This window comes from Streptomyces sp. NPDC102283 (assembly GCF_044766265.1).
Classification (GTDB): domain Bacteria; phylum Actinomycetota; class Actinomycetes; order Streptomycetales; family Streptomycetaceae; genus Streptomyces.
Window position 1 is genome coordinate 1 of record NZ_JBIWLQ010000030.1, and the last position, 57254, is coordinate 57254.

At 71.9% G+C, this 57254-nt stretch carries 51 protein-coding genes and 1 pseudogene (1 of these 52 running past the window's edge); 36 read left to right on the forward strand and 16 right to left on the reverse strand.

The annotated features are described in order from the left end of the window. Positions 1-508 precede the first annotated feature (508 nt). From ACIRJT_RS36530 to ACIRJT_RS36605, 16 genes are all read left to right on the forward strand, one after another. Complete coding sequence (locus ACIRJT_RS36530; protein WP_403918282.1) at positions 509-2005, forward strand: DUF6801 domain-containing protein; 1497 nt, start codon at positions 509-511, stop codon at positions 2003-2005. A gap of 529 nt (positions 2006-2534) precedes the next feature. Then, on the forward strand, positions 2535-3518 hold the full coding sequence (locus ACIRJT_RS36535) for an ABC transporter ATP-binding protein (RefSeq protein ID WP_403918285.1): 984 nt from the start codon (positions 2535-2537) through the stop codon (positions 3516-3518). Next, on the forward strand, positions 3515-4387 hold the full coding sequence (locus ACIRJT_RS36540; protein ID WP_403918288.1) for an MlaE family ABC transporter permease: 873 nt from the start codon (positions 3515-3517) through the stop codon (positions 4385-4387). Before ACIRJT_RS36535 ends, ACIRJT_RS36540 begins: the two co-directional genes overlap by 4 nt. Before the next feature lie 3 nt (positions 4388-4390). Continuing rightward, the gene (locus tag ACIRJT_RS36545; protein ID WP_371627036.1) at positions 4391-5194 is read left to right on the forward strand and encodes an MlaE family ABC transporter permease; all 804 of its coding nucleotides are present in this window, start codon (positions 4391-4393) and stop codon (positions 5192-5194) included. Next, on the forward strand, positions 5194-6471 hold the full coding sequence (locus ACIRJT_RS36550) for an MCE family protein (RefSeq protein ID WP_403918291.1): 1278 nt from the start codon (positions 5194-5196) through the stop codon (positions 6469-6471). The genes ACIRJT_RS36545 and ACIRJT_RS36550 overlap by 1 nt, the downstream gene beginning before the upstream one ends. After that, a complete protein-coding gene (locus ACIRJT_RS36555) occupies positions 6468-7499 on the forward strand; it encodes an MCE family protein (RefSeq protein ID WP_403918293.1) in 1032 nt (343 codons plus the stop codon). The genes ACIRJT_RS36550 and ACIRJT_RS36555 overlap by 4 nt, the downstream gene beginning before the upstream one ends. After that, positions 7496-8515, forward strand: a complete 1020-nt coding sequence (locus ACIRJT_RS36560) for an MCE family protein (RefSeq protein WP_403918296.1) — start codon at positions 7496-7498, stop codon at positions 8513-8515. Before ACIRJT_RS36555 ends, ACIRJT_RS36560 begins: the two co-directional genes overlap by 4 nt. Position 8516: 1 nt before the next feature. Further along, positions 8517-9647 (forward strand): MCE family protein, encoded by a 1131-nt coding sequence (locus ACIRJT_RS36565; protein WP_403918298.1) that lies wholly within the window; start codon positions 8517-8519, stop codon positions 9645-9647. Next, a complete protein-coding gene (locus ACIRJT_RS36570) occupies positions 9644-10873 on the forward strand; it encodes an MCE family protein (RefSeq protein WP_403918300.1) in 1230 nt (409 codons plus the stop codon). Before ACIRJT_RS36565 ends, ACIRJT_RS36570 begins: the two co-directional genes overlap by 4 nt. After that, complete coding sequence (locus ACIRJT_RS36575) at positions 10870-12105, forward strand: MCE family protein (RefSeq protein ID WP_403918302.1); 1236 nt, start codon at positions 10870-10872, stop codon at positions 12103-12105. Before ACIRJT_RS36570 ends, ACIRJT_RS36575 begins: the two co-directional genes overlap by 4 nt. Further along, positions 12102-12623: a hypothetical protein gene (locus ACIRJT_RS36580; protein ID WP_403918305.1), complete on the forward strand. Its 522-nt coding sequence runs from the start codon at positions 12102-12104 to the stop codon at positions 12621-12623. Before ACIRJT_RS36575 ends, ACIRJT_RS36580 begins: the two co-directional genes overlap by 4 nt. A gap of 23 nt (positions 12624-12646) precedes the next feature. Beyond that, positions 12647-13237, forward strand: coding sequence for a hypothetical protein (locus ACIRJT_RS36585; RefSeq protein WP_403918307.1), 591 nt, complete (start codon positions 12647-12649; stop codon positions 13235-13237). Positions 13238-13401: 164 nt separating this feature from the next. Next, entirely contained in the window at positions 13402-13899 is a 498-nt protein-coding gene (locus ACIRJT_RS36590) for a nuclear transport factor 2 family protein (RefSeq protein ID WP_403918419.1), read from the forward strand. A 60-nt stretch (positions 13900-13959) separates the two neighbouring features. Further along, the gene (locus tag ACIRJT_RS36595) at positions 13960-14733 is read left to right on the forward strand and encodes a hypothetical protein (RefSeq protein WP_403918310.1); all 774 of its coding nucleotides are present in this window, start codon (positions 13960-13962) and stop codon (positions 14731-14733) included. Positions 14734-14759: 26 nt separating this feature from the next. Continuing rightward, complete coding sequence (locus ACIRJT_RS36600; RefSeq protein ID WP_403918312.1) at positions 14760-16052, forward strand: lytic murein transglycosylase; 1293 nt, start codon at positions 14760-14762, stop codon at positions 16050-16052. Between the two features lie 162 nt (positions 16053-16214). Beyond that, complete coding sequence (locus ACIRJT_RS36605; protein WP_403918315.1) at positions 16215-16943, forward strand: hypothetical protein; 729 nt, start codon at positions 16215-16217, stop codon at positions 16941-16943. Positions 16944-17104: 161 nt separating this feature from the next. Here the strand turns inward: ACIRJT_RS36605 and ppk2 are convergent, their stop codons facing one another. Together ppk2 and ACIRJT_RS36615 are read right to left on the reverse strand one after the other, a co-directional pair. Then, complete coding sequence (gene ppk2, locus ACIRJT_RS36610) at positions 17105-18073, reverse strand: polyphosphate kinase 2 (RefSeq protein WP_403918317.1); 969 nt, start codon at positions 18071-18073, stop codon at positions 17105-17107. Positions 18074-18207: 134 nt separating this feature from the next. After that, positions 18208-19269 (reverse strand): ATP-dependent DNA ligase, encoded by a 1062-nt coding sequence (locus ACIRJT_RS36615; protein WP_403918320.1) that lies wholly within the window; start codon positions 19267-19269, stop codon positions 18208-18210. 76 nt (positions 19270-19345) lie between these two features. Here ACIRJT_RS36615 and ligD point away from each other — a divergent pair, with 76 nt between their 5' ends. After that, positions 19346-20371 (forward strand): non-homologous end-joining DNA ligase, encoded by a 1026-nt coding sequence (ligD, locus tag ACIRJT_RS36620; protein ID WP_403918323.1) that lies wholly within the window; start codon positions 19346-19348, stop codon positions 20369-20371. Next, the gene (locus ACIRJT_RS36625) at positions 20368-21435 is read left to right on the forward strand and encodes an ABC transporter permease (RefSeq protein WP_403918326.1); all 1068 of its coding nucleotides are present in this window, start codon (positions 20368-20370) and stop codon (positions 21433-21435) included. Before ligD ends, ACIRJT_RS36625 begins: the two co-directional genes overlap by 4 nt. Before the next feature lie 15 nt (positions 21436-21450). Here the strand turns inward: ACIRJT_RS36625 and ACIRJT_RS36630 are convergent, their stop codons facing one another. After that, the gene (locus ACIRJT_RS36630) at positions 21451-23688 is read right to left on the reverse strand and encodes an OmpL47-type beta-barrel domain-containing protein (protein ID WP_403918329.1); all 2238 of its coding nucleotides are present in this window, start codon (positions 23686-23688) and stop codon (positions 21451-21453) included. Beyond that, positions 23685-26135, reverse strand: coding sequence for a ThuA domain-containing protein (locus ACIRJT_RS36635; protein WP_403918422.1), 2451 nt, complete (start codon positions 26133-26135; stop codon positions 23685-23687). Before ACIRJT_RS36635 ends, ACIRJT_RS36630 begins: the two co-directional genes overlap by 4 nt. A gap of 325 nt (positions 26136-26460) precedes the next feature. Here ACIRJT_RS36635 and ACIRJT_RS36640 point away from each other — a divergent pair, with 325 nt between their 5' ends. After that, complete coding sequence (locus tag ACIRJT_RS36640) at positions 26461-27510, forward strand: multicopper oxidase domain-containing protein (RefSeq protein ID WP_403918332.1); 1050 nt, start codon at positions 26461-26463, stop codon at positions 27508-27510. A gap of 104 nt (positions 27511-27614) precedes the next feature. On the opposite strand, the gene ACIRJT_RS36645 is transcribed toward ACIRJT_RS36640, so the two are convergent. Together ACIRJT_RS36645 and ACIRJT_RS36650 are read right to left on the reverse strand one after the other, a co-directional pair. Beyond that, positions 27615-29843, reverse strand: a complete 2229-nt coding sequence (locus ACIRJT_RS36645; RefSeq protein ID WP_403918334.1) for a DEAD/DEAH box helicase — start codon at positions 29841-29843, stop codon at positions 27615-27617. Between the two features lie 160 nt (positions 29844-30003). Continuing rightward, positions 30004-30789, reverse strand: coding sequence for an IclR family transcriptional regulator (locus tag ACIRJT_RS36650; RefSeq protein ID WP_403918337.1), 786 nt, complete (start codon positions 30787-30789; stop codon positions 30004-30006). Between the two features lie 199 nt (positions 30790-30988). Here ACIRJT_RS36650 and ACIRJT_RS36655 point away from each other — a divergent pair, with 199 nt between their 5' ends. The 10 genes from ACIRJT_RS36655 to ACIRJT_RS36700 all read left to right on the forward strand — a co-directional run bounded on the left by ACIRJT_RS36655 (position 30989) and on the right by ACIRJT_RS36700 (position 41994). Further along, positions 30989-31105 carry a putative leader peptide gene (locus ACIRJT_RS36655; RefSeq protein ID WP_403918339.1) on the forward strand — a complete coding sequence of 39 codons (117 nt, stop codon included), beginning with the start codon at positions 30989-30991 and terminating at the stop codon, positions 31103-31105. Positions 31106-31420: 315 nt separating this feature from the next. Continuing rightward, positions 31421-32443 (forward strand): ABC transporter substrate-binding protein, encoded by a 1023-nt coding sequence (locus tag ACIRJT_RS36660; protein ID WP_403918341.1) that lies wholly within the window; start codon positions 31421-31423, stop codon positions 32441-32443. 17 nt (positions 32444-32460) lie between these two features. Beyond that, complete coding sequence (locus ACIRJT_RS36665; RefSeq protein ID WP_403918343.1) at positions 32461-33480, forward strand: NrtA/SsuA/CpmA family ABC transporter substrate-binding protein; 1020 nt, start codon at positions 32461-32463, stop codon at positions 33478-33480. After that, complete coding sequence (locus ACIRJT_RS36670) at positions 33477-34361, forward strand: ABC transporter permease (protein ID WP_403918346.1); 885 nt, start codon at positions 33477-33479, stop codon at positions 34359-34361. The genes ACIRJT_RS36665 and ACIRJT_RS36670 overlap by 4 nt, the downstream gene beginning before the upstream one ends. Beyond that, positions 34358-35140 (forward strand): ABC transporter ATP-binding protein, encoded by a 783-nt coding sequence (locus tag ACIRJT_RS36675; RefSeq protein WP_403918349.1) that lies wholly within the window; start codon positions 34358-34360, stop codon positions 35138-35140. The genes ACIRJT_RS36670 and ACIRJT_RS36675 overlap by 4 nt, the downstream gene beginning before the upstream one ends. Further along, on the forward strand, positions 35141-36025 hold the full coding sequence (locus tag ACIRJT_RS36680) for an ABC transporter substrate-binding protein (RefSeq protein ID WP_403918351.1): 885 nt from the start codon (positions 35141-35143) through the stop codon (positions 36023-36025). It begins immediately after the preceding gene. Positions 36026-36030: 5 nt separating this feature from the next. Continuing rightward, complete coding sequence (locus tag ACIRJT_RS36685) at positions 36031-37104, forward strand: LLM class flavin-dependent oxidoreductase (protein ID WP_403918354.1); 1074 nt, start codon at positions 36031-36033, stop codon at positions 37102-37104. Positions 37105-37386: 282 nt separating this feature from the next. Further along, positions 37387-38181 carry a VOC family protein gene (locus tag ACIRJT_RS36690; protein ID WP_403918357.1) on the forward strand — a complete coding sequence of 265 codons (795 nt, stop codon included), beginning with the start codon at positions 37387-37389 and terminating at the stop codon, positions 38179-38181. A gap of 114 nt (positions 38182-38295) precedes the next feature. Then, the gene (locus ACIRJT_RS36695; RefSeq protein WP_026290061.1) at positions 38296-38550 is read left to right on the forward strand and encodes a WhiB family transcriptional regulator; all 255 of its coding nucleotides are present in this window, start codon (positions 38296-38298) and stop codon (positions 38548-38550) included. Positions 38551-38610: 60 nt separating this feature from the next. After that, positions 38611-41994, forward strand: a complete 3384-nt coding sequence (locus tag ACIRJT_RS36700; RefSeq protein ID WP_403918359.1) for a hypothetical protein — start codon at positions 38611-38613, stop codon at positions 41992-41994. Between the two features lie 59 nt (positions 41995-42053). Here the strand turns inward: ACIRJT_RS36700 and ACIRJT_RS36705 are convergent, their stop codons facing one another. The 3 genes from ACIRJT_RS36705 to ACIRJT_RS36715 all read right to left on the reverse strand — a co-directional run bounded on the left by ACIRJT_RS36705 (position 42054) and on the right by ACIRJT_RS36715 (position 46052). Next, a complete protein-coding gene (locus ACIRJT_RS36705; RefSeq protein WP_397917479.1) occupies positions 42054-43028 on the reverse strand; it encodes an acyl-ACP desaturase in 975 nt (324 codons plus the stop codon). Between the two features lie 186 nt (positions 43029-43214). Next, positions 43215-45584 carry an ATP-binding cassette domain-containing protein gene (locus ACIRJT_RS36710; protein WP_403918362.1) on the reverse strand — a complete coding sequence of 790 codons (2370 nt, stop codon included), beginning with the start codon at positions 45582-45584 and terminating at the stop codon, positions 43215-43217. Positions 45585-45644: 60 nt separating this feature from the next. Further along, entirely contained in the window at positions 45645-46052 is a 408-nt protein-coding gene (locus tag ACIRJT_RS36715) for a hypothetical protein (protein WP_403918365.1), read from the reverse strand. A gap of 166 nt (positions 46053-46218) precedes the next feature. Between ACIRJT_RS36715 and ACIRJT_RS36720 the strand changes: the two genes are divergently transcribed. Further along, positions 46219-46557: a MarR family winged helix-turn-helix transcriptional regulator gene (locus ACIRJT_RS36720; RefSeq protein ID WP_403918425.1), complete on the forward strand. Its 339-nt coding sequence runs from the start codon at positions 46219-46221 to the stop codon at positions 46555-46557. A gap of 39 nt (positions 46558-46596) precedes the next feature. On the opposite strand, the pseudogene ACIRJT_RS36725 reads toward ACIRJT_RS36720, so the two are convergent. The 6 genes and pseudogenes from ACIRJT_RS36725 to ACIRJT_RS36750 all read right to left on the reverse strand — a co-directional run. Continuing rightward, positions 46597-47970, reverse strand: a pseudogene (locus ACIRJT_RS36725) (ATP-binding cassette domain-containing protein); the annotation flags it as partial. A 211-nt stretch (positions 47971-48181) separates the two neighbouring features. Next, on the reverse strand, positions 48182-48598 hold the full coding sequence (locus ACIRJT_RS36730; protein WP_398613465.1) for an SsgA family sporulation/cell division regulator: 417 nt from the start codon (positions 48596-48598) through the stop codon (positions 48182-48184). Between the two features lie 199 nt (positions 48599-48797). After that, on the reverse strand, positions 48798-49205 hold the full coding sequence (locus tag ACIRJT_RS36735; RefSeq protein WP_403918368.1) for a thiol-disulfide oxidoreductase DCC family protein: 408 nt from the start codon (positions 49203-49205) through the stop codon (positions 48798-48800). Positions 49206-49319: 114 nt separating this feature from the next. After that, complete coding sequence (locus tag ACIRJT_RS36740) at positions 49320-50549, reverse strand: Rieske 2Fe-2S domain-containing protein (protein ID WP_403918371.1); 1230 nt, start codon at positions 50547-50549, stop codon at positions 49320-49322. Positions 50550-50720: 171 nt separating this feature from the next. Further along, positions 50721-51587, reverse strand: a complete 867-nt coding sequence (locus tag ACIRJT_RS36745) for an alpha/beta fold hydrolase (protein ID WP_403918374.1) — start codon at positions 51585-51587, stop codon at positions 50721-50723. A 73-nt stretch (positions 51588-51660) separates the two neighbouring features. Continuing rightward, positions 51661-51957 carry a YciI family protein gene (locus ACIRJT_RS36750; protein ID WP_403918377.1) on the reverse strand — a complete coding sequence of 99 codons (297 nt, stop codon included), beginning with the start codon at positions 51955-51957 and terminating at the stop codon, positions 51661-51663. A 94-nt stretch (positions 51958-52051) separates the two neighbouring features. Between ACIRJT_RS36750 and ACIRJT_RS36755 the strand changes: the two genes are divergently transcribed. The 3 genes from ACIRJT_RS36755 to mmpA all read left to right on the forward strand — a co-directional run bounded on the left by ACIRJT_RS36755 (position 52052) and on the right by mmpA (position 53478). Beyond that, entirely contained in the window at positions 52052-52744 is a 693-nt protein-coding gene (locus tag ACIRJT_RS36755; protein ID WP_403918380.1) for an endonuclease V, read from the forward strand. A 71-nt stretch (positions 52745-52815) separates the two neighbouring features. Continuing rightward, entirely contained in the window at positions 52816-53253 is a 438-nt protein-coding gene (locus tag ACIRJT_RS36760; protein ID WP_403918381.1) for a glutaredoxin domain-containing protein, read from the forward strand. Between the two features lie 81 nt (positions 53254-53334). Continuing rightward, positions 53335-53478, forward strand: a complete 144-nt coding sequence (gene mmpA / locus ACIRJT_RS36765; RefSeq protein ID WP_403918383.1) for a morphogenic membrane protein MmpA — start codon at positions 53335-53337, stop codon at positions 53476-53478. 28 nt (positions 53479-53506) lie between these two features. Here mmpA and ACIRJT_RS36770 read toward each other — a convergent pair whose 3' ends face one another. Next, positions 53507-54697, reverse strand: coding sequence for a saccharopine dehydrogenase family protein (locus ACIRJT_RS36770; RefSeq protein ID WP_403918386.1), 1191 nt, complete (start codon positions 54695-54697; stop codon positions 53507-53509). A gap of 204 nt (positions 54698-54901) precedes the next feature. On the opposite strand from ACIRJT_RS36770, the gene ACIRJT_RS36775 reads away from it, so the two are divergent. The 3 genes in view from ACIRJT_RS36775 to ACIRJT_RS36785 are tightly spaced (at most 42 nt apart) and all read left to right on the forward strand, a layout consistent with a single transcriptional unit that may run on beyond the window. Then, the gene (locus tag ACIRJT_RS36775; RefSeq protein WP_403918387.1) at positions 54902-56050 is read left to right on the forward strand and encodes a CaiB/BaiF CoA transferase family protein; all 1149 of its coding nucleotides are present in this window, start codon (positions 54902-54904) and stop codon (positions 56048-56050) included. Between the two features lie 8 nt (positions 56051-56058). Then, positions 56059-57201, forward strand: a complete 1143-nt coding sequence (locus ACIRJT_RS36780) for an acyl-CoA dehydrogenase family protein (protein WP_403918390.1) — start codon at positions 56059-56061, stop codon at positions 57199-57201. A gap of 42 nt (positions 57202-57243) precedes the next feature. Continuing rightward, on the forward strand, positions 57244-57254 hold the 5' portion of the coding sequence (locus ACIRJT_RS36785; RefSeq protein WP_403918393.1) for an acetyl-CoA C-acetyltransferase. Its footprint extends 1204 nt past the window's final position; the window shows 11 of its 1215 coding nt (coding positions 1-11); it begins with the start codon at positions 57244-57246; its stop codon lies off the right edge, out of view.

A 57254-nucleotide genomic window follows, 5' to 3' on the forward strand; every position in this document is an offset into this window, starting at 1 on the left:
GCGGCGCGCCGCGGGGGGCCGGCGCGCGCCGCCCCGCCGCCCCCGCCCCCCGCCCCCGCCCCCGGGGGGGGGGCGGCCCGCGGCCGGCCGCCCCCCCCCCCCCCCCCCCCCCCCCCCCCCCCCCCCCCACGGCGAGTGGGGCACTCCACCGGCGTGAACCGCAGCCGCGCGGGCCGCTCCACCGCACCAGCCGGACACGCCCCGTTTCGCGCACCCGCCGACAAGGGCGCTGCCGTGGATTGTCACCGGCTGCCAAAGTCCGAGCAGCCCTGATCCGATCGGAAACCCGGCCCTTCCCAGGCGTCGTCCGCGTGCGTACCGTACCCGTCGGTAGGGGTCGTATCCGGTCCGGTCGACGTACGGCCGAGCCCGGACGACGTACCACCGAAGCCCGCCCGACGTCCGTTCGAAGTCCGCTCGACGTCCGCCCGCAGGGGCCGTCGCCGAGAAGTGGACCCGCTTTCCGCAGCCATCCCTGGGCCCACGCGCGCCGGAAGGACACATCCGTATGACCGTCGATGCACGCGCCGCAGCGAGACGACCGATCCACTGGGCCGTGGGCGGGGCGCTCGTCGTCGCCACCGCGCTCGTCCCCGGCGCCGAGTCGGCCGCCGCGGAACAGACCTCGGAGGTCGCCCTCCGCTACGCCTGCCCGTTCCCCTCCGGGCCCGAGGAAGTGGACGTCGTCGTCTCGGCGCTGCTTCCCACCTCGGTCCGCACGGGCGAGGAGATCCGCCCGTCGCGGGTCTCCGTCGAGGTGAACCTGGCGCCCACGGCGCTCGCCCGGTTCGGGGAGCTGGACGCCGCCACCCTGTCGGCCGTCGCGCGACTCACCGTCCGCAACACCGTCGGCGACAAGTCCGCCGACGCCTCCTGGCAGGACCTGACCGCTCCGCCCGTCGCCCTGCCCGGACCCGACGGGGGCGGCCTGGCCCTGACCGCGACCGGTGACGTGCCCACGGTCTCCTTCGGCAGCCCCGGGCGCGCGACACTGGCCCCCGCCGAACTGGCCCTCACGCTGTCCTCGCTCACCGGGGCGGGCGAGCCGACCACGCCCCCGGGACTCGAGATCGTCTGTGAACCGGCCCCGGGCCAGGAACCCGAACTCGCCGCGATCACCGTCCGCGGCGACGGCGACCCCACGGCCCCCGTTCCACGGCCGGGGGAGAGCGACCCCGCACCGGTCCCGACCCCCACCCGCCCGGCCGAGGGTCTGTCGCCCGGCGCCCGGGAGAAGATCGACGCCCTCACCGACGAACGGCTCGCAGCCCTGGACGGCGACGACCCGGGCAGCTGCCCGATCGAGATCCCGCCCGAGTGGGTGATGACCACCGCCGAGACGTACGCCGCCGGCTACGCCAACGCCGCCAAGCTGGACGGTGCGGCGGCGCTGGGGCCCGCGTTCATGAAGGTGGTGCTCAACAAGCGCTACATCAACGACTCCTGCGCCTCGACCGTCGACGTCAGCTCGGAGGTGGACTTCGACTACCGGGGACGCCGACAGCTCCCCCCGACGAAGGCCACGTTCCTCAGCTACGGATTCATGCCGACGACCGCGACCATGACGCTGGAGCAGGTGGGCCCCCCGGCCGCGATCCACACCCACACGGTCACCAACACGCCGACCTACCCGGAGGAGACGACCGTCACGGCCCAGCTCGTGATGCGGCTCTCCGATGTCGAGGTGAACGGTGTGCCCCTGGACGTGGGCCCCGACTGCCGCACGGAACGGCCCTTCGAACAGGTGCTGAGAGGGTACGGGCAGAGCTATCCGCCGGCCGGCTACCTCGTGGCGTACGGCGGCACCCTGACCGGCTACGCCCACATCCCGCCGTTCGAGGGCTGCGGTGTGGGGGAGGACCTCGACCCGATCTTCACCTCGGCCATCTCCAGCCCGGGCAAGAAGGCCGACAACTACACCAAGATGACGCAGGCGCCCCTGTGCGTGGCCACGAACCCGGAGGGGCCGGACTGCCCGCCGCGGAAGCCCGACCCCGAGCGCTGACCCGAAAACCCCCGAGCCCTTCCGGTCCCGGACCGGAAGGGCTCTTTCCTGCCCACCGGCCGTCGTGCGATTCCTCATCATCCGACAGGTTTGGTTCGAGGATTACTCACCCGTGAACAATCCTCCGCCCCGTGTGAATTTCTCGCCGAGGAAAGTCTGTACCCAGTATTGCGAAGTCAGGTTACCGGCCCGTAGCGTCCCAGACGTGCCCAGGAAAACCGCCTGCGTACCAGCTCGGCGGGCACACCCGGGCCCGGTTCGCTCCGCTCCGGTCCAGGAGTGCCCCGGATGGAACGCCCACCGCTTGCGCAGATTTCGACAAGGACGGGAACCGGCCTTGTCACCGAATGACAAGTGATCCATTCTCAGCCCCGCGTTCGTCGATCTCCGCTGTTCAACGGCTTGCCCTGGCGGTTTCGGCGGACATAACGTGCGCCCCCTGGTGCATGTGTGACGAGCCGCCATCGCTTTTCTCAGAGCCGGAGCGCCAATCGATGAACACGTTCACCGCCACTTCGAGGGAGGGCCGATGGGAATCGAAGTAGTCGTCGAGGGCCTGACGAAGTCCTTCGGCAAGCAGAACATCTGGCAGGACGTCAGCCTCACCCTGCCCGCCGGTGAAGTGAGCGTCATGCTCGGTCCTTCCGGAACCGGAAAAACCGTCTTCCTGAAATCCATCATCGGGCTGCTCAAGCCCGAACAGGGGCGCGTCCTCATCAACGGCGTCGACATGGTGAACAGCTCCGAGCGCGACATCATGGAGACCCGGAAGCTCTTCGGCCTCATGTTCCAGGACGGCGCCCTTTTCGGCTCGATGTCGCTCTTCGACAACATCGCCTTCCCGTTGCGCGAGCACACCCGCAAGAAGGAATCCGAGATCCGCCGCATCGTCATGGAGCGCATCGACATCGTCGGACTCCTCGGCGCCGAGGGAAAGCTGCCGGGCGAGATATCCGGCGGCATGCGCAAGCGCGCCGGCCTCGCCCGCGCCCTGGTCCTGGACCCGCAGATCATCCTCTGCGACGAGCCGGACTCCGGCCTCGACCCGGTCCGCACCGCCTACCTCTCGCAGCTCCTCATCGACCTCAACGCGCAGATCGACGCGACGATGCTCATCGTCACCCACAACCTCGACATCGCGGCGACCGTCCCCGACAACATGGGCATGCTGTTCTGCCGCAACCTCGTCACCTTCGGCCCGCGCGAGGTGCTGCTCACCAGCGACACCCCGGTCGTCTCCCAGTTCCTCGCCGGACGCCGCGAAGGCCCCATCGGCATGTCCGAGGAGAAGGACGCCGCCACCCTCGCCGCCGAGCAGCAGGCCGACCCCGCGCCGCGCACCAGGCCCCGCACCGTCGTCCCCCAGCTGGAGCCCTCGCCCGGGATGCCCGTACGCCAGGGCGCGCTGCGCCGCCGGGAGCGGGTCATGGCGATGATGGGCCGGCTGCCGGAGGCCGCCCGTACGGCGATCCTCGACAGCTACGCCCCGGCAACGGGAGGTGCGCGCGCGTGACCGCCCCGATGCCGGTGCGGCCGCCCGAGCCGCCCGAGAAGCCCCCGCCGGCCACCGACCCCCGTGCGACCGCCCCGTCCGCGCCCGAACAGCGGCGGCCCTCCCGGCTGCTCGCCCCGCTCCGCGAGACCGGGAAGCTGTTCGCGCTCGCCGTCGCGGTGGCCCGGGCGATCTTCCGCAGGCCGTTCCAGGTGCGGGAGTTCATCGAGCAGTTCTGGTTCGTCGCGAGCGTCACGATCCTGCCCGCCGCCCTCGTCTCCATCCCGTTCGGCGCGGTCATCGCCCTCCAGGTCGGCTCCCTCACCCAGCAGCTCGGCGCCCAGTCCTTCACCGGCGGCGCCAGCGTGCTGGCGGTGATCCAGCAGGCGAGCCCGATCATCGTGGCGCTGCTGATCTCCGGGGCCGCCGGATCCGCGATCTGCGCCGACCTCGGCTCCCGCAAGATCCGCGAGGAGCTGGACGCGATGGAGGTCATGGGCGTCTCGCCCATCCAGCGCCTCGTCGTCCCCCGGGTGCTCGCCACCATGCTCGTCGCCGTCCTGCTCAACGGCCTGATCTCCGTGGTCGGCACGCTCGGCGGCTACTTCTTCAACGTGATCATGCAGGGCGGCACCCCGGGCGCGTATCTCGCGAGCTTCTCCGCTCTCGCCCAACTGCCCGACCTCTACATCAGCGAGTTCAAGGCCCTGATCTTCGGCTTCATCGCGGGCATCGTCGCCGCCTACCGGGGCCTCAACCCGCGCGGCGGCCCCAAGGGCGTCGGCGACGCGGTCAACCAGTCCGTCGTCATCACCTTCATGCTGCTGTTCTTCGTGAACATGGTCCTCACGGCGATCTACCTCCAGATCGTCCCCGCGAAGGGGAGCTGACCCATGGCGATGCTCAGCTGGCTCGACCGATCGGGCGACCAACTCACCTTCTACGTCAAGGCACTCGTCTGGATCCCGCGCACCCTGCGCCGCTATCTGCGCGAGGTGCAGCGGCTGCTGGCCGAGGTCGCCTTCGGCAGCGGCGGACTCGGTGTCATCGGCGGCACCATCGGCGTGATGATCGCCATGACCCTGTTCACCGGCACCGTCGTCGGACTCCAGGGCTACGCGGCCCTCAACCAGATCGGCACCTCGGCCTTCACCGGGTTCATCTCCGCCTACTTCAACACCCGGGAGATCGCCCCCCTGGTCGCCGGTCTCGCCCTCTCCGCCACCGTCGGCGCGGGCTTCACCGCCCAGCTCGGCGCGATGCGGATCAACGAGGAGGTCGACGCCCTGGAGGCGATGGGCGTCCGCTCCATGCCCTACCTCGTCACCACCCGGATCATCGCCGGAGTCGTCGCGATCATCCCGCTGTACGCGATCGGGCTCCTCTCCTCGTACGTCGCCTCCCGCTACATCACCATCTACTTCAACGGGCAGTCGGCGGGCACCTACGACCACTACTTCGATCTCTTCCTCTCCCCGCAGGACGTGCTGCTGTCGGTGCTCAAGGTGCTGATCTTCAGCGTGCTGGTGATCCTCGCCCACTGCTACTACGGCTTCCACGCCACCGGCGGACCGGCCGGTGTGGGCGTGGCGGTCGGCCGCTCGGTGCGCAACGCCATCGTGCTCATCAGCGTCACCGACTTCTTCCTCTCGCTCGCCATCTGGGGCGCCACGACGACGGTGAAGGTGGCCGGCTGATGCGCACCTCCAGCACACGCACCGTCCGCCGACGGCTGGCCGGAGTCACCTTCCTGCTGGTGCCCGCCGTCCTGGTGTGGGTCTCGGTCTCCGTGTACGAGAAGGACTTCACCGACGACGCCACCGTCACCGTCCGCACCGGAGCGGTCGGCAACGAGATGCACGACAACGCCGACGTGAAACTGCGCGGGGTCGTCATCGGACAGGTCCGCGCCATCGCCACCGACGGCGACGGCGCCCGCCTCACCCTGGCCATCGACCGGGACAAGCTCGACCAGGTCCCCGCCGACGTCACCGCCCAGATGCTGCCCACCACCCTCTTCGGCGCGCGGTTCGTCGCGCTCGTCCCGCCCCGCATCCCCACGGGCACCACCCTGCGGGCCGGGGCGGTCATCCCGCAGGACCGCTCCAGCAACGCCATCGAGCTGGAACAGGTCCTGGACAACGTCCTGCCGCTGCTGACCGCCGTGAAGCCCGAGAAGCTCTCCGCCACCCTCAACGCCGTCTCCCGGGCGTTGGAGGGACGGGGGAGACGCCTCGGCGAGACGCTGACCACGCTGGACGGCCACCTGAAGAAGTTCAACCCCCAACTCCCCACCCTCAACGCCGACATCAAGGAACTCGTCAAGGTGAGCACGCTGTACGCGGACGCCGCGCCGGACGTCCTCGACGCGCTGACCGACGCCACGGTCACCAGCTCCACCCTCGCCGACCAGGAGGCGCGGCTCGCCGGGCTCTACGGCACCACCACGGCCGCCGCGCAGGACACGACCTCCTTCCTGCGGGAGAACAAGGACAACCTCATCCGGCTCTCCGCCGCCGGCCGCCCCTCCCTCGAACTCCTCGCCGAATACGCCGAGTCGTTCCCCTGCACCCTGCGCACCATGGCCGGCTTCGTGCCCGCCATGGACAAGGCGCTGGGCAAGGGCACCGACCAACCGGGACTGCATGTGTCGATCAAGTCCGTGCCCTCCAAGGGCAAATACGTACCCGGCAAGGACATCCCGGTCTACGACGCGAGCGGTGGGCCCGCCTGCTACTCGGTACCGTACGTCGGCAAGCACGCCCCGACCGCCGACACCCGCCGGGCCGCCGATGTCACCGCACCCCCGGCGGACACGGGCACCGGGCTCGGACTGCCCAACTCGCCGCAGGAGTCCCGGCTCGTCAACGAACTGGTCGCACCCTCGCTGAAGGCCCGACCGGGAGACCTGGCCGACTGGAGCAGCGTGCTCATCGGCCCGGCCTTCCGCGGTGCGGAGGTGAAGCTCAAGTGAAACGCCGCTCGCTCGCGGGACCGGTCGCCAAGTCCCTCGTCTTCATCGTCGTCACCGTGCTGGCCACCACCGTCCTCGGGCTCTCCATCGCCAACACGGGCGTGGGGGACACCACCACGTACAAGGCGCGGTTCACCGACGCCACCGGCCTCATCCCCGGCGACAGCGTCCGGATCGCCGGAGTGAAGGTCGGCCAGGTCGAATCCGTGAAGGTCGCCGACCGCCGGGTCGCCGAGGTCGCCTTCGCCGTACGCAAGGGGCGCAGCCTCCCCGCCTCGGTGACGGCGTCCATCAAATACCTCAACATGGTCGGCCAGCGGTACGTCGACCTCGACCGGGGCCCCGGAGCCGTCGGCCGGGCCTTCGCGCCCGGCGACACCATCCCGCTCTCCCGCACCACCCCGGCGCTCGACCTCACCCAGCTCTTCAACGGCTTCCAGCCCCTCTTCGAAGGGCTGTCCCCGCCCGACGTCAACCAGCTCGCCGGCTCCATCGTCCAGGTCCTCCAGGGCGAGGGCGGCACCGTCGACAGCATCCTGCGGCACGTCGGCTCGCTCACCACCACCGTCGCCGCGAAGGACAAGGTGATCGGCGAGGTGATCACGAACCTCAACACCGTCCTCAAGACGGTCAACGACCGGGAGGCCGGCTTCGACGACCTCGTCGTCACCCTCCAGAAGCTCGTCACCGGATTCTCCGGCGACCGCAAACCGCTCGGCGAGGCCATCACCGCGATGGGCGCGCTCACCACCGTGACCGCCGACCTCTTCCAGGACGGCAGAAAGCCGCTCAAGGACGATATCCGTCAACTCGGACGGCTCAGCGGTCAGTTGGAGAAGGGGACTCCGCAGATCGAGAACTTCCTGGAGAAGACCCCGGCCAAGATGGCGGCCATCAGCCGGCTGACGTCCTACGGATCGTGGCTCAACCTCTACCTCTGCGAAGCGAAGGTCAGCGGTGTCACCCACGACGACGGCAGCAAGCCGCCGGGCGGCATCGCGATCACCCAACCGAGGTGCCTGGCATGAGCATCACCCCCATCCGGGAACGCAACCCGGTCGCCGTCGCCGTCGTCGGGCTCCTCGTCCTGACCCTGCTCGGCCTCGCCGCCTGGCGCGCCGACTCCCTGCCCTTCGTCCAGGGCGGCACCTCCTACAGCGCCGACTTCACCGAATCCGCCGGACTCACCGACGGCGACGAGGTGCGGATCGCCGGAGTGAAGGTCGGCGAGGTCACCGGTGTCTCCCTCGACGGAGCGAAGGTCCGCGTCGACTTCCGGGTGAGAGGCGCCTGGATCGGTGACTCCTCGACCGTGGGCATCGCCGTCAAGACCCTGCTCGGCGAGAAGTACCTCGCCGTCGACCCCCTTGGTGATGCCCCGCAGGATCCCGGCTCCCGCATCACCGCGAGCCGCACCACCTCCCCGTACGACGTCACCCAGGCGTTCAACGGCCTCGGGGAGACCATCGGGGAGATCGACACCGAACAGCTCGCCAAGAGCTTCGAGACGATCTCCGCCACCTTCAAGGACTCCCCGCCGCACGTCCGCAGCGCCGCGGACGGGCTCTCCGCCCTCTCCCGTACGGTCTCCGAACGCGACGCGCAGCTCGCCACCCTGCTCCGCAACAGCAAGCAGCTCACCAAGACCCTCGCCGGGAAGAAGAGCAGCTTCGAAACGCTCCTGGAGGACGGGAACCTGCTGCTCGGCGAGATCCAGGCCCGCCGCGACTCCATCCACCTGCTGCTCACCGGAACCCGCGACCTCGGCACCCAGCTCACCGGACTCGTCCGGGACAACGACAAGCAGCTCGGGCCGACCCTGGAGTCCCTCGGCCGGGTCACCGCCGTCCTGGTCAAGAACCGCAAGAGCCTCGACAAGGTCCTCGCCATGACCGGCTCCTACAGCCGGCTCATCGGCAACACCCTCGGCAGCGGCCGCTGGTTCGACAACTACGTCTGCGGAGTCGTGCCCAAGAACTACCTTCCCGCCGGCACACCCCCGGCGACCGGATGCATGCCACCCCGGCAGCAAGGGGGCCGCTGACATGAGACGCACCCGCATCACCGGCATCACCGCCGGACTCGCCCTCGTCGCCGTCGCGGCCGCCACCGGCGTGAGCGCCCTGGAGGAGGACGGGAAGACCACTGTCACCGCCTACTTCGAACGCGCCACCGGCGTCTACGCCGGATCCGACCTGCGCATCCTCGGCGTCAAGGTCGGAACCGTCACCTCCGTCGAGCCCCGCGGCAAGGAGGTGAAGGTCGTGCTGCGCCTGGACCGCGGCATCGCCGTCCCCGAGGACGCCCACGCCGTCGTCGTCGCCCCCAGCCTCGTCGCCGACCGCTACATCCAGCTCGCCCCGGCCTACGACGGCGGCCCCCGGCTCGCCGCCGACGCCGTCCTGCCCGCCGCCCGCAACGCCACCCCCGTCGAGGTCGACGAGCTGTACGCCTCCATCACCGAACTCTCCACCGCCCTCGGCCCGAACGGGGCCAACACCGACGGGGCGCTCGCCCGGCTCCTGGACACCGGGGCGAAGAACCTCGACGGCAACGGCAAGGCCATCGGCGATTCCATCGAGCAGTTCGGCAAGGCCACCAGGACGCTCGACAGGAGCAGCGGCGACCTGTTCGACACCCTGGCCCACCTCCAGACCTTCACCACCATGCTCGAGAAGAACGACGGCAACGTCCGCAGCGCCGAGCAGCAACTGAACACGGTCACCTCCTTCCTCGCCGACGACAAGAAGAACCTCAGCGCGGCCCTCAAGGAACTCGGCGCCGCCCTCGGTCAGGTCAAGGCCTTCATCGCCAAGAACCGCGGCGCGCTCAAGAAGAACGTCGAGGCACTGGTGCCCGTCACCCAGGCGCTCGTCGACCAGCGCGCCTCGCTCGCCGAGGCGATGGACACCCTCCCGCTCGCCGCGGGCAACGTCCTGAACGCCTACGACCCCGCCCACCGCACCCTCAACGGGCGCGCCAACCTCAATGAACTGTCCATGGGGGGACCGCTCGTCGACCCCGGGGCCGCCTCCGCCGCCGGCCGGCTCACCGGCCTCGCCCCCGTCGACGCGACCCGTCGCAAGGCCTTGCCCGTCCTGCCGCTCCCGGAGGTCGGCACGGTCTACGGCACCCCCGAGAAGCAGTCCGGCAAGCAGAAGGGGGCGCGACGATGAACGACGACGACCGGCGCAGACCCGTCGTACGGGCCGCCGTCGCAGCCGTGGCGCTGCTCGCCACCGGAGCGCTGGTCGCTTTGGTCGCGGTCCGTCCCGACAGCCCCTCCTTCACCGGCATCGAGCAGATCCCTCTGCCCGGCGGCGCAGACCTCGGCGACCGGCCGTACGAGGTCACCGCCGAGTTCGGCGACGTCCTCAGCCTCGCGCCGCAGTCCTCGGTCAAGGTCAACGACGTGGCCGTGGGGCGCGTCACGAAGATCGCGCTGGCCCCGGACGGCTGGCGGGCCCGGGTCACCATGCGGGTCAACGGGAAGGTCGAGCTTCCCGCGAACGCCTACGCCCGCCTCGAACAGTCCAGCCTGCTCGGTGAGAAGTTCATCCAGCTCGCCCCGCCCCCCGAGGGCACCGCACGCGGATCGCTCGCCGCCGGCGGCCGCATCCCGCACTCGCGTACCAACCGGAACCCGGAGGTCGAAGAGGTCTTCGGGGCCCTGTCCCTGCTCCTCAACGGGGGCGGCGTCAACCAGCTCAAGACCATCACCACCGAACTCAACAAGGCGCTCGCCGGACAGGAACCGCAGATCCGCTCCATGCTCAACCGGGTCGACACCCTGGTGACCAACCTGGACGCGAACAAGAGCGACATCACCAAGGCCCTGGACGGCGTCAACCGCCTCGCCGCCACCCTCGCCACCCGCAAGCAGGACGTCGGCACGGTCCTCACCGGGCTCAGCCCCGGACTCAAGGTCCTGGAGAAACAGCGCGGCTCGCTGCTGACCATGCTGCGCTCCCTCGACACCCTCTCCACCGTGGCCGTCGACACGATCAACCGGAGCAAAGCCGACATGATCGCCGACCTCAAGGCGCTCGCCCCGACCCTCAAGGCGCTCGCCGACTCCGGCCAGGACCTCCCCGACTCCCTCCAGGTGCTGCTGACCTACCCCTTCACGGACGAGGTGCTGCGCGGCGTCAAGGGCGACTACCTCAACGTCTACCTGGACGTGACGGCCCTGCCCGGTACGCAGATCATCCCCGCGCTCACGCCGGATCCCCCCGGGATCCCGCTGCCTCCGGCCGAGGGTGAGGGTGCGGCGGCCCGGGGCGCGCTGCCCCTGCCGCTCCCCCTGCCCGCCGTGTCGGGAACGCCGAAGCCCGACGCCTCGGGAACGCCGAAGCCGGACGCCTCCGGGACATCGGAGCCGGAGAAGGAGGCGACACCGTGATCACCCTCGCCATCCGGCTGAAGAACCTCGCCTTCCTCGTCATCGCCACGCTGGTGCTCGGCTACCTGGGTGTGCGGTACGCCGATCTCGGCCACTACGTCGGACTGCGCAGCTACTACACCGTCACGGTCCAACTCCCGCAGACCGGCGGCCTGTACACCCACTCCAACGTCACCTACCGGGGCGTCTCCGTGGGCCGCGTCGGCCCCATCGAGCTGACCGAGGACGGCGTCGAGGCCGAGCTGCGGATCGAGAAGGACGCGCCGAAGATCCCGGACAGCCTCACCGCCGTCGTCGCGAACCTGTCGGCGGTCGGCGAGCAGTACGTCGATCTGCGACCCACCCGCGAGGACGGGCCCTTCCTGGGCAACGGCTCGGTCATCGACGAGGCCGACACCACCATCCCCGCGCCCCCGACCGACGTCCTCACCAGCGTCGACGACCTGGCGAGCAGCGTGGACCTGGAGAGCCTGCGGACCGTCGTCGAGGAGTTCGGGGCCGCCTTCGAGGGGCGCGGCGACGACCTCCAGGTCCTGCTGGACACCAGCGGCGACTTCATCGAGGCCGCCGACAAGGCCCTGCCGGTCACCACCCGGCTGATGGCCGACGGCGAGCGCGTCCTGCGCACCCAGGCCGAACAGGGGCAGGCACTCAAGGGCTTCGCCTCGGGGGCCAAGGAACTGGCCGCCGAGCTGAAGGGCTCCGACGCCGATCTGCGCCGTCTCATCGCGACCACCCCGGACGCCGCCGTCCAGATCAGCGGACTGCTGCGCGACCTGGATCCCGCCTTCGGCGTCGTGGTCGCCAATCTCCTCACCACCTCGGAGGTCGCCGTCACCCGCCAACGCGGCCTGGAGGAACTGCTCGTGAAGCTGCCCGCCGTGGTCGCCGCCGGGTCGAGCGCGGTCGACGCCGACGGCGCCCGGTTCGGGATGTCCGTCACCTTCTTCGAGCCGCTGCCGTGCACAGCGGGCTACGGAGGCACGGTCTACCGCAACGGACTCAACACCTCGGACGGGCCCGCCGTGAACACCGCCGCCCGCTGCACCTCCTCGCCCGGCACCGGCATCAACGTCCGGGGCAGCGCCAACGCACCCAAGGGCGGCCCGGTGCCGAAACCGGCCGTTCCGGGCTCGATGAAGCTGCCCGGCGCCGTGGACGGCGGGTCCGCGACCGCACAGCCGCCGACCGGGGGCATGGCCGGACTGCTCGGTCTGGGAGGCGGCTCATGACCGCCCGCGCCCGACGCCGGGCCGGCTGGGCCGTCCTGCTCATCGCCGCCCTGGTCTGCGGCCTGGGGGCCTGGTCGTACGGGCAGGCGCGCGGTGATCGCACCCTGTCCTACGCGAAGGCCCGCGACACGGCACTGGCCGAGGGCAGACGGCACCTGGCGACGCTGAACAGCCTGGACGGCGAGGACGCGAAGCGGGTCGACGACGGACTACGGGCCTGGCTGGACTCCTCCACGGGGCCGCTGCACGACCAGCTGAAGCGGACCCGGAAAGCCGACGCGAAGTCCCTCACGACCGCGGGCGACACGGCCCGGGGCAAGGTCACGTCGGCGGCGCTCACCGCACTGGACGAGCGCACGGGCACGGCGGAGCTGATCGCCACCGTGGACGTCGAGGTCACCCCGCGCTCCGGCGCGACCGGCACCCAGCGCAAGCGGTTCGGGGCGACCCTCGCCCGTACGGCCGACGGCTGGAAGGTCAAGGCGCTCACCGCGATCGGAACGGACGGCGGCCGATGAGACCGCGGGGAGGAACGGCGACGATGAAGAGCGACACGATCCTCGATCCCGACGTGGACCAGGAAGCCGGAACAACGCAGACGGCCGCCCCGGACGGTGCGGCGGACGTACCCCGCCGCCGGTGGCCGCGCGTCCTCGGCGCACTTGTGGCAGTCGCGCTGATCGCCACGGGCGGCGTCCTGTACGCAGAGGGACGCCACCTGCGCGACACCCCGGCCACGGCGAACCTCGCGCTCACCGACGCGGAGGCGACCACCCGCGTCACCGGTGACGTCAGCAGCGCGCTAGGGAAGATCTTCTCGTACGGTCCCGGGGCCACCGCCGTCACCAGGTCGGCGGCGAAGGACGTCCTGGCGGGCAAGGCGCTCCAGCAGTACGCGGCGCTGTTCGGCCAGGTCGAGCGGCAGTCCGCCGACCAGAAGCTGACGCTCACCACCGAGGTCGTCCGGGCCGGGGTGACCCGGCTGACCGGCAGCAGCGCCCACCTCCTGGTCTTCCTCGACCAGGTCTACGAGCGCCGGGGCCGCGCCCCCACCACCGCCTCCGCGCAGCTCACGGTAACCGCCGAACTGCGCGACGGGCGCTGGTGGATCGTCGAGATCGGCTCCATATGACGGCGGGCCGGAGGCGATGGCGCACCGGTCCGGTTCGGCAGGCAGGGGAGAGGCAGCACATGGCACGGCAGCGGACGGCACAGCAGGACTCGGCACGGCAGGACTCGGCACGGAAGAGCACGGCACCGGCGGGGACGGTACGGGCGGGAACGAGGAATCCGCTGGTGATCGTCGCGCTGGCCCTGGCGGTCTGCGCTGCCGGGGCGGCGGGCTGGGGCGGCTGGCTGCGCTACGAGGCCACGCACGACGACGCGGCGTCCTTCGCGCAGACACGGGACGACGCACTGGCGGCGGGCGAGCAGGCGGTGCAGAACATGAACACCCTGGACCACCGCTCCCTGGAGAAGGGGCTCGACAGCTGGGAGCAATCCACCACCGGCGATCTGCACAGCCAACTCGTCGACGGACGTGATGCGTTCGCCGATCAGATCGCCGCCGCCAAGACGGTGAGCACCGCGAAGGTCCTCTCCGGTGCGGTGACCGAACTCGACCAACGGGCGGGCCGGGCGGGGGTGATGGTGGCTGTCCGGGTCACCGTCACCGCGCCGAAGGGCGAACCGGCCGTGAAGGAGAGCCGGTTGCTCGGGAGCCTCACCCGAACCGCCGACGGGTGGAAGCTCAGCGCGCTGGGACAGGCGCCCGTCGGCGGCACGGGCGGCTGACCTCGGCCCCCGCGCCCGCCTGTACCCGCTGCCCCGCACGCCCCGGAGAGGACCCCGCTCATGTCGACGACCCGTCATCTCGTGAACCGCCGCCGCCGGCTGGCCACGACGTCACCGCGCACGCCGGGGGCCGAGACCGACCCGGCACCCGAACAGACCACCGCCGGCACCGCCACCGACGCCGAACCGCCGCGGGCAGCGGAAAGCACGGCTACCGATCTCAACACCGACACCGACACCGACACCACTGCCGGGTCCGACGCAGGTTCCGACACCGCTCCCCACGCCCCGGCGGACGCCCCCCGTGCCAGGGCACCCCGCCTGCGCGGCGGACTCCCCGCCGTGCTCTGCGCCCTCACCGTCCTCCTCGGAGCCTTCGCCGCCTGGGCGTTCGCCTCGGCCGACAGCCTCCGCGACGAGCCGGCCCGGCAGAACACCGCGCTCACCGACATCGGCCGGACCAGTGAGGTGAAGGGCCGGATCAGCGAGGCGGTCGGCGCGGTGTTCTCGTACGACTACGCCTCGCCCGCCCGGTCCGACCGCGCCGCGCGCACCTATCTGACCGGCCGGGCCGTGGGGCAGCACAAGGACATGCTCGCCGACGTACGGGAGCAGGCGCCGAAGCAGAAGCTCGTCCTGACCACCACCGTGACCGAGAGCGGGGTCGAGTTCCTCGACGGCGACCGCGCCCGGCTGCTGATCTTCGCCGACCAGAGCAACACCCGTACCGGCAAGGACGAGGAGACGACGTACGCGGCGGCCATGTTCGCCGTGGACGCCGTCCGCCGCGGGGACACCTGGCTGATCGCCGCCATCGACACGTTCACCCGCTGAGCCCCGGAGAGGGGAGTGGAGTCCAGATGAGCTTCAACCGCACGGTGCGCCGACGGCTCGGCACCACGGCCACCGCCGTCGCCGCGATGACCGCGCTCACCGCGTCCCAGGCCCCGGGGGTCGCACTGACCGAGCCCCGGCAGGGGAAAGCGGCGGCTTCGGACGACGTCGTGTGGAGCGAGGTGCCGGGTGACGACGTCTACCACACCGAGTTGCCTCCGCTACGGTCCCCGAAGCCGCCCGCACCCCTGAAGCCCGGGGCGAAGGCCGATCCGCTCGTGGCCCGCACCTGGTCCGAGGCGGGCATTCCGGCGACCGTGCTGGCCGCCTACCGCAAGGCCGAGAGCGCGCTGCGCCGCGGTGACCCGGGCTGCGGGCTGCCGTGGCAGCTGCTCGCGGCGATCGGCAAGGTCGAGTCGGGCCAGGCGTCCGGCGGGCGGGTCGACGCCCGGGGGACGACGCTCACCCCGATCCTCGGCCCCGCGCTCGACGGCAACGGCTTCGCCCTGATCCGGGACACCGACGACGGGGCGTACGACGGCGACCGCGCCTACGACCGGGCCGTCGGGCCGATGCAGTTCATCCCCTCGACCTGGGCGGCCTGGGGCGCGGACGGCAACGGCGACGGCCGCCGGGACCCGAACAACATCTACGACGCGGCGCTCGCAGCCGGGCGTTACCTCTGTGCCGGGTCCCGCGATCTGACCCGCCGCGCCGACCTGGACCGGGCGATCCTCAGCTACAACCGGTCCGACACCTACCTGCGGACCGTGCTGTCCTGGCTGGAGTTCTACCGCGGCGGCAGCCATGCCGTCGCCGACGGCGAGGGCGTCCTCCCGGCCAGCCCCGGCCCTGGCGGGAAGACCTCGCCCAGGGCGCCGGTCGGCGGGCCCGGCGCACCGCAGCGTCCCGGCAAGGGCGACGGAGGCGTCGTCGTCGGCCCGCAGCCCACCCGGCCGCCGACTCCGACACCCACCCCCCGCCCCACCGGCCCCGGCTCACCGAGCCCGAGCCCTGACCCGACGGATTCCGGCCCCACCGACCCCGGCCCCAGCCCGACCGGTCCGACCGACCCGGGCCCCACCGACCCGGGCCCGAGCCCCAGCCCCGACCCGACGGACCCCGGCCCCACCACCTCGCCCGACCCCACCACCTCGCCCGACCCGACCACCTCGCCCGACCCCGGCGGGACCGGCCCGGGCTGCCCCGACGACACCCCGTCAGCCTCCCCGTCGGCGCCTTCTCCGGGCGAGGGGACCTCGGGCGGCCAGGGTGAATCCGGCGATCCCTGTGTGCCGGGCGAAGGGTCCGGGGGCTGAGCCAGGTACGGCCTGCGCGTCTCGCACCTGGCTCGGCCCAGACGCTCCCCGGGCCCGGATATCCGCATGAACGGGAAATGTGTAGGTGGAATTCCGTTTACGGCGGGTACCCGGGCAGGTGAAGGCCCGCAGAGGCCCTTCACTATTTCTGGGAGGGAAACAGTGACGAAGAAAATATTGCTGGCTGTGGTTTCGGTGTCTCTGGGGGCGACCGCGCTCGCCGGATGCGGCGGGGAGAAGAGCGGCGACGAGGCGTTCGGCGGAAAGAGTGCGGATACGATCGCGGCGGACGCGGTCAAGGCGACGCGCGACGCGAAATCCCTGCGGGTCACGGGAAACGCCCGGCAAAAGGGCGGGAACGAGATAGGTCTCGACTTCCACGTAGACGATCAGGACCGGTGCAAGGGCACGATGACCGGCCGGGGCGCCAAGGCCGACGTGCTCCAGGTCGGGCAGCAGGTCTACGTGCGTGGTGACAAGAAGTTCTGGCAGAACTCACTGCAGGGCAGGCCCGGTACGGGCGGGGCGATCGAGCAACTTCAGGGTAAGTGGGTGAAGTCCGAGCCGGGCCAGTCCGGTACCGAGGGAATGTGTGACAAGCAGGCGTTCCTGGCCTCGCTGGACAGCGACAAGTCCGAGCGGAAGGGATTGAAGAAGGGGGACACCACGGAGATCGACGGGCAGTCGGTGCTGGCCCTGGAGAAGGAGCAGCCAGGTGGTGAGAAGATCACCATGTACGTCGCCACCGAGGGTGAGCCCTTTATTCTCAAGGCGGTCACCGAGGGCGGAGACGCACCGGGTGAGGTCGTGCTGAGCGATTACGGCAAGAAGGTCGACGCGCAGGCGCCTGCCGAGGCCGACGTGGTCGACCCGAAGGAAATCACTGCCTGACCAGGAAAGCATTCTGTGCATGACGCATGACGCATGACGCATGACGCATGACGCATGACGCATAAGGTCTTTCGCGCGGTGCGTTTCCGCCCCCGGCACACGGAATTCCTTTCCCCTCCCCTGGAGGGAAAGGCCGGCGCCATGGGGCGGAACGCCCCGGGTCACGTCCGCCCGGGATGGTCGCCCGGCCCGTGGACCCCGCCGGTCAGGGGGGTGGGCGAGAGGTCCGTCCGTTCCTCACCCGGCTCCAGCAAGGTGTCCGCGGGACCCACGATGAGCGGATCCGGGGCTCCTACGCCCTTCTCGTCCTTGCTGTCGTAGTCGAAACGCCACAGAAGGCTGCGCATCGCCTCCAGCCGGCCGCGCTTCTTGTCGTTGTTCTTCACCACGGTCCACGGCGCGCACTCGGTGTCCGTGGACCGGAACATCTCGACCTTCGCGGCGGTGTACTCGTCCCAGAGATCCAAGGAGGCCACGTCGGTCGGCGACAGCTTCCACTGGCGTACCGGGTCGACCTGCCGGATCGCGAAGCGGGTCCGCTGCTCAGCGCGGGAGACCGAGAACCAGAACTTCACCAGCAGGACACCGTCGTCGACGAGCATCCGCTCGAACTGCGGGGCCTGCTTCAGGAAGTGCTTGTACTGCTCCGGTGTGCAGAAGTCCATCACCCGTTCCACTCCGGCCCGGTTGTACCAGGAGCGGTCGAAGAAGACGATCTCGCCGGCGGTCGGAAGATGCGCCACGTACCGCTGGAAGTACCACTGCCCGCTCTCCCGCTCGGTGGGCTTCTCCAGGGCGACCACGCGCGCCCCACGTGGGTTGAGCCGCTCGGTGAACCGCTGGATGGTCCCGCCCTTGCCCGCCGCGTCGCGGCCCTCGCACAGGACCACCAGCCGCTGCCCGCTCTCGCGGACCCACCGCTGGAGCTTCAGGAGTTCGATCTGGAGGAATCGTTTCTCCCGTTCGTACTCCCTGCGGCGCACCCGCCGGTCGTACGGATGGTTCTCCCGCCACGTCTCGAGAGGACGGCCCTGTTCGTCGAGGAGCACGGGCTGCTCGGGGCGCCGGCCGTCGACGGTCAGTCCCTTCAGCAGGTCCGCGGGGTCGGTGTTCCGGTCGTCGTCGGTCATGGTCGTGTCCCCGTTCGCTTCGCATGGTCCGCTGCGGCGGGAGAGGACCCACCCGCCGCGGATGAGCCCTCTCCCGTAGGGGAATGTTCCCCGGCAAACGCCCGGCATGTCCGAGCGGGCGCGGTGAGCAGGGGTCAGCCGCCCGACAGCACCTCGGCCAGGTCGTAGGAGACGACCTCCTCCAACTGCGCGTACGTACAGCCGGCGGGGGACCGGTCCGGCCGCCACCGGCGGAACTGGGTGGTGTGCCGGAACCGGTCGCCCTCCATGTGGTCGTAGGCCACCTCGCACACGCGCTCCGGGCGCAGCGGCACCCAGGACTGGTTTTTCTTGCCGGACCAGCGGTTCTGCGTCCCCGGCAGCCGGGACTGCTCGTGCGCCGCCGCGTCCGCCCAGGCGCCCCACGGGTGCTCGGCGAACTCGACGCGCAGCGAGGCGAGTTCCTCGGCCAGCTCTGCGCGCCGCTTCATCGGGAAGGCCGCGCAGACCCCGACGTGCTGGAGCACGCCGTCGGCGTCGTACAGGCCGAGCAGGAGCGAGCCGACGACCGGACCGCTCTTGTGCTCGCGATAGCCCGCCACCACGACGTCGGCGGTCCGCTCGTGCTTGATCTTGTACATCGCCCGGACGTCCGGCCGGTAGGGGAGATCGAGCGGTTTCGCCACGACCCCGTCGAGCCCGGCCCCCTCGTACCGTTCGAACCAGTCCCGGGCGACCTCGATGTCCGTGGTGGCCGGGGCGAGGTACACGGGTGCGGACGCCTCCGAGAGCGCGGCCCGCAGCACCTCCCGCCGGTCCGCCTGCCTGGTGGGGAGAAGGGAGGTGTCGTCGACGGCGAGGACGTCGAAGGCGATCAGGCTCGCCGGCGTCTGCTCGGCGAGCAGCCGCACCCGGGAGTCCGCCGGATGGATGCGCTCGCCGAGCTGCTCGAAGTCGAGGCGTCCCTCGTGGGCGATGACGATCTCCCCGTCGATCACACAGCGCGGCGGGAGGTTCTCCCGTACGACGTCGACCAGGTCGGGGAAGTAGCGGGTCAGGGACTTGCCCGTGCGGCTGCCGATCTCCACCTCGTCGCCGTCCCGGTACACGATCGCCCGGAAGCCGTCCCACTTCGCCTCGTAGCTCATGCCCGGCGGGATCTTGGAGACCGACTTGGCGAGCATCGGCTTCACGGGCGGCATCACCGGCAGGTCCATGCGCCGATTCTGGACCGCGACCCCGCCCGTGTCTCCCGATGTGCGGCATATGTGCGACCGGCCTACGGTGGCCGTCATGGGAGCAGCGGTGGAGCTGGACGCGGGCGGACGTGCCGTGAGGCTGTCCAACCCGGACAAGGTGTACTTCCCGGAGAAGGGCTACACCAAGAGGGACGTGGCCGACTACTTCCTGGCGGTGGGGCCGGGGATCACCCGGGCCCTGAACCACCGGCCGACCACGCTCCAGCGCTTCGTCGACGGGGTGGAGGGCGACTTCTTCTACCAGAAGCGCGCCCCGAAGAACCTCCCCGAGTGGATCCCCACCGCCCGCATCGCCTTCCCGAGCGGCCGGCCCGCCGACGAGATCTGCCCCACCGAGGTCGCCGCCGTGATCTGGGCCGCCAACCTCGGCACCCTCACCTTCCACCCCTGGCCGGTCCGCGACGGGGACACCGACCACCCGGACGAACTCCGCATCGACCTGGACCCGCAGCCCGGCACGGACTACGCGGACGCCGTCACCGCCGCCCATGAGCTGCGCTCCGTCCTGGAGGACCTCGGCGTACGCGGCTGGCCCAAGACCTCCGGAGGCCGGGGCATCCACGTCTTCGTGCCCATCGAGCCCGCCTGGACCTTCACCGAGGTGCGGCGCGCCACCATCGCCGTCGGGCGCGAGCTGGAGCGGCGGATGCCCGAGCGGGTGACGACCGCCTGGTGGAAGGAGGAGCGCGGCGAGCGGATTTTCGTCGACTTCAACCAGACCGCCCGCGACCGCACCATCGCCTCCGCCTACTCCGTACGCCCCTTCCCGCACGCGCCGGTCTCCGCGCCGCTGCGCTGGGAGGAGATCGACGACGCCGAACCGCGCGACTTCGACATCGTCACGCTCCCGGCGCGCTACGCCGAACTCGGCGACGTCCACGCCGACATGGACCAGGAGGCGTTCCGGCTCGACGCCCTGCTGGAGCTGGCCGACCGGGACGAGAAGGAGCGCGGGCTCGGCGACATGCCCTATCCGCCGGAGTATCCGAAGATGCCCGGCGAGCCCAAGCGCGTCCAGCCCAGCCGCGCCCGCCACGACGACGACGGTGGGACGGCGTGAGCGAGGGCGGTGACCGGCACGGTGCGCACAGGCGGACCCCGACCCTCCGCGAGCGCTGGGAGGCGTACAAGAACAGCCCGTTCCTCCCCGCGACCGTCCTCGTCCTGATCGTCGCCGCCGCGGCCGGTCTCTTCGCCGGCTCCTACACGTACGCGATGGCCGACCCCACCCCGCACCGCATCCCCGCAGCCCTGGTCACCCGGCCGTCGGTGGAGCGGGGCGAGGCGTTCGTCGCGGGCCTGGAGAAGGCCCTGGACGCCTCCCTCGAACTGCGCGACTACCCCGACGTCGCCGACGCCCGCCGCGCCCTGGACGAGCAGAAGGTCTTCGCCATCGTGCGCGCGTCCGACGGGGGAGTGGCCCTCGACGTGGCCGGAGCCTCCGGCGCGTCCGTGGCCGAGCTGCTCGGCAAGGCGGGCCTGGAGGTGGGGGACGCCACCGGGGTCGAGGTCACGGTCCGGGACATCAAGCCGCTCCAGCGGGGCGACCCGCGCGGGCTCGCCCTGTTCTACATCTCGCTGGCCGCTGTGATCATGGGTTTCCTCGGCGCGATCCAGCTCAGCGTGCACGCCCACGGCCTGAACCCGGCCGAGCGGATCGGCTTCACCGTCGCCTACGCCCTGCTCGGCGGCTTCGCCATCGCGGCGGCCGTGGACTGGTGGCTCGGGGCGGTGGACCTGCCGTTCGTCCAGTCCTGGCTGATCCTGGCGTTCACGATGTTCACCTCCGGCATGGTCTTCACCATGTTCAACACGTTGATGGGCCGCTGGGCGATGATCCCCACCTGGGGTGTCATGGTGCTGCTCGGCAACCCGTCCTCCGGCGGCGCGGTGTCCTGGCCGCTGCTGCCCTCGGCGCTCGGGCACATCGGCCGCTGGCTGCCGCCGGGCGCCTCCGTCAACGCCCAGCACACCGCCGTCTACTACCAGGGCCACCAGTTCGTCTTCCCGTACCTGGTCCTCGCCGGGTGGGCGCTGGTCTCCTGCACGGTGTTCTGGGTGTGGCGCCACCGACACCCCGGTGGCCGCGCCCGCACGCCGGAGCATGCGGACGCGGCCACCTGAGAGCGCCGCGGCGGGTTACAGCTCCTTGATCCGGATGTCGCGGTACGAGATGACGTCGGTGACGCCGTGCACCTGGAGCCCGATGTAGCCGGAGGCGAACCGCCGGCCGTCGGTGCCCGGGTCGTCGCCCCGCGGCGGCTCGAAGAGCTGACCACCGGTGTTGTCGAACTCGTTGATCAGGACACCGTTGCGGTAGATCTCGTAGTGCTGGTCCACCACCTTGATCTCGTAGTCGTTCCAGGTGCCCTTCGGGGTGACCCCGGCGCCGCCGAGACCCACCCGGTCGAAGCCGTACACCGAACCGGTCTTGTACATGTCGCCGTCCGGCCGGTCGTTGACCTGGATCTCATGGCCGTACTTGATGGCGACCCACTCCGGACGCGACTCCTCCGGGTGGTCGTGGACCTTCGGGAAGCGGACGAAGACCCCTCCGTTGGCGTTGCCGCTGCCGGGGGCGTCGTCGCGCCACTGGAGCTTGAGCGAGTAGTCGCCGTAGGCCCGGTTCGGCAGCCACAGCATGCCCATCCCGTCCACCGTGGTGGAGCTGGTGATGGAGCCCTCCTCCTCGTTCAGCTCGAACTTGCCGCCGCCCACCTGCTCCCACTTGGCGAGCGAGGCCGCCGTGCCGTCGAAGAGCTTGGTGTAGCCCTCGGACTGGCCCGGCTTGCCGATGCCCGACTGCTTGGCGGCCTGGTTGATCGCCCTGCGCTCGCGCTGGTCGATGACGCCGTCGGTCTTCAGCCTGTCGAGCACCGACGTCACGTGCTTGAGGAACAGCGCGTGGGAGGACCAGTCCTTCTCGTCCTCGATCAGCTCGTTGATCGTGCAGCGGTTACGGGTGATCCGGTTCGGGACGCCCGTGTCGATCGTGCCGACGAAGACGGTGTGCCGCTCGTCGAACTCCGCGCAGTTCGGCGCGGGAACCCCGCCGCCCTGGGCGATGGTGAACGACACCTTCTTCGCCTCGGAGGTGTTGCCCGCCTTGTCCGTCGCCCGGTGGGCGATGGAGTGGTGGCCGGCCCGGTCGACGATCACCGGGGTGGTGTAGGCGAGGTAGGGACCGCCGTCGAGGCTGTACTCGACCTTGTTCACGCCCGAGTCGTCGTCGGTCGCCGAGACGCTCGCCCTGGCGCTGGTGATGAACGCGCCGTCGCTGTTCTTGTCGCCCTCGACCTTCACCGAGGTCTCCGGAGCCGTCTGGTCCTTGGACGGCGGCTCGACCACACTGAAGTCGACGGCCTTCTCGTCCGCCACGTTGCCCGACCGGTCGGTGGCCCGGTAGCGGACCTGGTGCTCGCCCAGCTCGTGGACCATCACCGGTGCGGTGTACGGCTGCCACGCGCCCTCCGCCCCGAGCGCGTACTCGATGGTGTTGACGCCGGACCCGGTGTCGGACGCGGTCACGGTGACCGTGGCCATCCCCAGGTACGCGCCCGCGTCGTCCTTCTCGCCCGAGACGGTCGCCGAGGTCTCCGGCGGCGTCTCGTCGTCGGTCGGCGGCGCGGCGACCGCGAAGTCGACGGATTTCTCCGCCGCCACGTTGCCCGCCTTGTCGGCGGCCCGGTAGCGGACCGTGTGGTCGCCGACCTCGTTCACCACGACGGGCGCGGTGTAGGGCTGCCACTCGCCGTCCGCCCCGAGGGCGAACTCGACGGTGTCGACGCCGGAGCCCGCGTCGGTGGCCTCGATGCCGACCGTGGCCTGGCCGATGTACGCGCCGTCACCATTCCGGTCGCCGTCGACCTTCGCCGAGGTCGCGGGGGCCTCGGTGTCCTCGCCGCTGCCCTCGGTGACGGTCAGGATGCCCTGCATCACGCCGTGGCCGGGGATCGTGCAGTGGTAGAAGTACCGGCCGGGCGACAGCGTGACCTCCACGCTGTGCTTGCCGCCCTCGGCGTCGCCCGGGTTGGCCAGGATGTTCAGCTGGACGTCGTTGTTGAACTCCGGGTCCGACACGCCGAACGTCAGCGTGTGCGGCATGCTCGTCGTGTTCCCGGTGGCCGTGCTGTTCTCGAAGACGATGGTCGCCTTGCCGGCCACCGCCGTTTTCGGCGCGGACAGATAGCGGTCGATCGGGTCGCCCGCGGTCCAGGTCAGCACCTGGTCGGCGGCGGCGGCCGGGGGCGCGTCGTCCCCCTTGCCGTACGCGGCGGTCGAGGTCAGTCCGAGGACCATGAGGAGGGAGGCCAGCAGGGCCACCCAGAAGCTCGGCGGGCGGTGCCGCCCGCGTGCGAGGTGCGGATGATGTCTCACTTCGCTGCCGCCTTTCCGACGAGATCCTCGGCGGCAGGGGTCGCGGCGCCGCCCTTGTACGTCACGCGCCACAGCGCCGACTTGGGGTCGGAGGTGAAGAAGCCGCGCCCGTAGTCCAGGACGTACAGCGAGCCGTCCGGCGCGAACTTCCAGTCCATCAGGTTGCGGATGCCGTCCGCCCCGACCGGGATGATCTTCTTCAACGACTCGGCGTGCGTGGGCAGTCCGCCCTTGCCGACCGTCTTCGGGTCGGTGAGCACGGCGTGCCGGGGCTGGGTGTCGTCGTAGAAGTCGCCGACGAACCATTTGCCGTCCCAGTAGGCGGGCCACTTGGCGGTGGACTCGCTCTGCGCGTCGTAGCGGTAGACCGGGCCGTTCATCGTGGCCTGCCCGCCGCCCTTGAGCCAGGGGAGCAGTTCCTTGCCCTCCTCCGCCTTGTAGCTCGGTACGCCGTTCTCGTCGCGCGGGTAGTCGACGCCGCCGCCCTGCGGGGAGTACCAGATGGTGTTCGGGGTCACCGGCGGGATCTTGACCAGGCCGTCGTTGTGCGGTGACTCGTTCTTCGGGGCGTCGCAGTCGTACCAGCCCAGCGGCTTGCTCGGGTCGGGCAGATTACGGTCCCGGTAGGGCTGGTTGTTGCCCATGCAGTACGGCCAGCCGTGGTTGCCCGCCTTGGTGATCGCGGCGAACGTGTCGTACTTCGCCGGACCCCAGGTGGTGGACGGGGCGCCCGCGTCGGGGCCGACCCAGCCCGCGTACAGCGTGTCCGTCGAGGCGTCGATCGAGATCCGGGCCGGGTTGCGCACGCCCATCACATAGATCTCGCCGCGGGTCTTCCCGCCACCCTCGTCCGGCTCCTCGCCGGTGAAGAGGTTGCCGGACGGCAGGGTGTACGTGCCGTCGCCCTCCGGGTGGATCCGCAGGATCTTCCCGTTGAGGTTGTTGGTGTTGCCCGCGGTGCGCCGCGCATCGGCGAAGCCGACGCCCTTGTAATTCGGCTCCGGGTTGTTGCCGGAGTAACCACCGCTGAATCCGCTGGAGTTGTTGTCACCGGTCGCGATGTACAGGTTGTCCTTCGAGTCCCACGCCATGCCGCCGCCGGCGTGGCAGCAGCTGTTGATCTGCACAGGCCAGTGGAGCAGCACCTTCTCCGACGCAAGGTCCAGCTTGTTGGCCGCGGAGTCGAAGGTGAAGCGGGAGACCTGACGGGTCGCCATGCGCTTGTCGCGGTCGATCTTCGCGTGCGGCGTGTAGTGCAGATACACCCAGCCGTTGGACGCGAAGTCCGGGTCCAGCTCGATGCCGAGCAACCCCTCCTCGACCTTGACCAGTTCGTCGCCGCCGCCCTTGTTGCCGAAGACGTCCAGCGCACCCGCCAGGGTGACCTTCTTCGTCTTGGGGTCGTAGACGTGGATCTCCCCCTTGCCCTTGCCGATGTTCGGGTCGTTCCAGTCGATGACGACCGGGACGGAGCTGTCGGCCCCGCCGCGCCCGATGTAGAAGACCCGGCCGTCCGGCGCGGTCACCAGGCCGTGCGGTTCGCCGATCTGGTCGTTCTGGCCCGGCTGGTTGGGCTGGGTGACGCGCTCGGCGGTGTAGTTGGAGGTGATCGTCGCCTTGCAGTCCGCCTGCGAGGTCCGGTTCGTCCAGGCGAGGGCGCCGCGCAGGTGGTCGCGGAAGTCGGTCTCCGCGAAGCTGTCCGCCGTACCGCCCATGGCCGTGTAGAAGGACCGGCCGCCGTCGTAGTCGCGGCACCAGGAGACCGGGTGGTCCCAGCCGTTGGCGCTCGCGCCCGGCTTGTACGTCAACTCCCGCACACGCGCCACGGTGTGCACCTCGCCGGACGGGTTCTTCGTCCAGTTCAGCCACCTGTCGGGGCGCTTCCACTCCAACGGCAGGTTCTTGGTGGCCGGGTGGACCCGGTCGCCGATCTCCACCGTCGCCCGCTGCGCGGACGCCGGGCTGTTCGCCGCGGGACGCGCTCCGACCAGTCCGGTGAACCAGTCCGAGTACGGCTCGGTCCTCGCCGCGTCATGGATGCCGAGGAAACCGCCGCCCGCCTCCATGTAGGCCTCCAGGCCCGCTTCCTGCTCCGGGTCGAGGACATCGCCCCCGCCGGTCAGGAAGACGACCGCGTGGAAGGAGCCGAGCCGCTTGCCGTTGGTGAAGACCCTCGGGTCGGCCGTGGCCACGGTGGTGAACCGTCCGGCCTCCGGGCCGCTCAGCCCGATCTTCTCGATCGCCGCGATCCCGGCGTCCGTGTACGGTGCCTCGTCGCCGGCCGACGCGTGGAAGACCAGCACCTTCACCTGCTTCGCGGCACCTGGCGGAGACGGTAGGGACAACGTTGTCGCCATCCTCTCCACCAGGGCCCGGTCCGGCGACGTATCCGCGCTGGCCGGGCCTCCGCTGCCCAGCATGGACACGGTCAGTGCGCCGGCCGCCACGGCCGCCGCGAGGCCGCGTCGCGATCTGGACCGGTGATGTGATGCGCGCTGCATGTGGTCACTCACCCCTCTGTGGTCACTGCACCTCTCGGTGACTGTGGCTTGCTCATTCTTCGTCAGTACCTCTTGATTCACTGCGACAGCGCACGAAGCTAGACCTCTTTTCGCGGTCCGCCAATAGGTATGGCAGCAATCGTGTGAACTTTGTCCTGGGTGTGGATAAACGGAGGTGCCCCGGCTACGGTGTGGCCCGTTCCGGGATCCCGTGAGCGCCGATCCGTTTCGGCGGCATCGCCGGTTTCGTTATCGCAGTGGGGAGTTCGACATGGACCGAAGGACCTTCAGCCGGCGGATGCTGGTCGGTGGCGCAGCCGCGGCCGCGACCGGGGTGACATCGTTGTCGTTGGGGGCGGTGGAGGCGAGCTCAGCCGAGAATCCGCCGCGTACGGCCCCGGCCGGCGGTGTGGTGCGCCGGCTGAGGATGTACGCCGAGAAGCTGCCGAACGGCGAGCTGGGCTACGGCTTCGAGAAGGGCAAGGCCTCGATCCCCGGCCCCCTCATCGAGCTGAACGAGGGCGACACCGTCCACATCGAGTTCGAGAACCTCACCGACGTCGACGCCAGCCTCCACGTCCACGGCGTCGACTACGACATCGCCAACGACGGCACCCGGATGAACAAGAGCCACGTCGAGCCCGGCGGCACCCGTACGTACACCTGGCGCACCCACGCCCCGCGCCTCCGCAAGGACGGCACGTACGAGCCCGGCAGTGCGGGCTACTGGCACTACCACGACCACGTCGTCGGCACGGACCACGGCACCGGAGGCATCCGCAAGGGGCTGTACGGGCCGGTCGTCGTGCGCCGCAAGGGCGACATCCTGCCCGACCAGACCTGCACGGTCGTCTTCAACGACATGATGATCAACAACAGGACGGCCCACAACAGCGTCAACTTCGAGGCCACGGTGGGTGACCGGCTCGAGTTCGTGATGATCACGCACGGTGAGTACTACCACACCTTCCACATCCACGGTCACCGCTGGGCGGACAACCGGACCGGCATCCTCACCGGCCCCGACGACCCGAGCCGGGTCATCGACAACAAGATCTGTGGCCCCGCGGACTCCTTCGGCCTCCAGATCATCGCGGGCGAACGCGTGGGTGCGGGCGCGTGGATGTACCACTGCCATGTCCAGAGCCACTCCGACATGGGGATGGCCGGGCTCCTGCTGATCAAGAAGGCCGACGGCACCATTCCTGGCTACGAGCCCCACCACGCGGCGGGCGGCGCGGAGAAGAAGGCCGGGACGAAGGACGCCGACAAGGACGACGACAAGGGCGCTGCGAGGGGCGCCGGGGAACACCAGCACTGACCCCGTCCGTGCCCTCGTCCGCCACCGGGCCCGCGGAGGGGGCGGGCCCGGTCGTGGACGGAGGGCGGGCCGGTCCACGGGCGCCCGGCGTCGGGCGGGCACGGTCACGGGCGGCGGGCGTCGTCCGCGAGTCGCCGCTGTTCCTCCTCGACGATGCGCCGGGCCAGATCGGCGTCGGAGACGTCCACCGCGTCCGGGGTGGTCTCCGCGAGGTCGCTGCGCCGGGCGTACGCGTCGAAGAGGCGGTCCTTGCGGGCCAGCAGCTCCACCAGGCGCTGGTCGACGCTGTCCGTGGCCAGCAGCCGGTGCACCTGGACCGGACGCACCTGGCCCATCCGGTGCGCGCGGGCGACCGCCTGGTGCTCCAGGGTGGGCTTGATCTGCGGCTCGCACAGGATGACCACGGAGGCGGCCTGCATGTTCAGACCGGTGCCCCCGGCCTGGATCTGGCTGAGCAGCACCGCGTGCCCGTCCACGGCGGAGAAGGCGTCGACCAGCTCCTGCCGCCGGGCCGGCGCGACGCTCCCGGAGAGCGGCCCGAAGGCGTCCGGGCCCAGGGCTTCGCCGACCGTCGCGAGGACCTCGCGGAAGTAGGAGAAGACGACCACCTTCAGGCCGGTCTCCCGCGCCTCGTCGACCAGTTCGCGCAGCCGCTCCAGCTTGGCGGAGGACCCGGGCGCGGCGTAGGCGGCCCGGCGCATCCGCATGAACCGCCCGGAGGCGACCGCCTCGCGGTAGGCGGCCCGGTCCTCGGAACCGAACTCCTCCCACTCGTCCACCTGTACCAGCGCCGGGAGTTCGGCCAGCACGTCGACCTGGTTGCGGCGCAGATAGGCGGGCGCCACGGCCCGGCGGAAGGCCCGCGAACCGGCGGCGCCGTGCGTGCCGCTGACCGACGGCGCGAGTTCCGGGCGGAGTTGGCGCACCAGGCTGCGGAACTCCTCGACCCGGTTCTCCATCGGGGTGCCCGTCAGGAACAGCACCCGCTCCACGTGCTCCGCCCAGCCGGCGACCGCCCGCGACCGGCGGGCCGCGGGGTTCTTCACGAAGTGGGCCTCGTCCACGACCAGCATCCCGGGCCGCACCGAGGCCGCCGCCCCGGGCAGCAGGTGCAGCGCGTCGAACGTGGTCACCGCCACCCCGCCGTTCTCCCGCCAGTCCGCGAACGCCTCGGTCCGCTCCGCACCGTGCACCGGCACGGCGCGCAGGGTGGAGCGGGCCCGGATCTCCCTGGTCCAGTTGATCAGCACGCTCGCCGGGCAGACCACGAGGAAGTGGCTCTCGCCGTGGGCGGCGAGATGGGCGAGCGCCGCGATGGCCTGCACGGTCTTGCCGAGCCCCATCTCGTCCCCGATGACGACCCGCTTCTGCGCCAGCGCGAAGCGCGCCCCGAACGCCTGGTAGCCGCGCAGGGACACCCGCAGATGCGTGTCGTCCAGGCGCAGCGCGCGTACCCGGTCCGCGATCCCGGCGGGGAGGAACCCCTCGGCGGCGTCCCGGTCCGGCCCGCTGCCGGACAGCTCGGCGAGCAGGCTGTAGTACTCGGCGGACCGCAGCTCGAAGTCCACCCAGGCCTCGGCGGGCGACGCCGGTGACCGCAGCAGGTCGGCCGAGGCCTGCGCGAAGAGCACCGGCAGCTCCCGCTCCACGGCGTCCGCCACGGCCGCGTGCACCGAGCCGACGGCCTCGCGCGCCCGCGCCCGTGCCTCCCGACCCGTGAACAGCATGCGCACCCGGCTCCCGGCCGGTGCGGCCGCCGCCACCGGAGGGCCGAGCCGCTCGGCGAGCCGGCGGGCCGCGTCCACCGCGCGCCGCGCGTCCACACCCGCCTCGACCAGCCGGTGCAGGGCGACGACCAGCGCGGTGCCGGCGTCGTCCGGGGCGTCCACGTCGATCCGCACCGAGACGGTGTCCCGCACGGCGTGGGCGAGCTGCGCGGCGGCGGCCAGCGCCTGGTCGGCGGTGTGCGCACCGACGCCGGGGAGCTGCCGGAGCTCGTAGCGGTTCGTGCCGTGGACCTGCCCGACCGTGCCGAACCCGGCCTGTTCCAGCGCCCCGAGACGCAGCCGCCCCTCGGTGACGTCCTTGAGCCGGGAGACGGGGATGGCGGCCAGCTCCCGGCCCACCAGGGAGTCGAGCAGCGGGTCGAGCACGGAACGTACGGCGTCCACCGCTCCTCGCCGGTCCGCCGGCACGGCGCGGGCGCTCTCCAGGAGCCGTTCCGCCCGCGCGAGCAGCTCCCGGACCGCGCCGCCGGTCGGCACCGGACTCGCGGCGGCCCCGTGCGCGAGTGCCCCGAGGGCCGTCCCGCCCGCCGCCCCGCTCTGCTTCATGTACGTCCTTCTGTTCCCGGAGGGTGTCCTATCCGCTCCGGGACCGGTGTCCCACTGCCCCGGGACCCCTCCGTCGGCTTTCCCGCCATCGTGCCACGCACCGCCGACAGGCCCCGGGCGTGCACCCGGACAGTCGCGCGACGCGTCGGGCGGCGGGGCGCTACGCTCCGGCGGGCGGGCGGCGTTGCGCGGGGGAGAGCAGCAGCACCTCCAGGGCCCGGGCGCAGGAGCGGGCCTCGGCCAGCAGCCACTCGGTGCGCTCGGGGGTGATCACCTCCGGCGTGGCCCGTACGGCGAGGGCGAAGCGGGCGTGCCCCGTACCGTCGAGCACCGGCACCGCCAGGGTGCGCACCCCGAGCGCCGACTCACCGTCGTTCAGGGCGTACGCGTCGGCCCGCACGCGTGCCAGCTCCCGCTCCAGCGCGACGGGGTCGACGATGGTGCGGTCGGTGAACGCGGGCAGGGGCGGCAGCGAGCCCGGGCCGCCTTCGCCCGGCCGGGCCCAGGCCAGCAGCACCTTGCCCAGCGCCGTGGAGTGCAGCGGCCTGCGCAGCCCCACCTTCGGGGTGACGGAGCCGCCGGCCACGATCACCGCGTGCGGGCCGCCGCGCAGCGCGAGGTCGGCCGTCGCGCCGGTCCGCTCCGCGAGGTCGGCCAGCTCCGGCGCGGCCAGATGCAGCCCGCGCTGGTGGTACGACAGCCGGCCCAGCTCGGTCACGGCGGGGCCGAGGCGGTAGCGCGACGTGCGTGGATCCTGCTCCAGGAAGCCCGCGGCGAGCAGTGTCCGGGCGAGCCGGTGGGCGGTGGAGACCGGAAGTCCGAGGCGGCGGGCCAGGTCGGACGCGCTGAGGTCGGGGCCGTTGTCGTGGAAACAGTGCAGGACGTCGAGGGCCCTCCGGACCGCCTGGGCGCCGCCCGGGGCGCGTGCTGCCGCGGTCTCGGTCATATCGGTTCACTCTCCGCTCGTAACAGGGGAAGGGCGCTCCATCGTTGCCACATTACGGGAACTGTGAAGCGGCTCATCCCTCATGAGAAACACGCTGTTCACATGGAATCCCACATCATGGGAAGCGAGTTGTCGGCCCGTGGAGATCCGTGGCAGGCTTCGGCCGTCCCCACCGACGAGCGGAAAGGAGCCGTGGACCATGCCCGGACGCACCGTCGTGCCGTCAGCCTCCGCCCCCGGCGTCCCGGTGCCGCTCGCTCTCACCGCGCGCCGCCACATCGACCTGGCCCGCGTCTCCAGCGCCGCCTGTCGCTGACCGCCGCCGTACACCGCACGCCGCGCACCCGGCCGCCGACCCGGTTCCGTCCAACGCTCCGGTTCCGGTCCCGTTCCACGGTCCGGTCCCGTTCCACGGTCCGGTAGCCCCCGGCCGATCCGCGACACGCTCCGCCTCCCGCGTCCGCGCGAACCGCCCCCCCCCAGCCGCGCACCACCCCGCGCCCCGCTTCCACGGGCGCAGCGGGGCGAGCCGGGCTGTACGGGGCGTGTACGGCAGCCGCGCATCGCACTCCTCGCCGTTCACCGGCCCCCGCCCCGCCCGCTCAGCCGAACCTCACGGGAAGACACCTCCATGACGCATGCCGCCGTCCTGCCCCGCACTCTCTGGTTCACCCGTTGTCCCGTGCCCACGGCCACCGGCATCGCCGCCGACCGGCGGTGGCTCACCGACGAGTTCGCCCGGGACGGCATCACGGTGCGCTCCCTGCAGGACGCCGAACCCGACGCCGACCCCGCCGCGCACTACACCCACGCCCTGCCCGGCCTCTTCCGCGAAGGCGGCAACGTCCCCGCCCTCTGGGCGCGTTCACGCGGCGAGCGCACCCGGCTCGTCGGCCTCACCTGGATCGAGGAGCGCCAGAGCATCCTGGCCGCCCCCGGCTCCGGCCTGCGTGGAGCCGCCGCGCTGCGCGGATCGCGGATCGCCCTCCCGGTCCACCCCATCGCCATCGACTTCTGGCGGGCCATGGCCCTGCGCGGCTTCGAGGGGGCCCTCGCCTCCGCGGGCCTCGGCCTCGCGGACGCCGTCCCGGTCGACGTACCTGCCGACGGTTCCCGGGAGCAGTGGTCGGCCGAACTGGCCGCACTGCGCCGGGGAGACGTCGACGCGGTGTACGTCAAGGGAGCCCTCGCCGTCGAGGCGGCCCGCCGGTCCGGCGCGGAGGTGGCCGTCGACCTCGACGACCTGCCCGACCCCGCCTTCCGGATCAACAACGGCACACCGAGGCCCATCACCGTCCACCAGGACCTCCTGGACGAACACCCCGGCCTCGTCGACCGCTTCCTGGCCGTCCTGCTCCGGGCCGCCGACTGGGCCGCCGACCGGCCGGACGAGGTCGACCGGATCCTCGGCGCCGAGACCGGGGCCGGGGCCGAAGGGGTCGCGGGCGCCTACCTTCCCGGCACGCACCGCACCCTTCACCCCGACCTCTCGCCGCGCCGCCTCGCCCTGCTCGCCGCACAGGAGAAGGCCCTGCGCGCCCACGGCTTCCTCCCCGAGGCCGTCGACATCGACTCCTGGGCCGACCCCGCACCGCTTTGCCGCGCCGCAGCGCTCAACGGCATGCCCGTACTCCCGCCACCCGTCACTCCCTGACCCCGAGGACCACCGCCATGACGGTCACCCGACCACTCCGTACCACCGCTCCGGCCGCTCTGCTCACGGCCACCGCACTCCTCGCACTGACCGCCTGCGGCACCTCCGAGGCGGACAGCACCGGCTCCGACGGTTCCGGCAGGACCGTCGAGGTGCGCATCCCGGACCCCGGCAACTCCGGCGTCCTCGCCCTCGGTAAGAAGGACGGCAGCCTGGACAAGGCCCTGGGCAAGGTCGGCGCGAAGGTGAAGTGGACCGGCAGCGCCGGGCCCTTCGCCCCGGCGGCCCAGGCGATGAACGCCGATCAGCTGGACGTCGCCACCGGCTCCATCACCTCCGGCATCACCTCCCTCGCGCAGCGCCCCGGCTTCCGGTTCTTCACCGCCGTCGACCCGGACGCCGCGGGCGAGGGCATCCTCGTCCGCGGCGGCTCCGGCATCGAATCCGTCACGGACCTCGTCGGGAAGAAGGTCGCCGTCAACCAGGGCGGCACCGGCGAGTACCTGCTGCTCAAGGCGCTGGCCAAGGCGAAGATCCCGGCGCAGAAGGTGGAGCGGGTCTACCTCCGGCCCGACCAGACCGCCGCCGTCCTCAACGCCGGACAGGTAGACGCCTGGGCCGTCTGGGCCACCTACGCGGTCGCCGAGATCGGCGGCGGCAAGGCGCACTTCGTCGCCGACGGCGCGGCCATCGGCTCCGACAACTACAGCCTCAACGCCGTGCGTACGGGCTTCGCCGAGCAGCATCCCGAGATCGTCCGGGCGCTCTACGACTACCTCCACGAAGCCAGCGCCAAGGAGAAGAAGGACCCCGCCGCCTATCTCAACGTCTTCACGGACGTCGGTCCGACCGCCGTCACCGGCAAGGCGAAGGAGGTCCAGACCGAGATCACCGCACAGGGCGGCACCGTCGACCCGATCGGCCCCGAGGACATCGTCCGATTCGAAGCGGTCGCCGCCTTCTACGCCGACCAGAAGGTCACCAAGGAGAAGGTCGACGTGGCGGCCCACCTCCTCGACGTGGAGAAGCTGACATGAGCGTGACCCCGGCGGCCGGCCCGGACAGCCCGCCCCGCGAGGACGCGGCCGCCACCACCGACGCACCGCCCCCCGGCCTCGTCGCCCCGCGCCCGCAGCTGCGCGGACCCCGGAGCCGTTCCTACGCCGTCACGGTCCGGGCGCTCGGCCCGGTGGTCCTGCTCGCCCTGTGGTGGGCGGCCTCCGCGACCGGGCTGCTGACCGCCGACGTCCTGGCCTCACCGGCGGAGGTGTTCCGCGCGGTGGGGGAGCTGTGGGGCAACGGGCAACTGCCCGACGCCCTCACCACCTCGCTGACCCGCTCCGGACTCGGTCTGATCATCGGCCTCGCCGCCGGCCTCGCGCTCGGCATCGTCACCGGATTCACCCGGCTCGGCGACGAACTCCTCGACTCCTCCCTCCAGACCCTGCGCACCATCCCCTTCCTCTCCCTCGTCCCGCTGTTCATGGTCTGGTTCGGCATCAACGAGACCGCGAAGATCCTCCTCATCGCCGTCGCCACCACCTTCCCCATGTACGTCTCCACCTCCAGCGGCGTCCGTACCACCGACCCGAAACTGATCGAGGCGATGCGCGCCTTCGGGATGAGCCGGCTCGGCATCGTCCGCGAAGTCGTCCTGCCCGGCGCGCTGCCCTCGCTCCTCGCCGGGCTGCGGCTCTCCATGACGCTCAGCGTCATCGCCCTCATCGCCGCCGAGGAGATCAACGCCACCGCGGGCATCGGCTACCTGATGTCCCAGGCCCAGAGCTACGCCCGCACCGACATCCTCGCCGTCTGCATCCTCGTGTACGGACTCCTCGGCCTCACCGCCGACATCCTCGTCCGCCTCCTGGAACGCGTCCTGATGCCGTGGCGCACCCCGCAAGGAGCCCGCCGATGACCGGCGACAGGAAACAGGCCACAGCCGTACGGGTACGGGGACTGCGCCGTGTCTTCGGCAGCCGCGCCGTGCTCGACGGCCTCGAACTGCACATCAACCGCGGGGAGTTCGTCGCACTCCTCGGTGCCAGCGGCAGCGGCAAGACGACACTCCTGCGCATCCTCGGGGCGCTGGACGGGGCCGACGGGGGAGAGGTGCTGGTGCCCGAGAGCCGCACGATCGTCTTCCAGGAACCCCGCCTCGTACCGTCCAAGAAGGTCCTCGCCAACGTCACCGTCGCCCTGCCCGGGTCCCGTACGCCGGACGGGCTGAGGGCGCTCGCGGAAGTGGGGCTGGAAGGGCACGCCGGGGCCTGGCCCGCCACCCTCTCCGGCGGCGAGGCCCAGCGGGTCGCCCTCGCCCGTGCCCTGGTGCGGGAGCCCGAACTGCTGCTGCTGGACGAGCCGTTCGCCTCGCTGGACGCGCTGACCCGGCTGAAGATGCACGACCTGGTCGACGAACTGTGCCGCAAACACCGCCCCGCCGTGCTCCTGGTCACCCATGACGTCGACGAGGCCGTACGGCTCGCCGACCGGGTGGCCGTCCTGCGCGACGGGCGGCTCGTCACCGACGAGCGCGTCGCCGTCGACCGCCCCCGCGACCCCGGCGACCCGGCCTTCGCCGCCCTGCGCCGCCGCCTCCTGGGCGACCTCGGCGTCCCCGTCGCGCCGGGAGCCGCCACCGGCTCCGCCACCACACCCGTCACCACGTCCGCCCCGCTCTCCGTCGGAGTGATCTGAATGACCATCACCATCGGTGTCCACGCGAGCAATCCGTCCCTCTACCACCTCTACCACCTGACCCGGCACGGCTTCGCCCAACAGGAGTTGGAGCCTCTCGGCGAGAGCGTCGCCTTCCACCCGTACAGCAACGGCGTCCGCACCGGGGAACTGCTCAGCCGGGGTGTCATCGACTTCGGCGGCACCGGCTCCACCCCGCCCGTCACCGCCCAGGCAGCGGGCCACGACCTCGTCTACACCGCCGTCTCCGCACCCCGCCCCGAGCACGGCGCCCTGCTGGTCCCCGAGGACAGCCCCCTGCGGACGGCCGCCGACCTCAAGGGCGCGAAAGTCCACCTGGCGATCGGCTCCTGGCAGACGCACCTGATCGCCAAGGCGCTCGACGACGCGGGACTCTCCTACGCCGACGACATCACCGCCGAACGCTCCACCGAGGACAGCGAACGGCTCCTGCGCACCGGAGCCGTCGCCGCCTGGGTCGCCCAGGGACCGCAGCTCGCCGCGGCCCGCCGCACCGGCGGGCTGCGCACCCTGATCCGCACCGGTGACGTCATCACGGACCGCTCGGTGTTCTTCACCCGGCGGGCACTCGCCGAACAGCGGCCCGAGATCATCGAAGCGCTCACCCGCGCGCTCCGGCGGGCCGACGACTGGGCCGCCGCCCACCCGCGCGAGGCCGCGCGGATCGCCTCCGCCGACCTCGGCGGCACGGTCGAGGACTGGGAGAGCGCGCTGACCGCGCTGCCGTGGCGGATCGAGGAGGTCGGCGACGCCTTCCTCGCCGAACAGCAGGAGGCCGCCGACATCTTCCACCGCACCGGCTTCATCGAGCGCCCGGTCACCGTGGCGGACGCCGTCGCCCACGCACCCGCGAAGGCGGTCTGAGGCGGATGGCCACCGAAGTCCTCTGGTACATCATCCCGCGCGAGGGCGCCTACCCCTGGGAGCCGTCCGGCCGGCGGCCGGTCGACCTCGGCTATCTCAGCAGGCTCGCCGGAACCGTCGAACAACTCGGCTACAGCGGCGCTTTGCTCGCCACCGACCTCTACGACGTCTGGCCGCTCGGCAGCGCGCTGGCCGCGTCCACCAGCACCCGGTTCAAGCCGCTGCTCGCCGTCCACCCGGGACTGATCTCACCGACCCTCCTTGCCAAGATGGCCCTCAGTTTCGACACCCTCTTCGGCGGGCGTCTCCGCTTCAACGTCGTCAACGGCTCCACCAAGTCCCTCCAGGAGTACGGGCTCCACGTGGAGCACGACGAACGGTACGAGCTGAGCGCCGAATACTGGTCGATCGTGAAGCGGCTCACCGCCGGCGAGGTGTTCGACCACCGGGGCCGCTTCTACGACCTGAGGGACGCGGGCGCGTCCTTCCGCGAGCTGAAGCCCGTCCAGGACCCGCACATCCCGCTCTGGTTCGGCGGCTCCTCCGACCCCGGCATCGAGATGGCCGCCGAACACGTCGACGTCTTCCTCACCTGGGGCGAGCCGCCGCACCTGCTGAAGGAGAAGCTGGAGCGGGTCAGGGCACGGGCCGCCGCCCACGGGCGCACCCTGCGCGTCGGACTGCGGCTGCACCTCATCGTCCGTGACACCGAGAACGCGGCCTGGGCGGCGGCCGACCGGCTGCTGGACGTCACCAGCGAGTCCACGTACGCCCGGCAGCTCGGAGACCGGGAGGGCGAGGACGGCGTCGGCTGGCAGCGGCAGTTCCGTCAGCACGGCGGCAGGGTGCCCGCCCGGGCACGGGAGCTGGAGGTCCACCCCAACATGTGGCCGGGTATGAGCCTCTTCCGGCCCGGTCCCGGCACGGCGGTCGTCGGCTCCACCGCCCAGGTCGTCGAACGCCTGCGGGAATTCCAGGACTTGGGCGTCGACACCTTCATCCTGTCCGGCAACCCTCTGCTGGAGGAGGCCTACCGGGTCGCCGAGACCGTGCTCCCGTCCCTCGACGTACGGCGCTGAACGACCACCGCCCGACGGCCGGGACGACGCGCCGGTCCAACGCTTCGCCCCGGGCCCCCGACGCTGTCTACTCTGAGCCGCATGACAGCAGCGATCACCGCCGGCCCCGGCTCCCACCGGCCCGGCCGGAGCCGGGGCCCCACGGCTCCGGCCGGTGTATCGCTCCCCGGTCGGCCCCGTGCGGACTGCGGTCGTCGGTGCCCGGTGCAAGACTCGGAACGAGAGGAACCACCCGCCGGCACAGGACGAGCAGGACCACCAGGACCGACCGAGGAGCACGTCATGATCAGCCCCACCTTCCACGACGGAGCGCCCGTCTGGATCGATCTCGGCACCCCCGACCTCGACGCGGCCGCCGCTTTCTACCAGGAGCTGTTCGGGTGGGGCCTGGTCCCCGGCGGCCCCGAGGTCGGCGGCTACGGGATGCTCACCCTGGACGGCCGGAACGTCGGCGGTGTGATGACGGTGTCGGAGGAGGAAGCGCCGAGCGCCTGGTCGGTCTCCTTCCAGTCGCCCGACATCGCCGCCACCGCCGCGGCGGTGGAGCGGGCGGGCGGCGCCGCCGCGTTCGAGCCGATGGACGTCCTGGACTTCGGCAGCATGGGCGGCTTCACTGACCCGGCCGGAGCGTATTTCGGTGCCTGGCAGCCGAAGGAGCACCCCGGCTTCGGCGTGGTCCAGGAGCCCGGCTCGTTCCTCTGGGCCGAGCTGTACACCTCCGACGTCCCGGCGGCGGCCGCGTTCTTCGCAACCGTCTTCGGCTGGGGGACCGACCAGCTGAAGGTGGAGGGCACCGACTACACCTACACCACCGTCCACCCGGCCGGCGCCGGTCCGGAGGCGTCGTTCGGCGGCCTGGTCAGGATGGGCGACGTCCCGTCCGAGGCCGCCCGGGGCCCGCACTGGCTGCCGTACTTCGCCGTGGCAGACGTGGACGCCACGGTGGCCACGGCGAAGCGGCTCGGCGGCACGGAGACCCTGGCCGCCATGGACGTGCCCGGCGTCGGCAAGATGGCCAACGTCGCCGATCCGTACGGTGCGGCCTTCGCGGTCATGCGGCCCGAGCCGAGGCAGTAGCCACGGGCGGGGACCGCGGCCCCGGAGGCTCCGGCGCGTACCTCGTGGGCGCTTCCGGAGCGGATTGATGAATCGTTGATCAGTCGTTTATCGCCACCGGGCACCGTGTTCACCATGCTGATCAACACCGTGACCGACGACGCGCTCGCCTGGCAGGAGTCCGCGTTGTGCGCGCAGGCCGGGCCCGAGTTCTTCTTCCCGGCCCCGGGCAGTTCGACCCGCGAGGCCAAGCAGCTGTGCAACGCCTGCGAAGGCCGACTGGCCTGCCTGGAGTACGCCCTCGCCAACGACGAGCGGTTCGGCGTCTGGGGCGGGCTGTCGGAGAAGGAGCGCGAGCGGCTGCGCAGAGAAGGCCGCGACCGGGGCTGAACGCCCCCCACGCACCGTAAACCCTTGGGGTGTTCGGGGCGGGCCCGGCACAATCGGGCCATGACCGACGCACCGCCCCTCGTCCTCGCCGCCGCCCTGCTCGACGCGCTCGAACCGCTGCCCCACGTGGGGCGCATGAGCGAACTGGCGGTCAGAGCGGGCCGACTGGCCGCCCAGGGGTCTCTGCGCGCCGTCCTCGACGAACTGGAGGACGGCGATCCCTACGAACGCCGGATCGCGGTGATTGCCGCCGCGGTCGGCCGGGACGCCGAGTGGATCGGGGCGCACCTCGCCGACGAGGACGCCGTCGTGCGCGGGCACGCCCTGCGCGCCGCGCGGACACTCGGGGTGCCGGACACGGCGTACGAGAGGGCCTTCGCCGATGCACCCGCCGCCGTGCGCCGCCACCTCGTGCGGGCGATCGTCGCCGACCGCCGCACCGCGCTCGCCGACCGCCTGGTACTCACCGAGCGCGACACCCACGGCGACATCGAGGCGGCCCGACTGCTGCCCGGCTGCTCGGCCACGACGGTCAGGACGCTGCTGCCCGAACTGCGGCGCTCCACGGCCTGCTGGTCCTCGCTCGGCCACCACCACCCCGGACCGGTCCTGGACTCCGCCGAGGAGGAACTGGCCGGACTTCCCGTGACGGCCCGGGACGCCTGGTGGCACGGGTACGGACAACCCCGGGGCATCGCCGCCGCGACCCGGGCCTTTCCGCACCGGGTGCTCGACCTCCTCGAACGGTTCGGCCCCACCCGGCTCCCGGCGGTCCTCGACGCCCCCCTCGGGCAGCTCGTCGCCGCCGATCCGGTCAGGCTCGCCCGCCTCGCGATCAGGCCGGACGTCTGCGCGCGCGTGCTCCACGTGCTCAGCGGGAACCGGCTGCGCCGCCTCGTCCGCGCCCTGCCCGACACCCTGCTCGTCGAACTGGGCCGCAGCGCTCCGGATCCGGCGGGCCAGGTGCCCCGGATCCTCCGCGCCCTGCCGCCCGGCCGTCGCGCCGCACTCCACGAGGCGGTCACCGAGGAGAGGGGCGGGGGAGCGGCGGCGGCCACCGTCGACGCCCGGCTCCTGGACGCGCTGCCCCGCGACCGGGTCGCGGCCGTGGCCCGGCGGGCGGTGGACCGGGCCCGGGCCTGCGGTGACGACGCCGCCGTCCTCGACGCCGTGTCCCACCTCCCCTTCGACGAGGGACGCGAACAGCTCCTGACCGCCACCCGCGGGCCCGCCGCCGACGACCGCGCCACGGCCTGGGCGCTGCTCGTCGCCGGTGCGGGCCGCTCCGGTGATCAGGCCTCCGTCGCCACCGTGCTGGAGGACCTCCTGCGGCTGCGCAACGAACAGGACCCCGTCCGCTCCACCGCCCTCACCGCCCTGGCCGGGGTGAAGCCCGCGCTCTTCACCGACGCGGTGGAACCACTGCTCGACCGCATCGCCGCCGATGCCGTGGAGGCCCGCGACTCCTCCGCGGCCACCCGCTCCGCCCTCGGCTCCCTGGCCGTCGGCGCGCTGCGCGAACACGCGGTGACCGGACAGCGCGACCTGCTCAACTGGGCACTGCGCACCCTGGTCCGAATCACCGGCACCAGCGGCGGCGCCGACTTCGGCCGGCTGGACCGGACGCTGCGCCGGGGCCAGGAGCACACCGTCTTCGACGCGCTGCGGCCCTGGCTCGAAGCGGGGGCGGAACGCTCCGACTACGGCCTCGTCCTGGCCCTGGCCCGCGCCGTGGGCCGTCGTGCCGACGCCATGCCCGGCCTCCAGGACCTGCTGTGGCAGGCGGTGAACTACGGGGACGCCGAGGCCGCCCGGAGCGCCGCGGCCCTGTGGCTCCGGGCCCCGGCCGGCCGGGACGAGCGGATCGAATCGCTGCTCGCCCGGCACCCCTCGGCCATCGCGCTCCCCGACGTCCGGCGCGCCGTGAGCCGCCGGCGGACGGACCTGCTGGCGGCGTACCTCGACGGGACACCGCCCCGGGGCCGGTTCCTCGCTCCCGGAGCGCACTGGGCCGTCGAGGTCGCCGGAGCCGAGCGCTGGACACCCCGTCAGCAGCGGTCCGCGCAGCGCGCGGTGGAGCGCACGGTCACGGACGAGAAGCTGCCGCTGTATCTGCGCACCGCCGCCCTGGGGCAGCTCGCCCGGATACCCGGGCGGGGCGCCGACGCCGTACGCGCCTGGACAGACGACCGGGATGTGGTGCTCGCGGAGGCCGCGCTCGCCGCGCTCGCCCACACCGACCGGCCCGCCGAGTCCCTGCCCGAGCTGCTCGCCCGCGCGGGCGATGACCGGGCCCGCGTCGCCGTGTACGCGGCGGGCCGCGCCGCCGCGCACACCCGGCCCTCCCGGCTGGCCCCGCTGCTCGCCGCCCGCACGGGTCCCGGCACCGGCAAGGTGACGAGCCGCAAGGAGATCGTCCGCCTCGCCGCCGCCCTGCTGCCCCGCGCGGAGGCGGCCGGCCTCCTCGCCGACGCGTACGGGCAGCCCGGCCAGCACCTCGACGTACGGGCCGCCTGTGTGGCCGCCGGTACGCCGCTGCTCACAGACGTACGCGTGTGGGAGATGACCGAGGACGCGGCGGGCGGCGAACGCGCTCTGCGGGTGGCGGTGTCGCGGACGCACCCGACGGAGCTGGACCCCGCCCTGCGGCCGCGCTACGCCCGGCTGATCCAGGACGTGTGCCGCACCGACGACGACACGCTGGCCGCCCTCGCCCACACCGCCCTGGTCCCCTGGCTGCCCTGGGCCCCGCACGCGGCGGCGGTCCTGGTCGACGCGGTCACCGATCTGGACCGGCGGGGGAGGTGGCGCCCGGCCGCCGACGCCCTCGTGGAAGCGGCCCTGACCACACCGGAGGCGGTCGAGGCCCTGAACCGCGCACTGTCGCTGCTGGCCACCGGCGAGACCGCCGACGACGCCGGGGTGGAGCGGGACCGGCCCGCCCGCCGGCGGCTCGGCCATCTGGCCCGGACGCTGTCGCTGCGGGCCGGTCCGCACAACCGGCCCGCCTCGGCGGTGCTCGCCGCCGCGGGCCGGACCCTGGCCGCCCACCGCGATCTCGTGCCGGACGCCGTCGCGCTGCTCTCGCGCTCCCTGGACCTGGCGGGGGAACCGGACACCCTGCACACCGAGCTGGTCGCGCTGGCAGCGCTGCACGCCGGCCGCCCCGCACTCGCCGCCAGGACCGCGGCGACGGTCGGCAGGCGGGTCGCCGGATACCGGGGGGCGGAGGCCGGCGACCCGGACTCCCTGCTGCTCGTCGTCGCACGGCTGGCGGGGACGGGTGATCCGGCCGAGGGGCTCCTCGCCGCGGAACTGACCGTGGCGTGCGGCCTGCGCACCGGGTGGACCGGGCCGTGGCGCACCCAGCTGCGGATGCTCCGCCAGCACACCTCGGACGACGTACGCGACGTGGCGTACGCCGAGGCCACCGCCGAGGAGTGACAGCCCGGACCCGGTGGACCCGGGGCGCCTGACGGACCAGGGCCCCGGGTGGCGATCGATCAGGCGCGGCCGCGCGCCACCATCCGGGCCTTGCGGGCGGCGAGCTTCTCGTCGAACTTCGAGGCCTCGCTGTCCAGCCCGCTCATGTACAGGCCGAGCTCCTCCTGGGCCTTCGCACCCTCCGGGCCGAGCCCGTCGATGTCCATGACCTTCAGGAAGCGCAGCACGGGCTGGATCACGTCGTCGTGGTGGATGCGCATGTTGTAGATCTCGCCGATCGCCATCTGCGCGGCGGCCCGCTCGAAGCCGGGCATGCCGTGTCCGGGCATCCGGAAGTCGACGACGACGTCGCGCACGGCCTGCATGGTCAGGTCCGGGGCCAGCTCGAAGGCGGCGCCCAGGAGATTGCGGTAGAAGACCATGTGGAGGTTCTCGTCGGTCGCGATCCGGGCCAGCATCCGGTCACACACCGGGTCGCCGGACTGGTGGCCGGTGTTGCGGTGCGAGACGCGGGTGGCCAGCTCCTGGAAGGCGACGTACGCGACGGAGTGCAGCATCGAGTGCCGGTTGTCCGACTCGAAGCCCTCCGCCATGTGCGCCATGCGGAACTGCTCCAGCTTGTCCGGGTCCACGGCGCGCGAGGTGAGCAGGTAGTCGCGCATCACGATGCCGTGGCGGCCCTCCTCGGCGGTCCAGCGGTGCACCCAGGTGCCCCACGCGCCGTCGCGGCCGAACAGGGAGGCGATCTCGTGGTGGTAGCTGGGGAGGTTGTCCTCGGTGAGGAGGTTCACCACGAGGGCGATCTTGCCGATGTCGGTGACCTTGGACTGGTCGGCAGCCCACGCCTCGCCGTCCTCGAAGACACCGGGGAAGTTCCGGCCGTCGGAGAAGGGGACGTACTCGTGGGGCATCCAGTCCTTGGCGACCTTGAGATGGCGGTTGAGTTCCTTCTCCACCACCTCTTCCAGCGCGTACAGCAGCTGGGCGTCGGTCCACGCCTTCGAACTGCCGAGGTGGGGAGAGGCGATCGTCACGGGGAGCTCCTGGGGACGGGAGAATTACCTACGGCTTCGTAGGTTACGTGACCGTAGGTTAAGGCGACCGTAAGCCCAAAACCAAGCCCGTCCCCGGAAGTGGGCGGATACGCGGAGTCATATGACCAGGTGAAGAGGGATGCGAAAGCCTCCTCGGGCCCACCTCGGGCACGTCCGGGGCCCGGTTCACCGTTCCGGAACAGGTTGCTCCACCGCTGTGTCCGCAGGCCGGGCCGCTCCCGCGTCCCGCCGCAGATACCGGCCCGTGACGGACGTCGGATGCGCGAGCAGATCCGCGGGCGTCCCCTCGAAGACCAGCTGCCCGCCGCCCCTGCCGCCGTCCGGACCGAGGTCGATCACCCAGTCCGCCCGTTTGACCACATCCAGGTTGTGCTCCACGCAGATCACCGTGTTCCCCGCGTCGACCAGCCGGTCCAGCAGCTCCACCAGCGTGCCGGTGTCCGCCAGGTGCAGCCCGGTCGTCGGCTCGTCCAGCACGTACACGCTGGAGGTGCGGTGCAGCTGGGTGGCGAGCTTGATCCGTTGACGCTCGCCGCCCGACAGCGAGGAGAGCGGCTGCCCCAGGGCGAGATAGGTGAGGCCGACCGCGTCGAGGGTGCGCAGCTTCCGCAGCAGCACCGGATCCTCGAACAGTCCGGCCGCCCGCGCCGCCGTCATGTCCAGGACGTCCACGATCGACCGGCCGCCGACCCGGTGCTTCAGGACATCGTCGTGGAAGCGGCGGCCCTCGCACTCCGGGCAGGTCGTGGTGACCGGATCCATGAACGCCAGGTCGGTCGAGATCTCGCCGCGACCCGAGCAACCCGCGCAGGCGCCGGCGGAGTTGAAACTGAACAGCCCCGCGTCCACGCCGTTCTCCCGCGCGAACACCTTGCGGATGGCGTCCAGCGCGCCGATGTACGAGGCGGGTGTGGAGCGCGACGAGGCCGTGATCGCGCTCTGGTCGATCACCACCGCCTCCGGGTACGCCGCCGTGAACACCCGCGACACCAGGGTCGACTTCCCGGATCCCGCCACCCCCGTCACCGCCGTCAGCACCCCGGCGGGGAACGACACGTCCAGGCCCTTGAGGTTGTGCAGGTCGGCCCCGTACACCGGGAGCCGGCCGGTGGGGGAGCGGACGGCCTCCTTGAGCGGGGTGCGGCGGCGCAACGACCGGCCGGTGAGCGTGTCGGCCTCGCGCAGCCGCTCGAAGGTCCCCTCGAAGACGACGTGACCGCCCTCCGCCCCGGCCCGCGGGCCCATGTCGACGACATGGTCGGCGACGGCCATCACGTCCGGGTCGTGCTCGACGACCAGCACCGTGTTGCCCTTGTCGCGCAGCCGCACCAGCAGATCGCCCAGCCGCCCCACGTCGCGCGGGTGCAGACCGACGCTGGGCTCGTCGAAGACGAACGTCAGCCCCGTGAGCGAGCTGCCCAGGTGCCGCACCATCTTGAGCCGCTGGCCCTCGCCCCCCGACAGGGTCGTGGTCTCCCGGTCCAGGCTCAGATACCCGAGCCCGATGCCGACCAGTCGCTCCAGCCGTTCCCGGGCCGCGGCGGCGATGGGCCCGCCCACCGGATCGACGATCCGCTCCAGGACGCCGACGAGTTCGGAGACCTCCATCCGCCCGTGGTCGGCGGGCGAGAGCCCGTCGATCCGGGTGGCGAGCGCCGCCGCGTTCAGCCGTGCCCCGGCGCAGGCCCCGCACACCCGCTCCACGGTGAAACGGGCGGCCGCCTCGCGCCGCTTCTCGGACAGCGAGGCGGTGTCGCGCTTGAGGTACAGCCGCTCGAAGCGCGTCACGACCCCCTCGAACTTCATGTCTGCCGAGCCGGTCCGCATGTCGATGCGGACGCTGAACCCCGAACCGTGCAGCAGGGTCCGCAGCTCCTCCTCGCCGAACTCGGACAGGGGCAGATCGTTGTCGAACCGCCCCGAACCCCCGTACAGATTCCACTCCCAGCTGCCCACCGTCAGCCCGGGCAGCAGCAGTGCCCCCTCGTTCAGCGACTTCGACCGGTCGATCGCCCGGTCGAGATCCAGCTGGACCGTGCGCCCCACCCCGTCGCACTCCGGGCACATCCCGCCGGGGTCGTTGAACGAGTACGCGGTCGCCCCGCCCGCGCTCGGGGTCCCGCACCGGGAGAACAGCACCCGGAGCACCGACCAGATGTCGGTCGCCGTGCCCACCGTGGAGCGGACGTTGCCTCCCAGCGGCTTCTGGTCGATCACGATGGCCACCGACAGGTCCTCGACGGATTCGACCTGCGGTCGCTCGTACTTCGGCAGCCGGTTGCGGAGGAACGAGGTGAAGGTCTCGTTCAGCTGCCGCTGCGACTCCACGGCGATCGTGTCGAAGACGACCGACGACTTGCCCGAACCGGACACACCGGTGAAGACGGTGATACGGCCCTTGGGGATCCGGAGGGAGACGTCGCGCAGATTGTTCTCGCGCGCGCCGGTGATGACGATGTCGCGGTGAGCGGAGCCGGGGGCGTACGGCTGCGCGTCGTGCTCGGGGAGCTCGGGGAGCTCGGGGAAGCGATCCATGAGCGCGACGCTAGGCGGGATACCCGACAGCTTCTGTCCCCATTTTCCGGCGATCCGAACTCATCCGTACGCGGTCGCGCTCATCAGCCGGGCCCGGGAGCGCGCCCAGACGTCTCCCGGTTCGAAGGACTCGGCGTCCCAGGTGGTCGAGGTCAGCCGGCCCCGGCCGCGGTAGGCCCCCATGATCTCCACGTGCGGCGGCCAGCCGACGAAACCGCGCAGGGCCCGGTGATCGCGCCAGACGGCCACGGCCCCGCACCGCCGGCCGGTCCGCTCCGCCCACAGCCACATGCCGTGCGCCCCCTCCAGCTCCTGCCAGCCGGCGGACAGGCGGCGTGCCGCCCGGTGTATCCCGAGCAGATCGCCGCGTCTGCGGGGTACGAAGTCGGTGATGCTGACCAGGACCGGGCCGGGCAGGCCGTCCAGCTGCCCGGCCGTCCAGGAGGACCTCAGAATTTTCGTAGGCATGTGCAGATGATCTGCTTGCGCTTATCATCTGTCAACGCTTATATTCGGCACCGTGAACGCCGCCGCAGAGAACGAGCCCCGTCCCGACCTCGCCGCGATGATCGTCCCCCTGGGCCGGGCGCTGATGGCCGCCGAGCAACCCGTGCTGGACGCCCACGGGCTGAGCATGTGGGGATATGTGGTGCTGTCCGCTCTCGGCGAGGAGCCCCGGCGCACCCAGGCCGCACTGGCGACCGCCATCAACGCCGACAAGACCCGCATCATCACCGTGCTGGACGACCTGGAGTCGCGCCACCTGCTCGTGCGCAGGCCCGACCCGAAGGACCGCCGGGCCCGACTGCTCTCCCTGACCCCCGAGGGCCGCCGGCTCCGGGACGTCGTGAGGGGTGAGATCCAAGCGGGCGAGGAGGTCTGGCTGGGGCAGCTGGCGGACCTCGACCGGGAGAGCTTCCTGCGGAGCCTGCGCACGCTCTCCGACGCGATCCGCCGGGGCCCGGACCGGTAGCCGCCCGCGCCACCCGGATCCGCGCCCCTGCTCCACCGCCCCGCCCGACAGGGTCCCCGCCGGGCGGTCCGCCGCCGCGCCCTTGAACAGGAAGCGGGCCAGCCGCGCCCGCACGGCGTTGTCCGTGCGGTCGGGGGCCGACCGCGCCACGTTCCGCACCACCGACGACGCGTCGTCCAGCACGTCCAGCCGCTGCGGCAGGAACCCGGTCGCGACCAAGGAGGTCGCCTCGCCCGAAACGGGCGTCAGCTCCCCCGCGATCAACCGGAGCAGCGCGGTCTTGCCCGCCCCGTTGCGGCCGGTCAGCGCGATGCGCTCAGGACCGCGCACCATCAACTCGCCCCGCAGCGGCGGGCCGTAGGGTGCCACCGGATCGCGCAGCAGCAGCACCTCGCTGCCCGGATGGACCCGGGTCCCCGGGAGTTCGACCCGGATCTCCTCGTCCTCCCGCACCGCCGACTCGGCCTCGTCGAGACGCTCCCTGGCCGCGGCCAGCCGCTCCGTGTGCAGGATGCGGTGCTTGCCCGCCGACTCCTGCGCGGAGCGCTTGCGCTGTCCCATGACGACCTTGGGTTCACGCTTGGTGTCCCACATCTTCTGCCCGTAGCGCTTGCGGTGGGCCAACTTCATGCGGGCGTCGGACAGTTCGCGCTTCTGCCGCTGTACGTCCGACGCGGCGGCGCGCACCATCCGCCGGGCCGCCTCCTGCTCGACGGAGAGCGCCTCCTCGTACGCCGACAGGTTTCCTCCGTACCAGGTGACCGACCCCTCGCGCAGGTCCGCGATCCGGTCCACCCGTTCCAGCAGCTCCCGGTCGTGGCTGACGACGAGCAGCGCGCCGGTCCAGGCGTCGACCGCGTCAAGGAGCCGCCGCCGGGCGTACGCGTCCAGGTTGTTCGTCGGCTCGTCCAGCAGCAGCACCCCGGGCCGCTCCAGCAGCAGCGCGGCCAGCCGCAGCAGGACGCACTCGCCGCCGGACATCTCCCCGATGGTGCGGTCGAGCCCGATGCGCCCGAGGCCGAGCCCGTCCAGGGTGGCGAGGGAGCGTTCCTCGATGTCCCAGTCGTCGCCGATCACCGCGAAGTGCTCGGGCCGGACGTCGCCCGACCCGACCGCGTCGAGCGCCGCGCGCCGGTCCGCGACGCCGAGCACCTCGTCGACCTTCAGCGCGGTGTCCAGGACCAGGGCCTGGGGGAGGTGGCCGAGTCCGCCACGGGTCCTGATCACACCGGACCGCGGGGCGAGTTCACCGGCGATCAGACGCAACAGGGTCGACTTGCCGCACCCGTTGAGGCCGATGAGACCGGTGCGGCCGGGCCCCACGGCCAGATCGAGACCGGTGAAGACCTCACTGCCGTCGGGCCAGGAGAAGGCGAGGGAGGTACAGCTGATGTGGGTGTCGGTGGCAGGCACAGGGATCTCCCGTTGTACGTCGGGGACGACGAAGGACGGCTGAAGGAGGCTGAGATCGCACACGGGCGCTCCGAGCCGCGGCAAGGCGCGGCGGGCGCTGCACGATGTGCACAGGACCTCAGATCAGCAACGTCCCACTCCGATCGACGACAACAGGAACCGTCACGAAGGTAGGGCCGGGGGCGCGGGCCCGGCAACCGGGTTTACGAGGTCAGCGAGGACCGCCGAGCAGGTCGGTCAGACTCCGGTCCAGGTCCAGATACCGGTGCTCGTCGCCCACCGGAACCAGCTCCTGCGCCCGCTGGAGGAAACGCCGCAGCTCCTCGGTGCGCACATGGACCATGGCGATGCCCTCGGGGGCGTGGAACTCCAGCACGGTCCGCTCGTAGCCGAACGGCCGTACGCGTACGTCTCCCTGCCCGGCGGGGGAGTCCACCCCGGTGGTCAGCAGCTCGCGGGAGAACTCCCAGGACACCTCGGTGCCCTCCAGGGTCGCCGGGGCCGGGAACGCCATGCGTACGGCGAAGGGGTACTGGCGGTCGTACTGGAGAGTGGCGGGCAGGGTCTCCATCCGCGGTGCGGACGCGACCATGCGGGCCTGCACGGACTGCTCGATAACGCTGGACAAGACCTGCTCCCTCTCGCGCGCGGCCGGGTGAACGGTTCCCGGCATTGGAGTAGACGACGGAACTCCTCGTTTCGTGCACCGGCGCGAGGCGTGAGCTGCGTCACCGGCTCCCGGCGGTCCCGCCCGGACCCGGGTTCGGGTCTCGCCGCTCGCCCCGCGTACGCAGACGGGTAGCCGGGGCATGGGGGCGCTGGTGCTCTCAGCCGTGGCGGCGGGGCACCGCGCAGGCCGCGGTACCGCCCGGCATCCGCTGCCGGTTCCTGGCCACCCAGCGGTAGATCAGGTTCGCCGCCGAGCGGATCAGGGGCAGCCGCAGGAAGCGTCCGACGCCCCGGTAGACGCGGGCCGGCGAGGATCCGAGAAGACCGGCCAGGGCGGCGACCCCGCCGGCGCGCACCCGGTCTCCGTCGAGGAGGAGAACCTCCCGGTCCAGACGTTCCAGGTGAGGTTCGGTCAGCTCCGGCGGAAGGGTCTGCCAGGCGACCGCCGCTGTGCGGGGGCGGGCCCGCAGCTGGATCTGCCGGACTGCGGCCTGGCAGAAGCCGCAGTCACCGTCGAAGGCGAGCACGGTGCGTCCTTGTGCGCTGCCTGTCGCGGTGTCGTCCATGTCGTGCCCTCCGTCGCTGTGCCGTTCTCACGGGTGTGGAAGTGCCAGCGTATGTTCGGGTATCGCATCAGGGGCGACATCCGGGCGGGTCGCCGGTGGCTCCCCGGCCATGGGTCACCTGCCCGGCGGTGCGGGAGTCTCCGGGCCGGTCGGAGCACCTGGTTCCACGGCGGGCGGGCCGGAGCCGGGCACCAGGTCGTCGCACACCCTGCCGTCGCACGCCGGGGTGCTGCCGGCAGGGGCGGGGCGGGGGCGGAGCGGGACGCCGTTGGCGCGCAGCACGTCACGGACGTCCAGGATCAGGGGGAAGACCTCGTGGTTGCGGTCCTCGCCCTGCTCGTCCCACGCCCGTTGTTCGGCTTCGACGGCCATACGGTCCTCGGCGAAGACCCGTTCGGTGAAATGCCGGATGAACGGCCAGGCCACATGCAGGGCGGCGGGAATCCTGGGCTTCTCGATCATGAGCAGTCCGTAGGCGTGGCACCTGCGTTGCTCCGTGTCCTCGGGCACGTACACGGCCCAGAGACGCAGTGCCGGGCGTTCGGCCTTCTCCGGGACCAGGTCCAGGGTCTGGTAGGGGTACTCGGTGCGGATGGTCATGACGTCGCTGGAGGCCCGGCCGCCGATGCCCTCGGCGGCGAGCAGGCGGGCGCTGCGATTGCGTCTGCCCCCGGCGTGGGTGAACAGGTAGCGGGCCTCCACCGAAAGTGGGTCGCTCCGGTATCCCAGCAGTCGCGGCTGGAGTCTGCCGACGACGCCCCGGTGGAGGAACTGGTGGTTCATGTCGAGCAGGTTCTCGTGCATGAACGAGTAGTGGCAGCGCACGGTCCGCGAGAAGGTCATGGTCCGGTACGTCGGAGAGGCGAAGCCGGGGACCTCGGGCAGCGCGGTGGCCGCCGCCTTCTCCGGGTCGCCCGGAAAGACGAACACCAGTCCGTACGCCTCGCGGACCGGGTAGCCGCGCACGCCGCGTGGCGGTCGGCCGTCGCCCTTGGACAGGTAAGGGATCTGCGAGATGCGGCCGTCGCCGCGGTAGGCCCAGGCGTGATAGCAGCAGCGGAGGGTCTCGCCGTCCACGACGCCCATGCTCAGGGGCACCTGCCGGTGGGCGCATCGGTCCTCCAGCGCGTGCACGGCACCGCTTCGTCCGCGAAAGAGCGCGATGCGCTCCCCGGCGAACGCGGTCGCGGCCACGCGTCCGGCGCGCACGCTCCGAGACAGTGCCACGGGGTACCAGAAGTCCGGGTTCGCCCCGACCCGCCGCAGGTCGGGCGGGCCGGGGCGCGGATCGCGACGCTCCGCGGGCCGGCCGCGCGGGATGTCGTCCGAGCCGTTCTCGGTCATGGCTCTCCCTCGTCCGTGGTAGACGCTCTCCATCCTGGCCGCCGACCACGGACGAGCGCTTGCCCGGGGCGTCCGGACGGGTGCTTTCCCTGAGCTCACGGGCTCCGGGTCTCGGCCGCTCCTGCGAGGACGACCCCAAAGGGGCCGGAGCCCGGCCGGCTCACCAGGGCCTCACGAGGCGTCGAGCACCTCCCGCAGCCGCTGCCCGAACTCGTCCGGCTTGCCCGGATAGCCGAACTCCCCGTCGAGGAAGCCGCCGTGATGGCTCGGGAAGACGGTCACCCGCTGCCCGAGCAGTTCGGCGGTCGCGACGGACGTCCGTCCGGTCTGCACGCTCCTGGACTCCTCGCCCACGGCGATCACCACGCGGGTGGCGGCCGCGGCGAGGGCGTCGACGTCCGGCCGGTAGTCGCTGATCGCCCAGGACCGGTCGGACAGCAGCGGGTCGCCGCGCGTGCCGTCGTCCTCGGTGGGCATGCCGAACGCGGCGGGGTCGGGCGCGGGCTGTGCGAAGTACGCGTCGGTGAACTCGCCCTCCCACGAGGTCATGGCCACGAACGCGGCCATCCCGGCTCCCCACCCGCGCTTCTCGTACGCGTCGCGGACCCCGGCCCGTGCCCGGACGGCCGCCGGACCGTCCGGGGTGAGGGTGATGAGCGGCGGCTCGTGCGCGACGAGGGTGGTCACATCGCCGGGGTGGCGGGCCACGAGGGCGAGAGCGGTGACCGCCCCGCCGCTGCTGGCGAACATGTCGACCGGCCCGACCCCGAGCGCCTCGACGACGGCGTGCACGTCGTCGGCCTGGGTCTCGGGCGTGTGGTCGGTCCGCCCGTCCTTGCGGATGCTGCGGCCGAGCCCCCGCGGGTCGTAGGTGACGACGGTCCGCCCGGGGAAGCGTGCGGCGAGCGCGACGAATCCGGTGGCGTCCATGGGCTGCCCGATCATGAACAACGGCGGGCGGCCGTCAGCCGTCGGCAGGGGCCCGCGAACGTCGTGGACGAGCTCGGCGCCGGCTGTCTTGAGTGTGTACGTTTCCATACCCGTGCAGACCGGCCCCGCCCCGGAAACTCATCGGTCGGGCCGCCCCCGTAGGGGGCGGCCCGACCGCCCGCTACGGCAACTGCTGCTGGTACGGAGTGAGTCCGGGCGCCGTCTTGGTGGCGATGAACTCGGTGATCCGGTACGCGCACACACCGTGCTCCGCGAACGGATCGGCCGCCGCGATCCTCTCGATCGCCGCCCGGTCCTCCCCCACGGCCAGGATCACTCCGCCGTCCCGGGGGTTCTTGCGGCCCGAGGCGATGAAGACGCCCGCCGCGTAACTCTCGTCCAGCCAGGCGATGTGCTCCGGCATCAGGGCGTCGACGCGTTCGACCGGAGCCGTGTAGGTCAATTCGAGTACGAACATGATCGTCAGGCTACGGGATTCCGGCCGCCCGCTCCGGGGCCCCACCGCACACCGCGTCACGGGAGCCGACCCGTCACCGCATAAGCTTCCCGACATGACGACCTCCCCCACCCCCGCCCACGAGACCCCCGCCGACGAAGCCGAGGGCCGGGAGATCCAGGACCGGCTGCGCGGCCGGGTGATCCTGGACGAGGCGGGACCGGAGCCCGGAACAGGGCTGGTCACCGGGGTGGACGTGGCCTACGACGATGTGAAGGACGTCGTCGTCGCGGCGGCCGTGGTGCTGGACGCCGTGACCCTGGAGACGGTCGACGAGGCCACCGCCGTCGGCCGGATCACCTTCCCGTACGTCCCCGGGCTGCTGGCCTTCCGGGAGATCCCGACGGCGCTGGAGGCCCTGGAGGGGCTGAGCGTCGACCCGGGCATCGTCATCTGCGACGGCTACGGTCTGGCGCACCCGCGACGCTTCGGACTCGCCAGCCACCTGGGTGTGCTCACCGGGCTGCCGGTGATCGGCGTCGGCAAGAACCCGTTCACGTTCACGTACGAGGCGCCCGGCCCCCGGCGCGGCGACTTCTCCCCGCTGCTGGACGGCGAAGAGGTGGTCGGCCGGGCGCTGCGCACCCAGGAGAACACCAACCCGGTATTCGTCTCGGTGGGCCACCGCATCAGCCTCGACAACGCCTGCGCCCACACGCTCCGCCTCGCCGGCCGCTTCCGCCAGCCGGAGAGCACCCGCCGGGCGGACGCCCTGTGCCGGCAGACCCTGCGGGAAGCGACCGCCTGACGCGGGCCGGCCGCCCCGGGCGGGCGACCCGCCTCGATGGGCGGGGCCGCGCGGGGATAGCGTGCGTCGTCATGACGCGTGTGTGGATGCCGCCGGTCCTGTTGGTGCTCAGCGGTGCCGCCGTCGCGACGGGGCCCGCCCGCAGCGGCGACCCCGTCACGGCGGCCGTGCTGTTCGTGCTGTTCCTGCTCTTCGCCGGGATGATCTCGCCCCTGGTCTTCCCGAGGCCGGTCACCGCCGCCGAGGCCCGGCGGCGCAGCGCGGCCGACGGATGCCCGGTCGTCTACTGGCGTCCGGGCTGTACGTACTGTCTGCGGCTCCGCCTCCGGCTGGGCCGCGATGCCTCCCGACTGCACTGGGTCGATGTTTGGCGCGATCCGGCGGGAGCGGCCGAGGTGCGGGCGGCCAACGACGGCGACGAGACCGTGCCGACCGTCTTCGTGGCGGACCGGCCGCACACCAACCCGGACCCGTCGTGGGTACGCGAACAGTTGCCGCCCGCCGCGTGACGGTCCCGGGCGTGGAACAGTCCTGCAACTGAGTACCCGTCCGCATGGCGTAGATCTGTACAGCTGGGCAGGCTAGAACGCATGAACGCTTCTCGTGCAGCCGTCCGCACCGCGCCCTTCGACCCCGCTCAGCGCCGTATGGCTCTCGGTATGCTCCTCGGGAGCGCCGTCGGGCTCGTCTGGCTGGGCGCGATGCTCTACACGCTGGCCGACTGGATCCTGTAGACGCCCCGGTCCTGCACCCGGGCCTCGGCTACCGTACCGCCGCCACGCGGAACCGCAGCCCTGCCGCCGTCAGCCGCTCCAGGAGCGCGTCGCCCATGGCCACCGCCGTGGTCACCTGCCCGGAGGTCTCCGGCAGCTCGTCCAGGGCCAGGCACACCGCCGACTCGGCGAGGATCTTCGCCGTCTCGCCGTAACCCGGGTCGCCCCCGGACACCTCGGTGAAGACGCGCCGCCCGCTGCCCTCGCCGACGAAGCGGACGGTGAACCAGCTCCGCTCGCGGCGTTCCTCGTCCGGCCCCTGCCCCGGCTCGTAACGCCCCATCAGCCACTCCCGGGCGCCCTCCACCTGCGCGGCGGCCACCAGCGCGCCGATCGCCACCGGGGCGCCGAGGGCCATCGGCAGGGTCTTGACCGAGGCGAAGTGCCGGTAGCGGAAGTCGGGGCCGTACCTCTCCAGGGACCGCGCGGAGCGTCCCACGATCGTCGGGTCCACCGTCGGCAGCGGCAGCGCCCAGGTGCCGGTGGGCCCGCTGAAGTGCGGGGTCCCCGCCGGAGTGCGGACCCGCCGGCCCACCAGGCGCGGCTCGTGCAGTCGGCGTTCCCGGGCGGCGGCCAGCATCTGCGGACCCCGCCCCATCGCGGTCAGTGCCGAGGCCAACGTCCCGCCGGAGAACACCGCGTCGGTGCGGACGAAGCCGTCGACGGTCAGGGGCACGTCCTCGGGCAGCTGCTTGACGGTGAAGTAGGCCCCCAGGTCGTGGGGGACGGAGTCGAAGCCGCAGGCGTGCACGATGCGCGCCCCCGTCTCGCGGGCCCGCGCGTCCTGCCCCAGATACGTCCGGTCGATGAACTCCGCCTCGCCCGTGAGGTCCGCGTAGTCCGTCCCGGCCTCCGCGCAGGCGGCGACGAGCTTCTCGCCGTAACGGATGTACGGCCCCACCGTGGTGGCCACCACCCGGGTGGAGGCGGCCAGTTCGGCCAGCGCCTGTGCGTCGTCCGCGTCGGTCTCCAGCAGCGGCAGCTCCGCGCAGCCCGGGGCGATCGCGGTGAGCCGTTCGCGCAGCGCCTCCAGCTTGGTCCGGCTGCGCCCGGCCAGGGCCCAGCGGAGGCCGGCGGGGGCGTGCGCCGCCAGGTATTCGGCGGTGAGCGTCCCGACGAAGCCGGTGGCACCGAAGAGGACGACGTCCAAGGGGCGTGTCGTGTCGTTCTGCCTGTTCACGAGTACCTCCGGCTGGGAGACGGGTGCCGACGTGGCAGGCAGAGGGTAGCGGAGAGCGACGTGCCGCCGCCCGGCCGGGTCGGATGCGAGAGGATCGAGGGAAGAACTAAGCGCTTGCTCGGCCCGAGGGGTTGTGCGGAGCCCGGTGGCTTCTTAGCATCACTGATGTTACATCGGTTGTGTCACACCCCTGGGGGCTCACAGATGGCGCAAGGCCCAGCACCCGTCCACGGTCCCCTGACCGGTGTCCGCGTCGTCGAGCTGGCGGGCATCGGGCCCGGACCGTTCGCCGCGATGCTGCTGGCGGACCTCGGGGCCGATGTCGTGCGCGTCGACCGGCCGGGCGGCGCGGGGCTCGGCATCGATCCCGCGTCCGACCTCACCAACCGCAACAAGCGCTCCGTCCTCCTGGACCTCAAGAGCGACGAAGGACCGGCCCGCGCCCTGGAACTCGTCGAACGCGCCGACATCCTCATCGAGGGCTTCCGCCCCGGCGTCGCCGAACGCCTGGGCATCGGGCCCGACGCCTGCCTCGCCCGCAATCCGAAACTCGTCTACGGCCGGATGACCGGCTGGGGCCAGGACGGGCCGCTCGCCGAGCGCGCCGGACACGACATCGCCTACCTCGCGCTCACCGGCACCCTGTCCATGATCGGCAAGCCGGACGAGCCGCCCGTGGCCCCCGCCAACCTGCTCGGCGACTACGCGGGCGGCTCGCTCTACCTCGTCGTCGGCGTCCTGGCCGCCCTCCAGCACGCCCGCGCCCACGGTGAGGGGCAGGTCGTCGACGCCGCCATCGTGGACGGCGCCGCCCATCTCGCCACGATGATCCACGGCATGCTGGCCGCCGGGAGCTGGCAGGACCGGCGCGGCACGAACCTCCTCGACGGCGGCTGCCCGTTCTACGGCACCTACGCCACGTCAGACGGCGGCCACATGGCGGTCGGCCCGCTGGAGGGGAAGTTCTACGCGGAGTTCGCCGGCCTCCTCGGCATCGCGGCCGATTTCCCCGACCGGTGGGACCTGGCCCGCTGGGACGACCTGCGCGCCGCCGTCACCGAGCGCTTCGCGGCCCGTACGCGCGCCGAGTGGACCGAGGTGTTCGACGGCACCGACGCCTGCGTGGCCCCCGTGCTCTCGCTCACCGAAGCACCGCACCACCCGCACCTCGCCGCCCGCTCCACCTTCGTCGAGCACAGCGGCCTCACCCAGCCCGCCCCCGCCCCGCGCTTCTCGGCCACCCCCGTCTCCGTACGCGGCGGGCCCGCCCTGCCCGGCGCCGACACGGCCGCCGTCGCCGCCGACTGGGACATCGCGGCGCTGCGGCCCGCCGACTCACCCGACACCTACTAGGAGCCCCCGTGCAACGGCAGATCTTCACCGAGGAGCACGACGCCTTCCGCGAGACCGTCCGGGCGTTCCTGGCCAAGGAGGTCCTCCCGTACTACGAGCAGTGGGAGCAGGACGGCATCGTCTCCCGCGACGCCTGGCTCGCCGCCGGACGCGCGGGACTGCTGGGCCTCGCCGTTCCGGAGGAGTACGGCGGCGGCGGCAGCGACGACTTCCGCTACAGCGCCGTCCTCGCCGAGGAGTTCACCCGGGCCGGGGCCCCCGGCCTCGCGATCGGCCTGCACAACGACATCATCGGCCCCTACCTCACCGGCCTGGCCACCGACGAGCAGAAGCGGCGCTGGCTCCCCGGCTTCTGCTCCGGCGAGACCATCACCGCGATCGCGATGACCGAGCCGGGCGCGGGCTCCGACCTCCAGGCCATCCGCACCACCGCCGAGGACAAGGGCGACCACTGGCTGCTCAACGGCTCCAAGACCTTCATCTCCAACGGCATCCTCGCCGACCTGGTCGTCGTCGTCGCGAAGACCACCCCCGACGGCGGGGCAAAGGGCCTCTCGCTGATCGTCGTCGAACGCGGGGCCCAGGGCTTCGAGCGGGGCCGCAACCTCGACAAGATCGGCCAGAAGTCCCAGGACACCGCCGAACTGTTCTTCGACGACGTCCGCGTCCCCAAGGAGAACCTCCTTGGCGAACTCGACGGCGCGTTCCTCCACCTGATGACCAACCTGGCCCAGGAACGCATGGGCATAGCGGTCGCCGGAATCGCCGCCGCCGAACACCTGCTGGAGCTCACCACCCGGTACGTCAAGGAGCGCGAGGCCTTCGGACGCCCGCTCTCCAAGCTCCAGCACATCCGCTTCGAGATCGCCGAGATGGCCACCGAATGCGCCGTCACCCGGACCTTCCTCGACCGGTGCATCGTCGACCACTCCGACGGCGTCCTGGACGCCGTCCACGCCTCCATGGCCAAGTGGTGGGCCACCGAACTGCAAAAGCGCGTCGCCGACCGCTGCCTCCAACTCCACGGAGGCTACGGATACATGAGCGAGTACAAGGTCGCCAAGGCGTTCACCGACGGCCGTATCCAGACCATCTACGGCGGCACGACCGAGATCATGAAGGAGATCATCGGCCGCTCGCTGCTCGCCTGAGCCCCGCGCCTGTCGTCCAACCACCCCCGAAAGGCAGCTGTCTTGAGTACCGA

Bases quoted from the DNA above. Each gene is read 5' to 3' on its own strand.
- ACIRJT_RS36530 (WP_403918282.1), top strand. From the start codon at position 509: ATGACCGTCGATGCACGCGCCGCAGCGAGACGACCGATCCACTGGGCC.
- ACIRJT_RS36535 (WP_403918285.1), top strand. From the start codon at position 2,535: ATGGGAATCGAAGTAGTCGTCGAGGGCCTGACGAAGTCCTTCGGCAAG.
- ACIRJT_RS36545 (WP_371627036.1), top strand. From the start codon at position 4,391: ATGGCGATGCTCAGCTGGCTCGACCGATCGGGCGACCAACTCACCTTC.
- ACIRJT_RS36550 (WP_403918291.1), top strand. From the start codon at position 5,194: ATGCGCACCTCCAGCACACGCACCGTCCGCCGACGGCTGGCCGGAGTC.
- ACIRJT_RS36560 (WP_403918296.1), top strand. From the start codon at position 7,496: ATGAGCATCACCCCCATCCGGGAACGCAACCCGGTCGCCGTCGCCGTC.
- ACIRJT_RS36565 (WP_403918298.1), top strand. From the start codon at position 8,517: ATGAGACGCACCCGCATCACCGGCATCACCGCCGGACTCGCCCTCGTC.
- ACIRJT_RS36570 (WP_403918300.1), top strand. From the start codon at position 9,644: ATGAACGACGACGACCGGCGCAGACCCGTCGTACGGGCCGCCGTCGCA.
- ACIRJT_RS36580 (WP_403918305.1), top strand. From the start codon at position 12,102: ATGACCGCCCGCGCCCGACGCCGGGCCGGCTGGGCCGTCCTGCTCATC.
- ACIRJT_RS36585 (WP_403918307.1), top strand. From the start codon at position 12,647: ATGAAGAGCGACACGATCCTCGATCCCGACGTGGACCAGGAAGCCGGA.
- ACIRJT_RS36595 (WP_403918310.1), top strand. From the start codon at position 13,960: ATGTCGACGACCCGTCATCTCGTGAACCGCCGCCGCCGGCTGGCCACG.
- ACIRJT_RS36600 (WP_403918312.1), top strand. From the start codon at position 14,760: ATGAGCTTCAACCGCACGGTGCGCCGACGGCTCGGCACCACGGCCACC.
- ppk2 (WP_403918317.1), bottom strand. From the start codon at position 18,073: ATGACCGACGACGACCGGAACACCGACCCCGCGGACCTGCTGAAGGGA.
- ACIRJT_RS36615 (WP_403918320.1), bottom strand. From the start codon at position 19,269: ATGGACCTGCCGGTGATGCCGCCCGTGAAGCCGATGCTCGCCAAGTCG.
- ligD (WP_403918323.1), top strand. From the start codon at position 19,346: ATGGGAGCAGCGGTGGAGCTGGACGCGGGCGGACGTGCCGTGAGGCTG.
- ACIRJT_RS36640 (WP_403918332.1), top strand. From the start codon at position 26,461: ATGGACCGAAGGACCTTCAGCCGGCGGATGCTGGTCGGTGGCGCAGCC.
- ACIRJT_RS36645 (WP_403918334.1), bottom strand. From the start codon at position 29,843: ATGAAGCAGAGCGGGGCGGCGGGCGGGACGGCCCTCGGGGCACTCGCG.
- ACIRJT_RS36650 (WP_403918337.1), bottom strand. From the start codon at position 30,789: ATGACCGAGACCGCGGCAGCACGCGCCCCGGGCGGCGCCCAGGCGGTC.
- ACIRJT_RS36655 (WP_403918339.1), top strand. From the start codon at position 30,989: ATGCCCGGACGCACCGTCGTGCCGTCAGCCTCCGCCCCCGGCGTCCCG.
- ACIRJT_RS36660 (WP_403918341.1), top strand. From the start codon at position 31,421: ATGACGCATGCCGCCGTCCTGCCCCGCACTCTCTGGTTCACCCGTTGT.
- ACIRJT_RS36665 (WP_403918343.1), top strand. From the start codon at position 32,461: ATGACGGTCACCCGACCACTCCGTACCACCGCTCCGGCCGCTCTGCTC.
- ACIRJT_RS36670 (WP_403918346.1), top strand. From the start codon at position 33,477: ATGAGCGTGACCCCGGCGGCCGGCCCGGACAGCCCGCCCCGCGAGGAC.
- ACIRJT_RS36675 (WP_403918349.1), top strand. From the start codon at position 34,358: ATGACCGGCGACAGGAAACAGGCCACAGCCGTACGGGTACGGGGACTG.
- ACIRJT_RS36680 (WP_403918351.1), top strand. From the start codon at position 35,141: ATGACCATCACCATCGGTGTCCACGCGAGCAATCCGTCCCTCTACCAC.
- ACIRJT_RS36685 (WP_403918354.1), top strand. From the start codon at position 36,031: ATGGCCACCGAAGTCCTCTGGTACATCATCCCGCGCGAGGGCGCCTAC.
- ACIRJT_RS36690 (WP_403918357.1), top strand. From the start codon at position 37,387: ATGATCAGCCCCACCTTCCACGACGGAGCGCCCGTCTGGATCGATCTC.
- ACIRJT_RS36695 (WP_026290061.1), top strand. From the start codon at position 38,296: ATGCTGATCAACACCGTGACCGACGACGCGCTCGCCTGGCAGGAGTCC.
- ACIRJT_RS36700 (WP_403918359.1), top strand. From the start codon at position 38,611: ATGACCGACGCACCGCCCCTCGTCCTCGCCGCCGCCCTGCTCGACGCG.
- ACIRJT_RS36710 (WP_403918362.1), bottom strand. From the start codon at position 45,584: ATGGATCGCTTCCCCGAGCTCCCCGAGCTCCCCGAGCACGACGCGCAG.
- ACIRJT_RS36715 (WP_403918365.1), bottom strand. From the start codon at position 46,052: ATGCCTACGAAAATTCTGAGGTCCTCCTGGACGGCCGGGCAGCTGGAC.
- ACIRJT_RS36720 (WP_403918425.1), top strand. From the start codon at position 46,219: ATGTGGGGATATGTGGTGCTGTCCGCTCTCGGCGAGGAGCCCCGGCGC.
- ACIRJT_RS36735 (WP_403918368.1), bottom strand. From the start codon at position 49,205: ATGGACGACACCGCGACAGGCAGCGCACAAGGACGCACCGTGCTCGCC.
- ACIRJT_RS36740 (WP_403918371.1), bottom strand. From the start codon at position 50,549: ATGACCGAGAACGGCTCGGACGACATCCCGCGCGGCCGGCCCGCGGAG.
- ACIRJT_RS36745 (WP_403918374.1), bottom strand. From the start codon at position 51,587: ATGGAAACGTACACACTCAAGACAGCCGGCGCCGAGCTCGTCCACGAC.
- ACIRJT_RS36750 (WP_403918377.1), bottom strand. From the start codon at position 51,957: ATGTTCGTACTCGAATTGACCTACACGGCTCCGGTCGAACGCGTCGAC.
- ACIRJT_RS36755 (WP_403918380.1), top strand. From the start codon at position 52,052: ATGACGACCTCCCCCACCCCCGCCCACGAGACCCCCGCCGACGAAGCC.
- ACIRJT_RS36760 (WP_403918381.1), top strand. From the start codon at position 52,816: ATGACGCGTGTGTGGATGCCGCCGGTCCTGTTGGTGCTCAGCGGTGCC.
- mmpA (WP_403918383.1), top strand. From the start codon at position 53,335: ATGAACGCTTCTCGTGCAGCCGTCCGCACCGCGCCCTTCGACCCCGCT.
- ACIRJT_RS36775 (WP_403918387.1), top strand. From the start codon at position 54,902: ATGGCGCAAGGCCCAGCACCCGTCCACGGTCCCCTGACCGGTGTCCGC.